This window comes from Acinetobacter sp. SCLZS86, from assembly GCF_021560715.1.
Lineage (GTDB): Bacteria > Pseudomonadota > Gammaproteobacteria > Pseudomonadales > Moraxellaceae > Acinetobacter > Acinetobacter towneri_A.
This window is the reverse complement of sequence record NZ_CP090865.1, coordinates 57,672-113,127: the sequence shown is the minus strand read 5'-3', so window position 1 is coordinate 113,127 and position 55,456 is coordinate 57,672. Positions and strand designations below refer to the sequence as shown.

The window sequence follows — 55,456 nt, the reverse complement described above, 5'->3', positions numbered from 1 at the left end:
GAGAACGGTATCGAGTTATAGGCCTTAAAGATTGTACGTTTGTGCTGAACTAATTAAAAATTTCTATTTAACTTATGTTCACCTAAAGTTCACTTCATAAGTGTATAAAGAAACTATGTATTGTATTTTCAATTGCTTATATAAATATTAGTCTTGGTTTAGAATTTTAAAGTTCATGAACTATGAGAAAAAACTAAGATACGATCAAAATTGTAGAACAACAAAATTATTTATACTAATTTACAAGCCACGCTGTTTAAGCGTGTCATTAAAAAATAAATCTTTTAATCTCTCCACACAATCTCCACACAATCTCCACACAACATCAGCAATTCATAAACACTGCTATTTCAAAATAGTAGTATCTAAAACCCCCCCTCTGAAAAAGCATGTCAACACATTATCATTTAATAGGTTCAATACTTATTACAACTGTACTTTTAATCGGCTGTACACAAGCCAAAGATGCTGAACAGTCCCCAACAGAAATGCCACCAGCGGTTGTCAGTACCATCACGGTATTACCGCATTCCATGAATTTAATTGAAAATCTTCCAGGCCGTGTTGTCGCTTACCGTATTGCTGAAATTCGCCCGCAAGTAGGTGGAATTGTTGATAAAGTACTTTTTAAGCAAGGCTCTTATGTGCAAGCAGGTCAACCGCTTTTTAAATTGAATTCTGAAATATTTCAGGCAGATGTAAAAAGCAATCAAGCCACTTTAAACCGTGCACAAGCTGAGGTGACACGTTTGCAGGTGCTGTTAAAACGCTACACTGAATTAGTAAAAGTAAATGCGGTTAGTCAGCAGGAATACAACAATACCGAAGCAGATTATCAAAAAGCAAAAGCCGATGTGGCGCAAATGCAAGCCATGTTAAGCAGACAACAACTTAATCTTAAATATGCGACTGTTACAGCCCCTATCTCGGGAACGATTGGTGAAATCTTAGTGACTGAGGGTGCATTAGTTGGTCAAGGTGATACTAATGCAATGGCCGTAATACAACAGATTAATAAAGTCTATGTTGATGTAAAGCAATCAATTAGTGATTATGAAAAACTACAGGAAGCTTTACAGCAAGGTGACGTGTCAAATACCAAACATACGGTTGAAATCCTAAATAGTCAGGGTAAACCTTATAACGTTACAGGTGAAATCCTATTTTCGGATACTAAAGTTGATCCTGATACGGGTGATGTCACAATCCGTATTTTAGCCAATAATGAAAATCAAAAACTTTTGCCAGGCATGTATGTTCGAGTCAATATGAGCCGAGCTCAAGTTGAAAATGCGCTCCTAGTTCCAGAACAAGCGATTCAACATGATATTAGTGGTAAAGCCAATGTTACGATTGTTAATCAAAAAGGTTTAGCGCAAAGCAAGCCTGTTCAGCTTGGTCAACGTTATCAAAATAACTATGTGATCAAACAAGGGTTACAAGCAGGTGAGAAAGTCATTGTTGAAGGGGCTGATCGTATACAGCCTGAGCAAAAATTAAAAATTAAGCAGTGGCAACCTACAAATATTAAGGAAAATGGAGGACAGCAATAATGTCCCAATTTTTCATTAGGCGTCCTATTTTTGCATGGGTGATTGCTTTATTTATTATTCTGTTGGGTGTACTAAGCATCCCCAAGTTACCTATTGCACGATTCCCAAGTGTTGCGCCACCACAGATTAGTATTACGGCAATCTATCCAGGTGCTACGCCAAAAACATTGAATGATAGTGTTGTGACCTTGATTGAGCGGGAAATGTCAGGTGTCAAAAACTTACTTTATTACAGTTCAAGTTCAGATAGTTCTGGAACAGCAACAATCACCGCAACATTTAAACCAGGTACAGATGTAGAACTTGCACAAATTGATGTGCAAAACAAAATTAAAGCCATTGAGTCACGCTTACCTCAAACAGTGCGACAACAAGGGCTGATGGTCGATGCTGCGTCGTCTGGTTTTTTAATGATGGTGGGCTTAAGTTCACCGAATGGCAAATATAGTGAAATTGATGTCAGTGACTATATGACTCGCTATGTGATTGAAGAATTAAAGCGGGTTGACGGTGTTGGTAAAGTCCAAAATTTTGGTGCTGAAAAAGCCATGCGGATTTGGGTCGATCCAGATCGTTTGGTTTCTTATGGATTGAGTATTCAAGATGTGAATACAGCCATCCAAAACCAAAACTTGCCGATATCACCAGGTCGTATTGGTGATGTTCCTGCTTTGACGGGGCAACAAATTACTATTCCTTTAACTGCTCAAGGTCAATTAGAAACTGTAGAGCAATTCAAGAAAATTAGTTTACGTGCTCAACAAAATGGCGCCAATGTTCGACTGTCGGATGTCGCTCGTGTCGAAATCGGGGCACAGATGTATAACTTTGCGATTTTAGAAAATGGCAAAGCCTCTACAGCTGTGGCGATACAAATGAGTCCTGGTGCCAACGCTGTCAAGACTGCAGAAGGTGTTAAAGCGAAAATTGAACAGTTAGGTTCAGCACTGCCTGATGGTATGAAATTCTCTATACCTTACGACACTGCACCTTTTGTAAAAATCTCGATTGAAAAAGTAATCATGACATTGCTTGAAGCTATGGCATTAGTTTTTATTGTCATGTTTATCTTTTTACACAATGTTCGATACACCTTAATTCCGGCGATTGTTGCACCGATTGCATTGCTTGGCACATTCTCAGTCATGCTGCTTGCTGGTTTTTCGATTAATGTGCTGACCATGTTCGGTATGGTGCTTGCGATCGGGATTATTGTCGATGATGCGATTGTGGTCATTGAGAATGTTGAACGCATTATGGCGACAGAAGGCTTATCTCCAGTTGAAGCCACATCTAAAGCCATGAAGGAAATTACCAATCCGATTATTGGCATCACCTTAGTGTTAGCCGCTGTATTCTTGCCGATGGCATTGGCGTCAGGCTCAGTGGGGATTATCTATCGTCAGTTCACCATTACCATGTCGGTTTCAATTTTATTCTCAGCTTTCCTTGCACTGACATTAACCCCTGCGTTATGTGCAACGATGTTAAAACCGATTGATCAAGACCATCAGAAAAAGGGTGTTTTTGCATCGTTTGATCGCAGTTTTGAGAAGCTGAACAATCGCTATGAACGCAGTTTATTTAAAGTAATTAAACATAAAACCCTCGCAATGTTATGTTTCTTAGGCATTGTCATTGTGCTGATTTTTAGTTTTAAACACGTTCCGACTGCGTTTATGCCAGAAGAAGATCAGGGGTGGTTTATGACTTCGATTCAACTTCCTGCGGATGCAACTCAAGAACGTACCCGTAAAGTCGTTGCTGAGTTTCAAAATTATTTAGACCAAGAAACGGGGATTAAAGACAATATGGCGGTCTTAGGTTTTGGTTTTAGTGGATCTGGTCAGAATACAGCGATGTATTTTACCAATCTATTGCCATTCGAAGAGCGTACTATTACGGCACAAGAAGTCGTGAATAATGCCAATATAGCGATGGCTGAAAGTTCAGAAGGTCAAACCATGTCTGTGTTACCACCAGCAATTGATGAATTGGGTAACTCATCTGGTTTTTCACTGAGATTATTAGATCGTGGCAATATTGGCATGCCTGCTTTAAGAGAAGCACAAGATCAGCTTTTAGCATTAGCAGCACAAAGTAAAATCGTGGCGGAGGTCTATCCTGAAGGTTTGCCAGATGGCAGTTCTGTACAGCTTAAAATTGATAGAGATAAATTGCAGGCATTAGGTGTTAATTTCAGTGATGTGACCGATATTATTTCAACCTCAATGGGTTCGATGTATATCAATGATTTTCCAAATCATGACCGTATGCAGCAAGTCATTGTGCAACTTGATGCCAAATCACGCATGAGTATTGAAGATATTCTTCAGATTAAGGTGAACAGTCAAAGCGGTAAATTGGTTTCAATGTCTGAAATAATTACTCCAATTTGGCAACATTCCCCACAACAATACAATCGTTACAACGGTCGTCCATCATTGAGTATTTCTGGCAGTCCAGCAGCAGGTATATCTTCAGGACAAGCCATGACTGAGATGGAAAATTTGATTGAACAACTTCCGAAAGGTGTGGGTTATGAGTGGACTGGGATTTCTCTAGAAGAAAAACAGTCGGAATCACAAACCTTGTTTTTATTACTGTTGTCGATGTTAGTCGTTTTCCTTGTCTTGGCAGCGCTTTATGAAAGCTGGTCAATTCCATTCTCTGTGATGCTAGTTGTCCCTCTAGGGTTGATTGGCGCCTTTTTAGCAGTAATGTTACGTGGTATGCCAAATGATATTTTCTTTAAGGTCGGCATGATCACGATTATTGGTCTATCTGCAAAGAATGCTATTTTGATTGTTGAGTTTGCAAAAGCACTAAGAGAAGAAGGAATGGGTTTAGTGGAGGCAACCGTTGCAGCCGCTAAATTGCGCTTACGTCCAATCCTAATGACATCTTTGGCATTTACCTGTGGCGTTATTCCTTTAGTCATTGCCAGTGGCGCTAGTTCTGAAACTCAAAAAGCGATTGGTACAGGCGTCTTTGGCGGCATGATCAGCGCAACAATTCTAGCTGTTATTTTTGTACCGATTTTCTTTATTGTCGTCATGAGCATGGTTGAGAAATTCTCGAAACGTAAAGCGGCACATTAAGCATCAAAACTGAGAATAAAAGCTGTGGGTTAACGAGTTTAGCCCACAACAAATCTTTCATTTACATCTTTATTTCAGAATTGATTTAATAAACCATCAATATAGGTTTAATCATGAAAGCTACCAATCTTGATCCGAAACGCTGGTGGATATTGCTCGCTGTCGTGCTTGCATTTCTGCCGATTGTGATTGATATGACTGTACTGCATGTTGCGGTTCCCTCATTAACCCAATCGCTGAGTGCCACAAGTAACCAAGTCTTATGGATTATTGATATTTATCCATTACTTATGGCTGGACTTTTAGTTCCGATGGGAACTTTGGCTGATCGTGTCGGCAATCGTAAGATTCTGCTGATTGGCTTGGTTATATTTGGAATTGCCTCAGTCCTTGCGGCATTTTCCCAAACGGCTTCTATGCTGATTGCCGCACGTGCTTTATTAGCATTAGGCGGTGCCATGATTATGCCCTGTGTATTGGGTATTATTCGCAGAACCTTCGAAGACAGTCGCGAACGTGCCATTGCGCTGGGTATTTGGGGCACAATCGGATCAGCCGGTGCCGCCATTGGACCGCTCATTGGTGGGGGATTGTTAGAATATTTCTGGTGGGGTTCAGTTTTCCTGATTAACGTCCCAATCATGCTGGTTGTCGCACCAATGTGCTATTTCTTATTGTCCCGAAAAGAAGCTATAACCCCTGGACATTGGGCATTTGGTCAAGCGCTATTGCTGATTGTCGGTTTGATTTCGTTTGTATATGCACTAAAAGCAGGCTTAGGCGGTAAACAGTCGTTGTTGATTGTCTTGCCTTTGGTCGTTTTATCTATCGGCTTATTAACCATATTTGTACGCAAACAGCTGAATTCTCCTCAGCCGATGCTAGATCTTTCGCTATTTTCACGTCCTGCTATTTTAGCCGGCATTATTATGGCAATGGTTGCTGCAGGCGCTTTGGCAGGGGTTGAGTTAACTTTGGCAATGGAGCTGCAATATGTCATTCGTTTAACACCGCTGCAAGCCGGTCTTTTTATGGTTCCGATTATGGTTGCGGCCGCTATTGGCGGGCCTATTGCTGGTTTTTTATCCAATAAATTTGGACTCCGTCTGGTTGCGACCATGTCATTAATATTGGCAGCAATTGCGTTGGTCAGTTTGAGTTATTCAGATTTTCATCATCCGGGAATCATCGTTCCCTTTATTTTAGCTTCGATTGGATTAACACTGAGTATTGGTTTAACAGCTTCATCCATTGCGATCATGGGCTCAGTACCTGCAGAAAAGGGCGGTGCGGCAGGTTCACTTGAAAGTACAGGTTATGAACTGGGTACAGGACTAGGTATTACTTTATTTGGTGTTTTCATGGCCTATATATTTGGCAGTCATCTTCAAGTGCCGTCAGATTTAACTGCTGTTTTAGCAGAAAAAGCCAGACTTTCGATTGGTGATACCTATTTAGTGGCGAGCCAGTTACCCGTTGAACAAGGTACAGCATTGATTAACGCAGGTAAAATTGCCTTCAGTTCAGCTCATGTTAATTTATTATTAACAGCAGGGATTATCATCGGGATACTCTCCATTGTGGTATTTTTTATGCTAGCTAAATATCGAGATGAGAATTCATTGTGATGAAATTTATTTGAGGATCATCAAACAGAATGGTTAAGTTCAGACATCAATTTATCTTAAATTTATGGTTTAAATTAAGCCGTATTAATCTGAACTTAACACATTATAAATGAGTTGATGTCTTACGATTTAGTTGAATAGTAAAACAGCTGCCACCTAAGTTTTTGGATTTAGAATAATAAATATGACCTTGGTGTGCTTCAATAATTGCATCAATCACTGCCAAGCCTAATCCAGTACCGCCATCTAGACATGATCTAGAGTCTTCCAGTCGATAGAAGGGTTTGAACAGGTGTTTAAGATGCGATTCATCAATACCAGGACCTTCATCTTCAAACGTCAATACCCAATGTTCTGCTGTGGTTACAGATGTAATATTTATTTTTCCAGCATTCGAATATCTTAGAAAGTTAGAGAACAATGCAATAAAGACCTGTTCCATCCTTCTTATATCAACGCAAACCAATTTATCCGTCAAATTTAAAACAATAGTTAAACCTTTAACATGAAACCGTTCATTAAACATCTGCAGACATTTTTCAATACTATTTTTTAAATTGGTCTTTTCTAGTTCTAATCGTAATTGTTTATTTTCAATAAGTGTCAGTGTCCGTAAATCTTCCACAAGGTAAGATAAGCCTTCGACTTGGTTCAATAAGCTTAGGTGTAAAGCTTTATCGGCAATAAATATACCATCGACAATACCTTGCAAGCGACCTTGTAATATTGTCACAGGTGTTCGTAATTCATGTGCAATTGCAGCATTCCAAACAGTTGAATTCTTAACTGATACTTCAAGTTGGTTTGCCATTTCATTGAAGTTCTCAATAAGAGACTTGATTTCATGTGGAATATCATGATGTGGCTGTTTAATTCTGAGTGCTAAATTGCCTTGTTGAATTTGTTGAATAACATCTGCTAAATCACTAATTGGCTGTGTATAGCGTTTTCCATATTTAAAGGCGAGGATAGTAGAAAGAAAAAAGCCTGTTAATAGCACTAAAAACAGCCAGATAAAGTCAACGGAGGTAACTGAAAATTCATTTGAATTAATAACTTGTGTATTTAGAAAACCTATTTTTATCGCCCAGCTATAAACAAAATAGCCAATCATGAAAGATAACAGCGTAATGCCTAAATTGAATAGGCTCATCATGATAATAAACTGGAAGTTAATTCCAACAGAATTTTTAAAAAAGTTAAATTTCATGATTTTGATCTAAGCGATACCCCACGCCACGGACATTGATTAATAAGCCATTTACATCATTTTCTTCAAGTTTTTTGCGTAATTTGCTGATATGGCTATCTACAGTGCGATCTAAAGCATCACTTTCAGGCATACAGTTTTGGATCAATTCATTACGTGTAAAGACTTTATTCGGTGTTTTTGCCATCAAAAACAGTATCTTATACTCAGTTAACGTAAGGTTGAGCAACTGATTTCTTTGACCATTTGAAATGTAAACTTGATGATGATCTGGATTAATTTCAATATTTCTATAACGAATAATATTAGTTATTTCCATATTTTGGCTTGTACTTCGTCTAAGTACGGCTTGTATTCGTGCAATCACTTCGTTTGGGTTAAATGGCTTAATAATAAAGTCATCAGCACCCATTTTTAGCCCCATGATCTTATTCACTTGATCATCTAAGGCAGTCAGCATAATGACAGGTAAATGACTTGTTTGACGGATGATTTGTAGAATTTCCCAGCCATTTAGTTTGGGTAATTTAATATCAAGGAGAATCAGGTCGATAGAGTTGGCTTTTAGGCACTCTAAAGCTTGTTGTCCATCCAATGCACGGATGACCTGCATGTTTTCATTTTTTATGTATTTTTCAAGAATGTCACCAATATCATAATCATCTTCTACAACGAGAATGACGCTGTTTTCGAAGCTGTGCTGTAGATTTGGATACATATATTTTATCTTAGATGAAGTAGCTATGCATTTTAACATTTAATTGTGTAATGGAGATGATTAGACGAGCAGTCATTTATATTTGTAATTGAGGGGTGACATATAATAAAATTCGTTGCATATCAGTATTAATGAACAAAATGTCAATTATCATTCATTTAACATAATGGCTGTTATACGAAACGAGAGTGTTAGAACCCATTTAAAGTGTCTATATTCTCACCAATAAAAATGTCCGGTTTCTCCGAGGTAAAATATGACTTTTGAACAAAAATAAGCCATTGTTTATTCTTTTTATTTCCAACAAAATTCCAGAACTCATCTACTTCGAGAGATTCATAATGACTTTGCTGAGGCTGAATTTCATAGGTTGATTCAGTTAAAGTACGTAAAACTTTACCGATACTGATGCGCTCAACTTCAGCAATATCTCGTATACCGCTGCCTCTGACCATCAACTGTAATATTTTACGAGTAATACCTGACTTACATCCTAGATAGCTCAGTGCATGATCACCAATAAACTGACGTTTACAGTCTTTGCACTGATAGTTTTGTTTCCCATCTACTTTGATACCATTTTTCTTTATACTATCACTGAGGCAGGTTGGACATTTGATTGCTAGAGTTATTTGCATTTCTCTATTTTATCAAAATCCAATCGGCTTTTTCTTCAGCATACTTTTTGAAACACTACCAAATTTTAAAGTTGTATATCATGAAATTATTAAAAATATTGAGTTTAGTTTGCTTAAGCATAAGTATTGGGGCTTGTGCTGAGCATAGTATGAGTCGAGCAAAAACAAGTACAATTCCACAAGTGAATAACTCAATCATCGATCAGAATGTTCAAGCGCTTTTTAATGAAATCTCAGCTGATGCTGTGTTTGTCACATATGATGGTCAAAATATTAAAAAATATGGCACGCATTTAGACCGAGCAAAAACAGCTTATATTCCTGCATCTACATTTAAAATTGCCAATGCACTAATTGGTTTAGAAAATCATAAAGCAACATCTACAGAAATATTTAAGTGGGATGGAAAGCCACGTTTTTTTAAAGCATGGGACAAAGATTTTACTTTGGGCGAAGCCATGCAAGCATCTACAGTGCCTGTATATCAAGAATTGGCACGTCGTATTGGTCCAAGCTTAATGCAAAGTGAATTGCAACGTATTGGTTATGGCAATATGCAAATAGGCACGGAAGTTGATCAATTTTGGTTGAAAGGGCCTTTGACAATTACACCTATACAAGAAGTAAAGTTTGTGTATGATTTAGCCCAAGGGCAATTGCCTTTTAAACCTGAAGTTCAGCAACAAGTGAAAGAGATGTTGTATGTAGAGCGCAGAGGGGAGAATCGTCTATATGCTAAAAGTGGCTGGGGAATGGCTGTAGACCCGCAAGTGGGTTGGTATGTGGGTTTTGTTGAAAAGGCAGATGGGCAAGTGGTGGCATTTGCTTTAAATATGCAAATGAAAGCTGGTGATGATATTGCTCTACGTAAACAATTGTCTTTAGATGTGCTAGATAAGTTGGGTGTTTTTCATTATTTATAAGAATTAGAAGTTTGAGGTTAATCTATTTTTGGTAGTGTTTCAAAAAGTATGCTGAAGAAAAAGCCGATTGGATTTTGATAAAATAGAGAAATGCAAATAACTCTAGCAATCAAATGTCCAACCTGCCTCAGTGATAGTATAAAGAAAAATGGTATCAAAGTAGATGGGAAACAAAACTATCAGTGCAAAGACTGTAAACGTCAGTTTATTGGTGATCATGCACTGAGCTATCTAGGATGTAAGTCAGGTATTACTCGTAAAATATTACAGTTGATGGTCAGAGGCAGCGGTATACGAGATATTGCTGAAGTTGAGCGCATCAGTATCGGTAAAGTTTTACGTACTTTAACTGAATCAACCTATGAAATTCAGCCTCAGCAAAGTCATTATGAATCTCTCGAAGTAGATGAGTTCTGGAATTTTGTTGGAAATAAAAAGAATAAACAATGGCTTATTTACGCCTATCATCGAGAAACAGGTGAAATTGTTGCTTATGTTTGGGGTAAACGAGATTTAGCTACAGTCTAACAATTGAAGACAAAGCTTAAACAATTAGATATTCACTACACCCGAATTGCAAGTGATCATTGGGACAGTTTCATCACTGCTTTTAAAAATGGTAAGCAAAGTATTGGTAAATTTTTTACTGTAGGTATTGAAGGCAATAATTGCAAAATAAGGCATAGAATTAGGCGTAGCTTCAGAAGAAGCTGTAATTTTTCAAAAAAGCTTGAAAACCATTTTAAAGCTTTTGATTTAGCCTTCTTTTCTTTTACATCAATAATGGCTTCATTTAAAGGCAGCATACTTTTTGAAGCACCACCAAAATTTTATGTTAAGTAGAGACTAAAAATGCCCTTGATTAAGGGCTTACAAGGGCATTTTGTATAAGGTGTATTATGTTAATTTTAGAATTTCTTCATCTAGATAGATGGTATAGTAGAGTGATATCTCGATAGGTATAGTGTTTTGCAGTTTAGAGGAGATATCGCGATGCATACGCGGAAGGCAATAACGGAGGCGCTTCAAAAACTCGGAGTCCAAACCGGTGACCTCTTGATGGTGCATGCCTCACTTAAAGCGATTGGTCCGGTCGAAGGAGGAGCGGAGACGGTCGTTGCCGCGTTACGCTCCGCGGTTGGGCCGACTGGCACTGTGATGGGATACGCGTCGTGGGACCGATCACCCTACGAGGAGACTCTGAATGGCGCTCGGCTGGATGACGAAGCCCGCCGTACCTGGCTGCCGTTCGATCCCGCAACAGCCGGGACTTACCGTGGGTTCGGCCTGCTGAATCAATTTCTGGTTCAAGCCCCCGGCGCGCGGCGCAGCGCGCACCCCGATGCATCGATGGTCGCGGTTGGTCCGCTGGCTGAAACGCTGACGGAGCCTCACGAACTCGGTCACGCCTTGGGGGAAGGATCGCCCGTCGAGCGGTTCGTTCGCCTTGGCGGGAAGGCCCTGCTGTTGGGTGCGCCGCTAAACTCCGTTACCGCATTGCACTACGCCGAGGCGGTTGCCGATATCCCCAACAAACGGTGGGTGACGTATGAGATGCCGATGCTTGGAAGAGACGGTGAAGTCGCCTGGAAAACGGCATCGGATTACGATTCAAACGGCATTCTCGATTGCTTTGCTATCGAAGGAAAGCCGGATGCGGTTGAAACTATAGCAAATGCTTACGTGAAGCTCGGTCGCCATCGAGAAGGTGTCGTGGGCTTTGCTCAGTGCTACCTGTTCGACGCGCAGGACATCGTGACGTTCGGCGTCACCTATCTTGAGAAGCATTTCGGAACCACTCCGATCGTGCCTCCGCACGAGGCCGTCGAGCGCTCTTGCGAGCCTTCAGGTTAGAGGCCGTCGACAATGATAATCTGGATCAACGGACCTTTCGGCGCCGGAAAGACGACGCTCGCTAAGCGGCTGCGCGATCGGCGTTCCAAATCGCTGATCTTTGACCCCGAGGAAATCGGGTTCGTGGTGAAAGAAACGGTCCCCATGCCAGCGAGCGGAGACTATCAGGATCTCCCCTTGTGGAGGGGACTTACGATCGCGGCGGTCAGGGAGATTCGAAGGAATTACTCGCAGGACATCATCATCCCAATGACGCTCGTGCACCCGGACTATCTGACTGAGATACTCGACGGGGTAAGGCGGATCGACGATCAGCTGCTGCACATCTTTCTGACGCTCAACGAGGACCTATTGCGTCACCGGATCGCGAACCAGACCATGCATCCTGACCCGAATCGAAATGCGGAGATTCGAGAGTGGCGATTAGCGAATGTCGCCCGATGCTTGGCCGCAAGGGAACGGCTTCCATGCACAACCCGTGTTCTCGATAGTGGTGCACACACCAGCGATGAACTCGCAGCGATGGTGCTCGACGGAATCGATGGGCGCACCTGATCGCCTTCGACGCCTGCGCAAAGCGTAGCGCGAGGGTGGCGGGCTCACGACCAAACGCCCAGAGGTCGATCATCGCAGGGATGTTTGGCTTTGTGGTGCGGACGACGGGACTCGAACCCGTACTCTCACAGAGAAGCAGATTTTCGTACCACCTCGACTTTCGCCGCCGTCTGATGACGTTCGTGGTCTGGACTGTCCCTTCGCCATTGCCCGAAGGCTTTAGGCGCCGCCCGTCCAGTCTCTACACCTTCCCCCGAAGGGGCTTGGCTCGGGATTGGCTTAGGGTATTGCCCGTTAGCGTTCCCCGACTTTGAGCGGTTCTACTCCGCGGATTTCCCCGCGGGCACTCCAATTTTAAAGTCTGCTGCGTCTACCGATTTCGCCACGTCCGCCTTTTTTCGCCGTTCCTAGCGCTCGTGCGATGCACCTATGTTGCACCTAGCGCCGAATCGTTCTTCGTCATCCTGAAAAACCACGTCTCCTAAAGCCTTGCATAGCTTATCTTTTCTCCACCACGAACTTTTTTGGGCACTGTTGCAAATAGTCGGTGGTGATAAACTTATCATCCCCTTTTGCTGATGGAGCTGCACATGAACCCATTCAAAGGCCGGCATTTTCAGCGTGACATCATTCTGTGGGCCGTACGCTGGTACTGCAAATACGGCATCAGTTACCGTGAGCTGCAGGAGATGCTGGCTGAACGCGGAGTGAATGTCGATCACTCCACGATTTACCGCTGGGTTCAGCGTTATGCGCCTGAAATGGAAAAACGGCTGCGCTGGTACTGGCGTAACCCTTCCGATCTTTGCCCGTGGCACATGGATGAAACCTACGTGAAGGTCAATGGCCGCTGGGCGTATCTGTACCGGGCCGTCGACAGCCGGGGCCGCACTGTCGATTTTTATCTCTCCTCCCGTCGTAACAGCAAAGCTGCATACCGGTTTCTGGGTAAAATCCTCAACAACGTGAAGAAGTGGCAGATCCCACGATTCATCAACACGGATAAAGCGCCCGCCTATGGTCGCGCGCTTGCTCTGCTCAAACGCGAAGGCCGGTGCCCGTCTGACGTTGAACACCGACAGATTAAGTACCGGAACAACGTGATTGAATGCGATCATGGCAAACTGAAACGGATAATCAACGCCACGCTGGGATTTAAATCCATGAAGACGGCTTACGCCACCATCAAAGGTATTGAGGTGATGCGTGCACTACGCAAAGGCCAGGCCTCAGCATTTTATTATGGTGATCCCCTGGGCGAAATGCGCCTGGTAAGCAGAGTTTTTGAAATGTAAGGCCTTTGAATAAGACAAAAGGCTGCCTCATCGCTAACTTTGCAACAGTGCCTTATTTTTCATAAAGAGAATTTGACCTTCAGTCATGATGTAGCACAATCGGCAATAAATAAACTCATGTTTCAGATGCTTGCTGCATTTGCAGAGTTTGAACGCTCCATGATCCGTGAGCGTCAAAAGGAAGGAATTGCAAAAGCCAAAGCGAAGGGCTTATATAAGGGAAGAAAGCGGAAGGTTGACTATGTTGAAATACGAAAAGCAATGGCTGAAGAAAATTCAACATTTAGAGGTGTTGCAGAAAAGTTTAAAGTAGGGATAGCAACAGTACAAAGAGCTTTAAAAGAAGAAACTAATAATCAATAAGGTTGATTAATGAAGACGCTTAGATATTCAAATTTAGAAAAGATCATGACCATTTATACTGAAATTTCTACTTATATTACATTTCATAATGCGACTGGTTTAACAGATATAAATAAATCAATGGAAGATTTTTGAACCGTACCGGGTTTGTCGGAGACCAAGCTTTCTGAGAGAATGTCCCGATGAAAAAAGTAAAATATACCCCTGAAATCAGAGAAAGAGCGGTTCAATTATTGATTGAATCCGAGAAAGATTATCCATCGAATTGGGCTGCGATCACCGCTATTGCTCCCTGAGCAGTATACTGCGCAAGGGTTGTACTCCTGAAACACTACGTGTTTGGTATCAAAAATATTTAGATAAACAAAATCCAGTTAAAGTACAGCAGCTTTCAGACCAAGAACGTATCAAACAACTCGAACGCGAAAATAAAGAACTGCAACGCGCCAATGAAATTCTACGTAAAGCAGCCGCTTTTTTCGCCCAGGCGGAGCTCGACCGCCCACACAAATAATGGTGGATTTTATCCATAATAATAAAGAGCTGTACGGAGTCGAGGCGATTTGTAGAATTTTACCGATCGCACCTTCAACCTATTACCGGACTCTAGATCTCTGTGAAAATCCAGAACATCGAGCAAAGCGAGATTTACATGACTTGCATCATGCTGAGGAGATTAAACGAATTTGGAAGGAAAGTTCAGGTCGGTATGGTGTACGTAAAGTCTGGCAAAAACTGAAACGTGAAGGCTATATTATTGCGCGCTGTACTGTTGCTCGATTAATGCAAAAGCTAGGTATAAAAGGTGTTTGGCGTGGTAAGAACAAACAAACCACCCGTAGCCGAGATGATCAAAAACGAGCGGATGACTTGGTAAAACGTAATTTTACTGCTGATCATCCTGACCAACTGTGGGTGAGTGACTTTACGTATATTCAAACAAATTCAGGCTGGGTTTATACTGCATTTATTATTGATGTGTTCTCACGAGCAATTGTTGGATGGAAAGTATCGACACGGATGAATACAGATATGGTGCTCGATGCATTGGAGCAAGCATTTAGGGCGGCAGAGGGGGCTGGAACGCTGAGTGCGCCCATGCCGCATTGCGAAGCAAAAGATAATCGGATAAAATGTAGCAATTCATATTCGTAAGCGTGGAGTAATCAGATGGGAAATTCCAAGTCAGCAGACAAGTAAGCCGCAACAACCAGTATTGTTGTTGCGGCGCTCTGTAAGGCTAGTCTCATCTGATTGCTGACGAGCAGACGTCGCCCGGTATTCCTTAATCGAGGGTTGATTCGTCATGACCACCACACGCCCCGCGTGGGCCTATACGCTGCCGGCAGCACTGCTGCTGATGGCTCCTTTCGACATCCTCGCTTCACTGGCGATGGATATTTATCTCCCTGTCGTTCCAGCGATGCCCGGCATCCTGAACACGACGCCCGCTATGATCCAACTCACGTTGAGCCTCTATATGGTGATGCTCGGCGTGGGCCAGGTGATTTTTGGTCCGCTCTCAGACAGAATCGGGCGACGGCCAATTCTACTTGCGGGCGCAACGGCTTTCGTCATTGCGTCTCTGGGAGCAGCTTGGTCTTCAACTGCACCGGCCTTTGTCGCTTTCCGTCTACTTCAAGCAGTGGGCGCGTCGGCCATGCTGGTGGCGACGTTCGCGACGGTTCGCGACGTTTATGCCAACCGTCCTGAGGGTGTCGTCATCTACGGCCTTTTCAGTTCGATGCTGGCGTTCGTGCCTGCGCTCGGCCCTATCGCCGGAGCATTGATCGGCGAGTTCTTGGGATGGCAGGCGATATTCATTACTTTGGCTATACTGGCGATGCTCGCACTCCTAAATGCGGGTTTCAGGTGGCACGAAACCCGCCCTCTGGATCAAGTCAAGACGCGCCGATCTGTCTTGCCGATCTTCGCGAGTCCGGCTTTTTGGGTTTACACTGTCGGCTTTAGCGCCGGTATGGGCACCTTCTTCGTCTTCTTCTCGACGGCTCCCCGTGTGCTCATAGGCCAAGCGGAATATTCCGAGATCGGATTCAGCTTTGCCTTCGCCACTGTCGCGCTTGTAATGATCGTGACAACCCGTTTCGCGAAGTCCTTTGTCGCCAGATGGGGCATCGCAGGATGCGTGGCGCGTGGGATGGCGTTGCTTGTTTGCGGAGCGGTCCTGTTGGGGATCGGCGAACTTTACGGCTCGCCGTCATTCCTCACCTTCATCCTACCGATGTGGGTTGTCGCGGTCGGTATTGTCTTCACGGTGTCCGTTACCGCGAACGGCGCTTTGGCAGAGTTCGACGACATCGCGGGATCAGCGGTCGCGTTCTACTTCTGCGTTCAAAGCCTGATAGTCAGCATTGTCGGGACATTGGCGGTGGCACTTTTAAACGGTGACACAGCGTGGCCCGTGATCTGTTACGCCACGGCGATGGCGGTACTGGTTTCGTTGGGGCTGGTGCTCCTTCGGCTCCGTGGGGCTGCCACCGAGAAGTCGCCAGTCGTCTAACCGACGACTGGTAGCAGGCCCGCTCCGATGCGGCGCACTAACCATCGAAACCTCGTGAATGTCGGTATCCTGTCTGGCAGGATACCGCTCATTTCCCTTGTTCAGTTCATCGCCGTCGCCGAGCATCTGAATTTTCGGCATGCGGCCAAGGCACTTGGTATCAGCCAGTCGAGCGTCAGCGCGCGTGTGAAAGCGCTGGAGGATAACCTTGGTGTCCTGCTATTTGAGCGCCATGCGCGGGGCGTTCGGCTAACAGACGCAGGCAGGCACTTCATGGAGCGTGTCACGGCGGGTGTCGATCAACTCGATCACGCAGTGAAGACCGCAGGCATGACAGCTCAAGGAGAATACGGCCGGCTTCGCATCGGCATCCATGCCTTAATCCCACGCAGCTTTCTCACGGAGCTGATCCGTCATTATCGGGAAGAACATACGGGCATTGAGGTTGAGATCACCGAAGGCACAGCCCGCGATGCGGTGATGCAGCTTCGTGCTGACCAGCTCGACGTGGTGTTCGTCGCGGGCAAGCCCGAGATGCCCGACTGCCATACACGACCGATCTGGACCGAACCGCTGGTGGCCGTGCTATCGGATGGGCATCGCCTCGCCGGGCAGTCCGCAATCACTTGGTCCGATCTGGTCGGCGAGACTTTCATTGTTCGCTATGGTGGCACCGGCCCGCAGGTCCATGACCATATCGTGCTGCGCCTTGCCGGGCGTTGGCCCGCACCGTCGATCCGGCGCTTTGATGTGGGGCGCGACACGCTGCTATCTATGGTCGGACAAGGCTTCGGCATCACTATCGTCGGCGAGGCAACGTCATTGTTGCCGACGACCGGCATCGTCTTCCTGCCCTTCCTCGATGAACCGGAGCCGGTTGCCTTTACAGCCGTCTGGTCGCCGTTCAATCGCAACTCCGCACTGAAAAATCTACTCAACCTCGCAGGCAAAATGAAGCGTGACGGCGATTCGCCCAATCGTTTCCTGGATGGCACTCGACCGGCACGATAACGGCACAGGCGATCCATCCTATTTGCCGCCGATAGTATCCGGCAGCCCTCCGGCATCCTCTTTCCTGTTGCCCGTCCCGATTTTGCCTACTCTCTGATCGGCTCCGTCTCTTTTGCCGACTGGAGCCTGCATTGCGCGGAGGCCGAATCCTTTGGGGTCAGATCGCCGTAGTCATCACCATCGTTCTGGTGATGACACTGAGAAATTTGACGATAATCAAAATACTGACCTGCAAAGAAGCGCTGCATACGTCGATAAAATGATTGTGGTAAACACTTGATGGGCAAGGCTTTAGATGCAGAAGAAAGATTACATGTTTGCTTTAAAATAATCACAAGCATGATGAGCGCAAAGCACTTTAAATGTGACTTGTTCCATTTTAGAGATTTGTTTAAGATAAGATATAACTCATTGAGATGTGTCATAGTATTCGTCGTTAGAAAACAATTATTGTGACATTATTTCAATGAGTTATCTATTTTTGTCGTGTACAGAGATTATTATAGAAGCCCCCATGAATAAATCGCTCATCATTTTCGGCATCGTCAACATAACCTCGGACAGTTTCTCCGATGGAGGCCGGTATCTGGCGCCAGACGCAGCCATTGCGCAGGCGCGTAAGCTGATGGCCGAGGGGGCAGATGTGATCGACCTCGGTCCGGCATCCAGCAATCCCGACGCCGCGCCTGTTTCGTCCGACACAGAAATCGCGCGTATCGCGCCGGTGCTGGACGCGCTCAAGGCAGATGGCATTCCCGTCTCGCTCGACAGTTATCAACCCGCGACGCAAGCCTATGCCTTGTCGCGTGGTGTGGCCTATCTCAATGATATTCGCGGTTTTCCAGACGCTGCGTTCTATCCGCAATTGGCGAAATCATCTGCCAAACTCGTCGTTATGCATTCGGTGCAAGACGGGCAGGCAGATCGGCGCGAGGCACCCGCTGGCGACATCATGGATCACATTGCGGCGTTCTTTGACGCGCGCATCGCGGCGCTGACGGGTGCCGGTATCAAACGCAACCGCCTTGTCCTTGATCCCGGCATGGGGTTTTTTCTGGGGGCTGCTCCCGAAACCTCGCTCTCGGTGCTGGCGCGGTTCGATGAATTGCGGCTGCGCTTCGATTTGCCGGTGCTTCTGTCTGTTTCGCGCAAATCCTTTCTGCGCGCGCTCACAGGCCGTGGTCCGGGGGATGTCGGGGCCGCGACACTCGCTGCAGAGCTTGCCGCCGCCGCAGGTGGAGCTGACTTCATCCGCACACACGAGCCGCGCCCCTTGCGCGACGGGCTGGCGGTATTGGCGGCGCTGAAAGAAACCGCAAGAATTCGTTAACTGCACATTCGGGATATTTCTCTATATTCGCGGTTCAGCAGGCATGTCCCCTTTGAGGGCGACCCGACGACAGGATAATCGACCTTATGGTGCGCAAATATTTCGGCACAGACGGTATTCGTGGCAAAGCCAACGAAGGCGCGATGACGGCGGAAACCGCCTTGCGCGTCGGCATGGCGGCTGGCCGTGTCTTTCGTCGCGGTGACCACCGCCATCGTGTCGTGATCGGCAAGGATACGCGCCTGTCGGGCTATATGCTTGAACCCGCGCTCACAGCCGGTTTCACCTCGATGGGCATGGACGTATTCCTTTTTGGCCCGCTGCCGACAACGTATAGGAAGAATAAACGCCCTTTTCACCCAAGTCCAACAGCTTTGGACCGCAGTTGACTCTTTCGACACCCCTGCGATGCAACCCAATCCGGCTGACGGGGAGCCAGCAACGCTGAAAATTTACCCTCCTCTTTCCCACTAGCGGCTCCTTTTCCGACAACCAGCACGGCGGATCCCTGCCGCGGCGCTGTGAACGCAGCATTTTGATTGGTATCGTTGGCCTTCAGGCTCGTCAGTCAAACAGACCCAGGAGCAGCTCAGCCGGTGGCGCCCGGCTTTCGGGTAACGCCCTGGTCCCGCTGGTTTCGGCTTTGTGCTTCAGGTGATCAAGGATCTGCTTGATCACTATAGGGTCTTCAATGCAGGCGATGACTTTCATGGCGCCGCCGCAGCCGCTGCAGGTCTCGATGTCGATATTGAAAACACGCTTGAGCCGTTGCGCCCATGTCATCGACGCTCGCCGTTGTGCTGGTGTTGCCGGTTCATCAGCCACCCTGACCTTGTTGCCCCTGCCCCGTTTTGCCGGCGTGACCAACGCCCGGTGCCGACTGTTGGGTGCGAACACCCCGTGGAAGCGGGTTAGGTTGACTCTGGGCTTCGGTACCAGGGCGGCCAGCCTTGCAATGAAATCCAATGGTTCGAAAATGACGTGCGTGGTGCCGTCCCGGTACGGCGTCTTGAGCTGGTAGCGCACGTTGCCGCCTCGTGTTAACGACAGCCGCTTCTCGGATACCGCCGGGCGGCTGATGTACCGGCACAGCCGTTCGAGCTTCTTGCGTTCATCGGCCCTGGCCGCCACGCCGGCGTGCAGGCTGGACCCGGCTACCTTGCCAATCCCGTCACCGAACGGATCACCACTGGTCGGCAGAGTTTGCAAAGTGAACACCTTTCGCCCCGCCTGTGAACCGACAGCGATACGGTAAGTGATCGAGTGCCCCAGCAGGGGTGTCATCGGGTCGTCATCCACCGCATCCGAGGCCAGATAGCTGTTTTCGACATCCCGTTCCAGCAGGCCTTGCCGTTCCAGATAGCGACCCACCCGGTGGGCGATGGTGTGCGTCAGCGGCACTGTTGCAAATAACCACGAATGGTAAGCTGAAGACTGTTTTAGCTAAAGGTGCAGCATATGAATCCTTTCCATGGTCGGCATTTTCAGGGCGAAATCATTCTTTGGGCTGTGCGCTGGTATTGTAAATATGGCATTAGCTATCGTGAACTGCAGGAAATGCTGGCCGAACGGGGTGTGAATGTTGATCACACGACTATTTACCGTTGGGTTCAACGTTATGCTCCTGAAATAGAAAAACGTTTACGCTGGTATTGGCGTAATCCTACAGATCTGAGCTCGTGGCATATTGATGAAACCTATGTAAAAGTGAATGGACGATGGTCTTATCTGTATCGTGCAGTCGATCAACGTGGCGATACCATTGATTTTTATCTTTCTTCTAGACGTAATACCAAATCAGCATATTGTTTTCTTGGAAAAATTTTAAATAATGTGAAGAAGTGGCAAATTCCACAAGTGATCAACACGGATAAAGCACCCACATATGGACGTGCTTTATCACGGTTAAAACGGGAAGGTAAATGTCCACCAGACCTTGAGCACAGGCAGATTAAGTATAAAAATAACGTGATTGAATGTGATCATGGCAAGCTAAAGCGGATCATCAGGGCCACATTAGGATTCAAATCTATGAAGACGGCTTATGCCACAATTAAAGGTATTGAAGTCATGCGTGCACTACGTAAAGGACAAGCATCGTCATTTTATTATGGTCAGCCTCAGGGTGAAGTGTGTCTAATCAACAGGGTTTTCGGTCTCTAAGTACTTTTTAAAGGGAACATCATCGACTCAAATCTCTATTTGCAACAGTGCCTTTACAAGTTAGTGAATAGCTTATTGGGATTAGCAACTAAATTTAGTTTAACTTATAAAAATCATGAAACACTGTTCGAATTTTAAGCGTGGAACGTGAAAAATCACAAAAAAAGCCCACCTTGGGGAAGGTGGGCTATCAACTAGAAACTACAGCATTGATTTCTAAGTGGAATTATAACGCATTACGTATAAGGTGTATTATGTTAATTTTAGAAAAATTTAAGAATCTTTACGTAATGGTTTGTTCAATATTTTTGATTTCTTGTCTTTTAGATCAATCAGAAATAACCAATAACATAAGCCAGGAAATAGAGCCAGAAAGCTAGCCCATGTTTCGGTATACATCTTCCACCAATCTTCAGCAATCTTTCCAGTATGCCCCCATCCTAAAAGAATAAAAAATGGAGTAGCAATAATTAGAGAGGTAATACAGATGGTTAATAAATTAAGACTGTTATAACGATTTAAAAGAATTGAGAATATGTAGCTAAAAGGCACAGTCAAATAGAAATATAAAGATATAAAAAAACAGTCGAAGTTTATACTTCGACTGTTTAAATTACATAGAAAGAAAGTTAAAGCAAATTAAACCAATTAATGCTGAAGCTGCAAGGACGTACATCACTTTGAGCTGGAAATGAAATAAGCCAACCAAAGCTACAAGTGCAATTAACGCAGCAACAATATCGAAAGAGCCGTTAAAACCTGTTGGCCAAAGTACATGATAAGCAAAAAATAGGGCAAGGTTAAGAATCACACCAACAACTGCGGCTGTAATAGCCGTTAACGGAGCTGTAAATTTGAGCTCATTATGTGTTGATTCGATAATTGGTGCACCAGCTAAAATAAAAACAAAGGAAAACAGGAAAGTAAACCAAGTGACTATGCTTGCTCCAATGGTGCCCGCCAAGAATAAATGATCTGAGCCTAAGATTGCTTGATTGAATGCTCCTAAAAAGCCAACAAATGCGACCACCATAATTAAAGGGCCGGGCGTGCTTTCACCTAGAGCTAAGCCATCTATCATTTGAGTCGGACTTAACCAACCGTAATAGCTTACAGCACCCTGATAAACATAAGGCAATACTGCATAGGCACCACCAAAGGTGAGCAGGGCCGCTTTCGTAAAGAACCAAGCCATTTGGGTGTAAGTATGATCCCACCCCAGCGTTAAGCTTAGGCTCAGGATTGGAATAAACCACAGTAGACCACCAATTAGCAGAATACTGCCCAATCGTTTCCAGCTAAAGATCGCATGTTCAGGTGTAGGAGTATCATCATCAATTAAAGCACGACCATAATCTTTTTTACTCTGCTGGTGTGCGTTTCCACCAGAAAATAGGCTTGGATATTTTTTTCTGGTTAGATAACCAATGATTGCGGCAGAGAGCACAATTAAAGGAAAGGGTAAGTTGAAGAAAAATATAGCAATAAATGAAAGGGCTGCAATCAGCCATAAAAATTTATTTTTAAGTGATCGACTGCCGATTCGATGTGTTGCATGAAAAACAATGGCAACAACAGCAGGTTTAATACCGTAAAAGAGCCCTGCAATAATGGGTACATCACTAAATTTTACATAAACCCATGAAAGACCAATTAAAATAAATAGTGAGGGTAGTACAAAAAGAATCCCTGCAACTAAACCACCGACGGTTCTATGCATTAACCAACCGATATAAGTTGCTAATTGTTGTGCTTCAGGACCCGGTAAGAGCATACAATAGTTCAGTGCATGCAAAAATCGCTTCTCTGAAATCCACCGCTTTTCTTCAACCAGTTCTTGGTGCATGACCGCAATTTGACCTGCGGGCCCCCCAAAACTAATGAACCCCAATTTAAGCCAGAATAGGAATGCTTGCCAAAATGAAACTGACTGTATCTCTTGTTCTGGTTGTATAACAAGTTCTTGTTCCATGATTATTCTCTTGATAGGTTGGCATATAAGCCATCGAAAATGTGATTCGATAATGCAAATAATTGGTCATCGTCACTTATCTGACTTCGAATTCCTTGAATAACTTTTTCAATACCGATCGCTTCTGGAGGCTCAATTCCTCCTACATCAAGGTAATGAACAATTTCAGCGATTTTCTTTAATGCGGGTGTTTCTAGATCAAAACTATGTAAAAGAACTTCGAAGGTCACCCAATGATTGACATGACTGAAAGTTGCACCATCAAAATCGAATCCAAATGCATCTTTGGGGCAGTCACTTGGCGTTTCTAACCAAATGAATGTTGGTGAGGTATCTATAAAAGTCTTGATTAGCCATGCAGAAGCTAGACGATCAATCCAAGGCCTTTGTCGTGTTGCCCAAATTCTGTTTTGATAATTACCTTTATCCAGATGTTGAATATGAGCTTGTATAGCTTTAGGTTCATTGACTTCACCTAGACGTGCAATAGTGAGTTCCAATAAGGAAAGTTCATTAAGAACCTGTACTTGAGTCTCATCTGGATAATAGTCAATGTCTACAAGTGCATCGATGCTTTTTCTTAATTTACGAATCTGTTTGAGTAGTTCTTTCTTATCATCTTTAGTTTGACGATCTCTTATTTCCGTGAGTTGTTTATAGAGGGTTTCGTACTCTTCTTTTCGATTGAAAATAGGTGCGAGTTCAAGATTTAAAGGTGGCTCTGCGTAAAACATATAAGCAGTTCCTTGTTCAGAAACAACATCATTAGCAATAGAGGTAAACTTCTCACTATGATTAATAGGGAGTATGTAGACCCCATCTCTAAGGGTCGCGGCACCACTTGCTTTCAAAGATCGCCAGACTCTCATCCGAGTGCTTGTGTTCTGTGTAGGCAGAGATGTTATGAGCAAAGAAATAGACATGTAGTATACTCAACATATTTGTAGAATATATTACTAATAAATTTTTAAACTTCAAAGACGAATAAATGATTTCCTATAGTAGGAAAAATATTAAGAAAATATTTATCCAGAACATATTTAAATTGAGGGTGTTATGGAAAAGGGAGCAATAATTTCAGATTGCAGTAAATATCGTTATTCTCTATGGCGTATCTGGGATAAAGAGAAACCAATGTTTTCTTTTATTGGTTTGAATCCCTCAACTGCAGATCATATTCAAGATGATCCCACTATCACTCGTTGTATCAACCTTGCCAAAAGTTGGGGTGGCGGTGGTATTTATATGGCTAATCTCTTTGCATATAGAGCAACTGATCCACAAGAAATGATGTCTCAAGAAGATCCCATTGGCTCAGATAATGATTTTTACTTAAGCGAAATAGCTTCCAAATCCCAAAGAATTATTGCTTGTTGGGGTAATAATGGGGGGTATCAACAAAGGTCCTCTACTGTAAAAGAACTATTAAAGGGTAAACTTTATTATCTAGAATTGAATAAAACAGGTGAACCAAAACATCCTCTTTACATCCATTCTGAAACTCAAATTAAGCCCTATTTAACATAATGGCTGTTATACGAACTATCTTTGTAATGCATATTGCATTACAATATTCTCATGCATTCAATAAATGGGAAAATGATGGCTACTGTTAATTTCAGGGTCGATGAAGCCCTTAAAGAAAAGTCTTATTCCATCCTAAAAGAACAAGGAATTGCACCTACTGAGTTCTTTACTAATATTCTTGAATATATTGCTACGACTGGAAAGCTTCCAGTACAAAAAGCTTTACTCTCAGAAGAGGATACCGAGCTATTAGCGATTGTTCGTAAACGTGTTAATGATCCTAAAGAGATGTTCGAGGAAGTCACATTAGATGACTTATAAGCTTTTACGTCATAAGGACTTCACTGCAGAATGGGAAAAGCTTCCTAGTGCTATACGAGATCAATTCAAGAAAAAATTAGCTAAGGTAATAGAGCAACCACATATTCCAAAGAATATGCTTAAAGGTGATCTTGCAGGCTGCTATAAAATAAAATTATTAAAAGCTGGTGTCCGACTTGTTTACCAGGTCAAAGATGATCAGGTAGTTATTTTGCTAATTACCGTTGGAAAACGAGCTGATAGCATTGTTTATGATGAAGCAAAAAAGCGGATAAAAGACTAAAAATGGGAGCTGCATGCCCCCATTTTTGGCTTCGTATAACGTGCATTATGTTAATTTTAGGAGATCTATACAATTCTGTACTTTTTCACAATCATAGAAAAAGCAAATAAAATACTTATCCAAAATAAATAATCAATAAAAAAATTGAGAAAAACAAATTGATCCATGCCGATGAAAATAAATAAAGGATTGATACTTATACTTCCGACTGGAGAGGTTTCACCATCTATAAGGAACTGTAGAGGAAATCCCCCAGCTATGACTTCAACTTCTCCAAGCTTATCTACAACTATGCGGTCAACTAATATATTTTTTTGATAAAGCAAAGATACGTAGGTCAAAATAATTGCTAAGAAATTAAAATATAAAAATTTTTTCATAATTTTATCTCATATATCTATTAATTTTAACAATTTTTAATCAGAGCCTTTTGGAATAATTTGCTTTAATTTCTCTATTATTATTTTATCAAAAAATTCCTTTAATATGAAAAAATTAGAATTTATTTTATTAAGTTTACTTGCAGCCTGTAGTCCAGTTACAGAAAAAATTGAATCAAATATAGTTGTTCCACGTATTCAATATACGGGGGGAGCAGATAATGCAAGTTATAGTGAGGCTAAGCTTATTAGGGAAGGTAAATGCCTATACCTAGAACATGCTGATGGATCTAAAGTTCTGCCAATTTTTGCTACAAAAACTCTAGATTGGGATATGGAAACTAAGAGCCTAAAAGTAGATTCGGATACTTATTTTTTAGGTGATAAAGCAGCATATGGAGGCGGAGAATCCTATCCTCTAGAAAAAAATAATTATTCTTGGATAACTGAAGTAGATCCTAGCTGTGATACCTCAAAAGTTATAGTTATTAGTCGACTCATAAGACCAATTGAACAGAACTACCAAAATGAAGAATAGCCTATTTTACTGTCTTGCATTAGTTTTAATTATAGGATGCCAACCATTAGAAAAGAATGGATATATTTCTATTAAAAATTGGACCAATGCCCCAATCACAGATCTTAAAATAACTTATATCAGTGCTCAAAAAACTTATAGCTTAGGTACTCTTTATCCTTATTCGGAATATAAATACGCCATCAACTATGAGCAGCATAATGAGGATTCAATAATCTTTTCATATGTAGATAAAAGTCATAAAAAGATTAATCAAGAAGTAGCTACATATGCAGCCAAATATGATAGGAGAATTTATGAAATAATTATTCAATAGAATATAAATTTATATAGAAATTACAATTACTAATTGAACGAAAGAGCTTCTATTTGAAGTTTCAAAAACTGGAGTTTTCCACCAATCTAACCTCCATTTAACATAATGGCTGTTATACGAAATTAATGGATGTCCGTATAGATTACTTGCATATTGTATTCGATCGAATACAATATAGTGAGAAGATAAGGAAGCCTCATGATTGAAATTAAACGTCTGCCAGAATTTGATGAATGGTTAGATGGCATTAAAGACAATATGACCCGTATTCGCCTAAATCGTAGACTAGATAAGGTTCAACGTGGAAATTGGGGAGACATTAAGCCTCTCCAAGATGGCGTTTGGGAAATGAGAGAATTCTTCGGTTCTGGATGGAGGATGTATTACATCCAGCATGGTGACGTAGTGATTGTAATGCTTGGAGGCGGAGATAAATCGACTCAACAACAAGACATTGATCGTGCAGTCAAACTATCGAAAACATTGGAGGATTAAAATGGTTAAAGTCGCTGATTTACCAAGTTTTGATATGGCTGAGTCACTCAAAACTGAAGAAGACATTGTGATGTATCTCAACATAGTTCTTGAAGAAAATGATCCAGCTGAATTAGCTCATGCCCTTGGCGTAATTGCCAAAGCTCGTGGCATGACTCAAATCGCTAAAGAAGCAGGGATTGGACGTGAAGCACTTTACAAAGCCCTACGTCAGGATTCAGCACCACGTTTTGATACGATTAATCGTGTAGTAAATGCATTAGGCTTAAAACTCACTGTACAACACGCCTAAAACTTTAAAAAATATAGTAAAAATGGGAGCTTATAGCTCATACGCGCCAACTTAAGCCATGTTGATGATATTTCATACACTCTGGTGCCTCCTAAATAACATTGAAATATCATCTGTAAATCGTTGTAATTTCCTCTTCCTAGGCCGCTCCGACATACTTTTAATACTGCTTGCTAGATTGGCTTCAAAGCTTGGATATTCTGCTAACAAACTGTATTTAATCTGATCATTCAAGTCTTGAATTAGCCGCCAAGGACTTAAGTTTCGGTTTTTATCGAGTAAACTAACACCATGATTAAAATAATGTTGTTTATAGATTTTCTCTACTAAAACTGCGTAAAGTAGCTTTCCGAGTAAATAAACCTCAGCTAATTTACCGTCTTTTTTAGCCCTTAGTAAATCTATGTTAAGCAAGCTTTTTAATCGTTTTATATATAGTTCGATTTGCCACCTGGCTTTATAAATATTTTGAACTTGAAGCGTACTAAGAACCTGCGGCGGAATCGTTGTAAATACCAGCATCCAGTTCGTTAAGTAAAGTGTTTGAGCTCTGACTTTTCGCCCATTTTTCTTAGCAAAGGTCATCATTTCTCGACGTTCATTCTCTGCAACTTTTGTGTTTTTAGCTATCGCATGGACATAACCCTTGATCCTCTTATCGCCTAAAATCATATAACACTCAATCACCTGATTTTTCTCAGACCGTGATATAAGTTGCTGATGCCAATCAATCTTAAGCTTTTGATTATTCGAATTAAATGTATAGAGAGGCATGGAGTTCGGTGTATATCTGACAATGACATCAGCGCCTTGATCGACTGTCGGCATAATGGTTTGAACTCGACTATAGCCACGGTCAGCCACAAAGACATAACCCTCACGAAGCTGATAATGCTGAAGTTTTTCGCCAACTTTGTCTGTTGTAACAACAGCATCAGTGAGCGTTAAATCCATCAAATCTATGCCGAGATGTAGTCTATAGCTCGTTTGTGTCGCACCTGGTTCCTGAACGGTAGAGCCATCTACAGCTATAAATTTTAAATCGCCTTCTGTATGGTTATGATCTGTGGTAAGAGTTTCTTTTAAAAGTGATTTAATCCAGTCAGCACAAGATATTAATCTCTTTTTTACGGCTTCGTCGCTGATTGCGGAATAAGTTTCAGTGAATTTTCCAGCGCATGCTCTTAAAGACAAATCGAGGCCACAATACAGCATAAGTAATTTAAACAGTTCTAAAGGCGATTTAATTTTTCTAGCCCGTTGAAAAGCATTACAATTTATCGCCATTTGTTCAATATTTGAAGGAAGTACTTGTAATAACTGTTGAAAATGAATCATGATACGCCACGGTGGTTGTGTTTTGTGTTAGCGCATTAATAAATACAACCACCTTTTTTATTTTTCAAGCGATAATTATAATATATTTCAACAGTTTAAGCCTTAAGTTGGCGCGTATGAGCTTATAGCTCCCATTTTTTGACTTCGTATAACGTGTATTATGTTAATTTTAGAAATTCTAAAAAAGGGATAGTTAAAAACTATCCCTTTATCTTGTAAGAATTATCTTAGTAATAATACTGGTTTTGTAGAGCTTGATAACAATTTGGTCGTCGTACTACCAATAAAAAACTGGCGTATTTTTGAGTGACCATATGCACCAACCACCATCATATCAATAGCGTTTTTCTCTTGGTAATCTAATATTGATTTCTCGATATCACCTTCAAGTACGATATCAATTACATTAAAACCATTATTTGCAAGCAGCTCTTTTGCCCAAGTAACTTGAGATGTCATATCACTATTTGGCTTACCAACATATACCACATGAGCTGTCAGGTTTTTTAATAAAGGGCTATTGGCAATTTTTTCTACACAAATGCGTGCAGTCTGACTTCCATCAAAAGCAATTAAAAAAGACTTAGGTGGACTAAAGAGTGCAGATGTTATTAATACGGGTTTATGAAGGGCACGAACAACATTTTCAATATGGGTTCCAACTTTACTGGAATCATGCTCAGTTTCAGTCCCATGCTTACCCATAACAAGAACTCGAATGTCTTCTTCCATTCCCATAATTGTTTCTAAAAGACTGCCATGGCGTTGAAAACTTTGAGCATCAATAGAAAACTTCTCCAATAGATAATTCTTTGCTTCCCGAAGAAGAATCTGACCATGTTCTAGCTCAATTTTTCCCTTACGTTCTTCGAGTTCAACTAACTCGTTTAGCAAGGTTTCTCGACTTCCTAGACCAATTGCACCACTTAAATCTTGTGGGGCTTTCGCTTTTGGCTTATCAATGACATGCAATAGTTTAATAGGTGAACTAAGTTTATCGCTAAACCAAGCTGCATAATCACACACAGTATTTGTTACTAATGATCCATCAATACATGCAATAATTTTTGACATAACTAATCCCTCTTAGTGGCTATTTAAGCGATCTAAAGCATCTGGTTTGTCGTGGATACCAAACTTATCGACTAATGTTTTACTAGCTTCATTCATTCCAATAAGTTCGACTTCTGTTCCTTCACGTCTAAACTTAATGACCACTTTATCTACGGCAGCGACCGCAGACACATCCCAGAAGTGAGCCTGACTAACATCAATCACAACTTTTGAAAGTGCTTCTTTGAAATCAAATGCAGAAGTAAATTTATCTGCTGAGCTGAAGAACACTTGACCTGTTACCGTATAAATACGGGTATTTTCAGGTTCATTAAATTCGGACTGAATTGCCATGTAACGTTCAATTTTATTGGCAAAAAATAATGCAGAAAGAAGTACACCGACTAATACGCCATAAGCCAAGTTATGTGTTGCAACGACCACGACGACTGTAACGATCATCACGATATTGCTAGAAACTGGATATTGGCGAATATTTCGTAATGAATCCCAGTTAAATGTTCCGATTGCTACCATGATCATGACCGCAACCAGTGCAGCCATTGGAATGACTTTGAGCCAGTCACTGATAAACACCACCATAATTAACAGGAAGACCCCAGCACTAAATGATGATAAACGGGTACGTCCACCAGATTTCACATTAATAATGGATTGACCAATCATGGCACAGCCTGCCATTCCGCCTAAGAAGCCAGAAGCGACATTGGCAACACCTTGTCCTTTACACTCACGGTTTTTATCACTATTGGTATCGGTTAAATCATCCACAATTGTTGCGGTCATCATAGATTCAAGCAAACCGACGGCTGCTAATCCCAGTGAATAAGGCAAAATAATAGCTAAAGTTTCAAGATTTAAAGGAATATCAGGAAGTAAGAAAATTGGTAGCGTATCTGGTAATTGCCCCATATCGCCTACGGTTCTTACATCTAAACCAATGAACAAGGCAAAGAGCGTAAGGAGGACAATACAAATGAGAGGAGAGGGTAAAAGCTTCCCTATCACTGGGATATAAGGGAATAGATAAATAATAGCTAAACCTCCAACTGTCATCGCATAGACATGCCATGTCACATTGGTGAGTTCAGGCAATTGAGCCATAAAAATTAGAATAGCTAAGGCATTCACAAAGCCAATCACGACTGACTTTGATACAAACCGCATCAGAGCACCTAATTTTAGATAACCTGCTAGGATTTGAATAAATCCTGTCAAAATTGTGGCTGCTAATAAGTATTGCAGACCATGCTCTTTAACCAGTGTGACCATTAATAAAGCCATTGCACCAGTTGCAGCAGAAATCATACCAGGGCGACCACCTACGAAAGCAATCACGACTGCAATACAGAATGAAGCATATAGCCCGACTTTAGGGTCGACACCTGCAATGATGGAGAAGGCAATTGCTTCAGGAATTAGAGCCAAAGCAACAACAATACCCGCAAGAACATCCCCGCGAATATTGGAGAACCATTGTTCTCGAATAGTGGATAACATGAAAATAGCCTATTTTTTTAAATTTTAGGAAAGGCTAGTGATGTGATATATGACACACAAGCTACTACACCACATCACTAGACAGTGATGAGTTATTTACTGAATTAAGAGGTAAATAAACTTATGGTGGCGTAAGTGTCATATTAAGAAAGATATCTATTTTGGAGGATTTCGGGGGCAATGATAGCAGTTAGACTCTTTTCTATCCACCCTAACCGCAGTATCGAAGTAAAAGTATAGAATTATCATAGATAATTTTAGAATTGATTTATGTCCATTTAACATAATGGGCGTTATGCGAAGTCAAAAATGGGAGCTTAAGCTCCCATTTTTATCGATGATTTTTTAAATCTTTCAGCATTGCTTCACGCAGAATTTCATTCATTCGTGTTTGATAGCCTTTACCTTGAGCTTTAAACCATGCAAGTACATCAGCATCTAAACGGATGGAAGTCTGTTGCTTCACTGGACGGTAAAATTGATTTTGGCGTACAGCATTACTCCAGTCTGTAATTTCAGGAATATCTGATAGATCTAGCTGATCATCAGGAACCGTGCCTTTAGCAAGCAAGCGTTGAATTTCAGCATCTTGCTTCTCACTAAATTTTTCATTCAGTTCTTTGCGTGAGTATCTAACCATGCTCATATTTATCTCGCTCCGCTTTAGTTACCTGTCTTGCACTAATGATTCGTATGATTTCACAGTCATCTTCATCAAAGATGGTGTGAGCCACCAATAACATTAGTACGCCTTTTACTTTTCCAATGGTTTGCCAACGTTCTTCACCATCGGTATGTCTGTCTTGGATTGAGATCCGTAATGGATCTTCAAAAACAAGGCTTGCAGTTTCGAAAGAGATATCATGCTTTTTCTGATTCTTTCGATTCTTAGCCTCATCCCATTCGAAATACTGTTTCATAAAAAACATTCAAATTTGTATATACAATAATGTATCACAAAATTGTATCACTCAAGTTGAGAAGCGTAATTTTTAGTCAAATTTATTGGCAAGAACTATCAAAACTGCTCATAAAAAAGCCGACTTGTTTCCAAGTCGGCTTTTGAACATCATCGAGCAAATAATTTATATCATAAGTTTTTGATTTTTATATTTTTCAATTTGTGCATTTCGTATAACGCCCATTATGTTAATTTTAGTTTTCCTTAATACGACAAAAATATCTACTTCATTTCACGAGAATTTCTTTTGCTAAAAGTTCTTCTTTCGTTACACCGAAATATCTTATTTCTAATTTAGGCCTGCCTAACATCTTTAAAAGATTGTTTTCATCATTTATATTTTTTATAGCTTTGCTTACACAATCAATTACGTCATTAGTTTTAGAAATAGCTTCTTTTTCAGATACTTGATCGCTTACTTTTCGAGATATTAAGTCATCAAAATATATCCTATATTCTTCACAAACTAGATAAAAATAAGGGTCTAATCTATCTAAATCATATTCAGATTCAAAGGGTTTACGATCTAATAAATCTTTTTCAGGATAAATAATCAATTGTCCTGCATCGAACCAAAACTCCACAGAAAAATTATCAAACTCAATTCCATTTAAATCATTACTAAAATTTTGAAAATACTGTAATAAAAGATTTTCTATATCCTCTAAAAACTCTTTATTCTTAATATCAAATATTAAAGATTCATTAGAAATAGCTTTGATACAATCTTCTTGAATATCTAACCCCTTTAAAGTCATTTTTACTCCATTTAAATTTTTAGGTTTTGGTGCATTAAGAATTTTGATTAACTTAACATAATGGCGGTTATACGAAATTCACCGTTTCGAGCCCCAAATATCAAGTTTATTTCTTGCATAAATGTATCCTATAGGATACATTCTACTTATGTACTCAATATATACCACTGAAGTCTTTGATGACTGGTTCACCAAGTTAAAAGACCAGCAGGCAAAAAGACGCATACAAGTCCGAATTGATCGGGTTGAAGATGGAAACTTTGGAGATACTGAGCCGGTCGGTGAAGGTGTTTCTGAATTACGTTTCTTCTTTGGGCCAGGCTATAGGATTTATTACTGCAAGCAAGGGCAAAGGGTTGTTATTCTTTTAGCAGGCGGAGATAAGTCTACGCAAAGTAAAGATATAAAACTTGCCCTGCAATTGGCACAAGATTTAGAGGAGGAGCTATAAATGGCTATTAAACTTCGCAAATGGGACAGTGCTGAGCATCTTAAAACAGAGGATGATATGCAGGCTTACTTACAAGCATGTATTGAAGAATCTAATGGCGATGCCGCATTCATTGCAAAGGCTTTAGGTAACATTGCAAAAGCTAAAGGAATGGCTCAATTATCACGAGATACAGGCTTAGGCCGAGAAAGTCTTTATAAAGCACTTTCTGGTGATGTTAACCCTAGTTTTGATACTGTGATTAAAGTTGTAAAAGCACTGAATTTACGCTTAGCAATTTAAAAAAAGTTATTAAAAAATGGAGCTTTAGGCTCCATTTTTTAATTTCGTATAAGGTGTATTATGTTAATTTTAGAAATTCTTAATTTCCATCTATCCAAACTTGCTTGATCCAATCTGCTAAATCTTCCCACTGCTCATCGCTATATCCATCTGCTGTCCAATATCTAATTTTATGATTAGGAGATAGGCAATAATAACTACCATTATCGTAAGCGTCCGCTGAACCCCATGCCTATTTTTTAATTCGATTTAGGTTTCCAGCGGTGTGGCAGTAACTCTTCAATTTGGGTCACTTTGTGTGTCGGCAGCCTTTTCAGCACATCACTTAAATAGGCATACGGATCCAAGCCATTCAGCTTTGCTGACTGGATTAACGTCATGATGTTTGCCGCTCGCTGACCACTGCGCAGCGAACCTGCAAACAGCCAGTTCTTGCGCCCCAAGGCCCAGGGACGCATCTGATTTTCAATCCAATTATTGCAAATCGGTAGATTGCCATCATCCAGATAGCGGCTTAAAGCTGGCCAACGCTTCAGAGTGTAATTGATGGCCTTGGCGGTGGGAGAACTCGATGGCACTGTCAGATAATGTTGGTTGAGCCATTCATATAGTTGTTGCATCACTGGTTGACTATGCTGTTGTCGGTATTCGCGGCGGTCTTCCGCTGTACCATCGGTCTTTTTCCTGAGCTCTGCTTCTATCGCATACAGTTTCTGAATCAGCACTAATGCCTGTTCAGCGACCTGACTTTTCCCAGTTACATGCAGTTCATGGAATTTACGACGTGCATGCGCCATGCAGCCCACCTCTATGACCTGGCCTGATTTAAAGCGTGCTTTATAACCACTGTAATCATCACAGACTAGATAACCCTGCCAGCCTTTCAAGAACTCTGCAGCATGCTGGCCTGAACGACTATCCTGAAAGTCATAGATCACCGCCTGAACTGGATTGTACTGTGTAGTGGCATAGGCCCAGACATAACCTTTCTTCGGTTTTTTCTCATCATCACCCATCCGCATGATGGTGACCGGCGTTTCATCGGCATGGATCACCCGCTGTTGCAGCACCACCTGTTTTAAGGCATTGGCCAGAGGTTCCAGTTCCACACCGCAGCGACCAATCCAGTCAGATAAAGTAGATCTGGACAGATCAATGCCCGCCCGCTGATAGATCAGGCGCTGACGGTACAGCGGCAAATGATCGGCATATTTCGATACCAACACATGGCTGAGCAGTTCAGGTGAAGCAATGCCTTTATCAATCACATAGGCGGGCATCGCTTGCTGAGTCAGGGTGTCACACTGATCACAGACCCATTTACCACGCACATGCTGTTCCTTATAGAACTGTGCCGGTCTGAAATGCAGTTTTTCACTGACATCTTCGCCGATACGACGTAACTGGCAGCCACAACTGCATTGGGTTGATGCAGGTTCATGCTCAATACGGATGGTGTGTAGATGATCTGGCAGTGGTCGACGTTTAGGTTTGTTGACTGTGGCTTTCTGTGTCCCTGCATCGGTTTTATCTGCATTTAATCGTTCTAATTCCAGATCAACGGCTGCGATATCTTCTTCGACCGCTTCGTCCCATAGATGGATTTGTTTTGCAGTGAGATGTTCGTTTTTACTGCCGAATTTGTGCTGTTTAAACAGCGCCAGTTCATGCTCGTATTTTTGGTTGAGAATAGAAAGATGTTGAACTTTGGCATCTAATTGCTGGTTTGATTGTGCCAAAGACTGATGCTGCATCGCCAACTGCCTGGTGAATTCCAGCAGTTGTTCATGGGTCAGTTGGCTTAAGTCAGGCAGCGTATTCATGACCCCAGTATGCCTGAGGTCATGAAGAGAATGAAATAGAACGTTTGGAGAATAGCAGAATGGATCAAGCTAGTTTAGAGCATTGTGACCACTTGCTGTCGTCCAATGCGCTGCCAGGGCAAACCCTGGATTAATGCCTGTAACTGTTCCGGGCTGAGGGCCACGGTTTCACCTTGGTGAACTTGAGCCCAGTGGAATTTTCCCTGTTCCAAACGCCTGGCACACAGCCAGATGCCCAGTCCATCATGTACCAACACTTTCATACGATGGCCACGTTTATTACAGAACAGGTAAGCACAATGCGGTTTAATGTAGCCAAAGGCTCTCACCACCTGAGCCATGACAGTATCCATCCCTGCTCGCATATCCAGAGGTTGGGTAGAAAGCCAGATTTCATCAATGCGGATCATGTTGCAAGTGCCTTGAGTAATTCTGCTAAAGCAGATATTTCTGATACTTGCCATTTCAAGCCAATTTCTGCTTTTGAGTGGGGTAAAGTAATTTGAACCGTTAACATGTCAGTAGGAGTAGGATCTAGTGGTGCAGAGCAGGATAAGGCAATAAATGCAGGTTTATTCGGTAGTGGTGAGCGATCATTCCCAGGCTTAGCATCAATTAAGCGAATCCATTTGGATACAAGATTTGTATTCAATCCATGTTGCAAAGCGACCGAAGCAATTGAAACGTCCGGTGCTTTACAAGCCTGAACGATCTGCTGTTTAAATTCAGCACTGTATGTTCTTCGTTTTTTCGCAAGAGATGCGATGGATGTCTGGTGATTTGTAGTCATAAATTTTAGTCCCCACTTGTTTTTAAGTGGGGACTAAATTAAGGCTTATAGGATGAATTCATAAGGTGTGTTCAGCGGACGCTTACCCATTATCTTCACAAATAGGTAGCCAATCTTCTGGCAGACCTTGCTCCCTAGCATCATTTAATATCTGAGATAGCCCTCGATAGCATTCTTTCTCATCTGTAAGAGACGCTAATTCAATTGTTCCATAAAAGATATTGCTAATCTCTTTCAAAACTTTTTTATAATCTTTTGGAAAAATAAAACCTATTTTTCGTTCATAAGCAGATATGAAAATATCATCAGGTAGTTCTATGTTTAGACGACTATTCCCAGATAGTTCTTTTAATTCTTGAATAATGTTATCAAGCTTATTTTGCATATACATTCTGCTCTATCGCATTAAAGTTCTTACTACAATTTAACATAATGGCTGTTATGCGAAACGAGATTGTAACTCCAAAATAGAAATGTCCGGTTTCTCCAAAGTAAAAATGTCCGCTTTTAGAATAGGCACTTTTGCAATTCTCTTAGCGGACGGTTTGATATGTTGGTGTCTATGTCGGATAAAGAACTTAAACGATTGTCGGTCTTGCAAGAAATCTGTGATCAACGCATAACCCAGTCCCAAGCTGCTCAGCTACTTCATATTTCAGAACGTCAGATCAGACGTTTATTGCAAAAATACAAAGCTCAAGGCCCAGCTGCATTAGCACATGCTGCACGTGGCCAAATCAGCAATTCCAGGCTTCCTGAAGAGCTCAGACTCAAGTGCCTCAATATTGTTTCGGATCAACTGCATGGTTTCGGACCCACTTTAGCGCATGAAAAGCTCACCACTGTTCATGGATTCGATATTTCAGTGGAAACACTGCGTTCCTGGATGATTGCAGCCGATCTGTGGATTCCTCGCGCCAAGCGCCTGAAACGCCCGTATCAGCCTCGTTATAACCGAGATTGTTATGGTGAACTGATTCAAATCGATGGCTCACACCATGACTGGTTTGAAGGACGCGCTGCTAAGTGCTGTCTGCTGGTATTTATCGATGATGCCACAGGAAAATTACAGCATTTACGTTTCTGTGAGTCGGAATCAGCATTTGACTATATGATTTCAACACGTTTGTATGTTGAGCAGCATGGTAAGCCGTTGGCGTTTTACAGTGATAAACATTCAGTCTTCAGGGTGAATCAAAGCAGCAAGAAAGACACCAAGATTACCCAGTTTGGACGCGTACTCAGTACCCTCAATATCGATATCATCTTCGCCAATTCACCACAAGCCAAAGGCCGTGTAGAACGGGCGAATAGAACGCTTCAGGACCGTCTGATTAAAGAAATGCGCCTGGAAGGCATCTGTTCGATTGAGCAAGCGAATGCCTGGCTGCCCTGCTTTATCGAGCAATTTAATCGTAAATTTGCCAATATGGCCTTTAATCCCAAGGATCTACACCGGACTGTCACTGAAACAGCCGAAGAATTAGATGATGTTTTTACCTGGCGTGAACCCCGCAGAGTCACGAACAGCCTGACGATTACTTATGATAAATGCGTATATTTACTGGAAAATACCGAAGAAAATAAAAGGTTGATCGGCAAGTATCTTGAGTTTCTGGAATACCCGGATGGCACGGTAGCCATTGAACATCAAGGAAGAAAAATCAATTACAGCATCTTCGATAAATTAAGTCAGCTCAACCAGCGAGAGGTTGTTGAGAATAAACGTTTAGGTGCTGTTCTCAATCATATTCAACAACAGCACGAAGAATTAGAACAGCAAAACAAACGCAATCGTTCTCAAAAGATGCCGAGCAGACGTGCACAGAAAACAGTAATCAAAGAACGAAATCTGAATCCTGTGCTTGACTTGGAAGTGTCTGTATAGGACATTTCTATTTGGTTATTAGGTAGGACATTTCTACTTAGGAATAACAGAGATCTACCAGCTCTCGTTTTTTGTTATGGAAACTGCTAAAATTCAAATACGCCATTGACGTATAAAGAGTCCATGTTATTTATTGAAACCAGCATCTTTACCAAGCAAATTAAAGACCTTGTATCTGATGAGGAATATCGTCAACTTCAGCAAGATCTTTTGGTACAGCCTGATAGAGGTGACCTAATCAAGAATGGCGGTGGTATTCGCAAAGTACGTTGTGCTCAAGGTAACAAAGGGAAAAGTGGTGGGATACGGGTGATTTATTATTGGGTCACCGAGGATGATCAGATCTTTTTCTTAGTGGCTTATCCAAAATCAGTAAAAGATAATTTAACAGATAAGGAAACCGCCATTCTGCACCAACTCGTGAAGGAGCAATTTCATGGATAACAACTTATTTGATGACTTGGTTGCTTCAATCAAAGAAGCTGGAGCTATCAAACGTAAAGAAGTTAAAGCAAGCCGAGTTACAGAACTCGAATTGCCTGATATTAAAGAAGTACGTGAAAAAACTGGCTTGAGCCAAAATGAATTTGCTGCACGTCTACATATTAGCCCCCGTACCCTGCAAAATTGGGAACAGGGACGACGCTATCCAACTGGACCAGCAGCTACATTGATTCGAATTTTAGATGCTCACCCAAGCCTTATTTGAAAAAATTACTTAAAAAATGGGAGCTTAAGGCTCCCATTTTTATTTCGTATAAGGTGTATTATGTTAATTTTAGAAAATCTTCACTACTATTATTTTAAAATAAGCCTTATATCCAAGCATAAAACAAGGTTGTCTAGACTTCTTTTAACAGTAAAGTTATCATAAAACTGAATTTTATTTTTTAGGTAAGTTTATGCATTCTATCCGCATTCGTTAAGACACAACTATTTGCATAGTGACACTATTTTATAATGGTGGGCTTTTGTTGTGTCTTTAAGAATATATGCGGATATATAAAGTAAAAGTATGCTTAATTTATAAGTATGCTTTTAGTGCATAGTTTCCAGTTATAACTTAATTGACTAGCTATTTGTCCACCCTGTGGATGAATAGCTTTTTTTTTGGGAGGACACTGTGATGCTAGCTTTTGTTTTCACCTAAATCCTGTTTGCTGCATAAAAAATTTCAAGAGCTAAACAGGAGTAAATAAAAATGAGTTTAATTATTAAAGCGAGAAACATACGCTTGGATTATGCTGGGCGTGATGTTTTGGATATTGATGAATTGGAAATTCACTCTTATGACCGTATTGGTCTTGTGGGTGATAACGGAGCAGGAAAGAGTAGTTTACTCAAAGTACTTAATGGCGAAATTGTTTTAGCCGAAGCGACATTACAGCGTTTTGGTGATTTTGCACATATCAGCCAACTGGGCGGAATCGAAATAGAAACGGTCGAAGACCGGGCAATGTTATCTCGCCTTGGTGTTTCCAATGTACAAAACGACACAATGAGTGGCGGAGAGGAAACTCGTGCAAAAATTGCTGCCGCATTTTCCCAACAAGTACATGGCATTCTAGCGGATGAACCAACCAGCCACCTTGATCTCAATGGAATAGATCTACTTATTGGTCAACTTAAAGCATTTGATGGAGCATTACTTGTTATCAGTCATGACCGATATTTTCTTGATATGGTTGTAGACAAGATATGGGAGTTAAAAGACGGTAAAATTACGGAATATTGGGGTGGTTACTCGGATTACTTGCGTCAAAAAGAAGAAGAGCGACAACACCAAGCCGTAGAATATGAGCTGATGATGAAGGAACGGGAGCGATTAGAATCTGCTGTGCAAGAAAAACGCCAGCAAGCTAATCGATTAGACAATAAGAAAAAAGGAGAAAAATCCAAAAACTCTACCGAAAGTGCTGGACGACTTGGGCATGCAAAAATGACTGGCACCAAGCAAAGAAAACTGTATCAGGCAGCTAAGAGTATGGAAAAGCGTTTGGCTGCATTAGAAGATATTCAAGCACCAGAGCATTTGCGTTCTATTCGTTTTCGTCAAAGTTCAGCCCTAGAACTGCACAATAAGTTCCCGATTACGGCAGATGGTCTGAGCTTAAAATTTGGTAGCCGTACTATCTTTGATGACGCTAACTTTATAATACCGCTTGGCGCTAAAGTCGCTATAACTGGATCGAATGGAACAGGGAAAACGTCCTTGTTAAAAATGATATCAGAACGTGCTGATGGATTAACCATATCTCCAAAAGCTGAAATTGGCTACTTTACACAAACAGGATATAAATTTAACACGCATAAATCTGTGCTCTCCTTTATGCAGGAAGAGTGCGAGTACACAGTTGCGGAAATTCGTGCAGTATTGGCTTCAATGGGGATCGGAGCGAATGATATTCAAAAAAACTTATCCGACTTATCGGGAGGTGAAATCATCAAACTGCTTTTATCCAAAATGCTTTTAGGAAAATATAATATTTTGCTTATGGATGAACCAGGAAACTATCTTGACCTAAAAAGTATTGCCGCATTAGAAACAATGATGAAGTCCTATGCAGGAACTATTATCTTCGTATCTCATGACAAGCAATTGGTCGATAATATTGCTGACATTATCTACGAGATCAAAGACCACAAAATCATCAAGACTTTTGAGAGAGATTGTTAATGATAGCCAATCTAATCCGAACATTAATTATTGAACTCTTTAAAGGAAATTAAAAATGACAATTCAAGATATTCAATCACTTGCTGAAGCACACGGCTTGTTGCTTACGGACAAAATGAATTTCAATGAAATGGGCATTGATTTTAAGGTCGTTTTTGCTCTTGATACAAAGGGGCAACAATGGTTGCTGCGTATTCCTCGTCGTGATGGCATGAGGGAACAAATCAAGAAAGAAAAACGCATTTTAGAATTGGTAAAAAAACATCTTTCTGTAGAGGTTCCTGATTGGAGAATTTCATCTACAGAATTAGTGGCTTATCCCATACTTAAAGATAATCCTGTTTTAAATTTGGATGCTGAAACCTATGAAATAATTTGGAATATGGACAAAGATAGCCCGAAATACATAACATCTTTGGCAAAAACCTTATTTGAAATCCATAGTATTCCTGAAAAAGAAGTTCGGGAAAATGATTTGAAAATTATGAAACCTTCAGATTTAAGACCTGAAATAGCAAACAATTTGCAGTTAGTAAAATCTGAAATTGGTATAAGTGAGCAATTGGAAACCCGCTACAGAAAATGGTTGGATAATGATGTTCTATGGGCAGATTTCACCCAATTTATACATGGCGATTTATATGCTGGGCATGTACTAGCTTCAAAGGATGGAGCTGTTTCAGGCGTTATTGATTGGTCAACAGCCCATATAGATGACCCAGCGATTGATTTTGCTGGGCATGTAACTTTGTTTGGAGAAGAAAGCCTCAAAACTCTAATCATCGAGTATGAAAAACTAGGGGGTAAAGTTTGGAATAAACTATATGAACAGACTTTAGAAAGAGCAGCGGCCTCTCCTTTGATGTATGGTTTATTTGCCTTAGAAACTCAAAATGAAAGCCTTATCGTTGGAGCAAAAGCTCAGTTGGGAGTTATATAATTTAAAAATATGATTGCTGAGAACTGCCTTGTTTTGAAACTTGGTTGGCTTTAATTAGTTTTTAGTATTCTTTATAGAAAATGCCTCGATCAAGGGGCATTTCTAACAATCATTTAACATAAAATTTCTTATGTGAAGTAACCTGAATGCAGCGGTGCCCCATTGGGGGCGCGTTGAGATAAGCCTCTTTTAGATAACTTTAGCAACTCGATAGACAGTTGCAACTCCACAATTCACTGCTTTGGCAATTTCTTCCTTAGTCATATTGCCAACTACTAGCAATTCTTTTATTCGTTTATGTTTAGCCTCATTTGCCTTCTTGCCTGTTGGTTTGTAACCCGAACGTGCCAGGCCCTGCTTAATACGTTCTATACGTTTCTCATTGTCTAGGCGGGCCATTGTTGCCAGAAGATCAATCAACATATTGTTGATGAGTTCCAAGATTGAATGAGTAATGCTGTCACTGGTTTGAATCATTTGGTAGGTAGTAGGAAGATCTGCTACGACTAAACGAAGTCCCTTCTCCTGGATCCTGCGCTTCAGCTCTTGAAAATCTCGTTGGGTTAGGCGTGATAAGCGGTCAATACTTTCAACTAACAATGTGTCACCTTGATTTGCTTCTGACAGTAGCTTATTCAATTCAGGTCGGTCTAACTTCGTACCACTATAGTTTTCCACGTACACAATGGTTTCACCCAAATTCAAGTTTTGGTTTAGATCCTGAAGAATCTGCAAAGCCCTTTCTGCATCTTGATCTTTAGTTGAAGCTCGTAGATAAATACGTGTATTCATTTCTATCATTTAATCTTAATTCTATTAGATTAATGATAATACTATCATTTAATTATTGCATTAAGTCTAATGATAGATATTGTATGCGATTTGGCTCGCTATCATTCAGGTATAGTCTTTTGATAAAAAAAGCATGACTAAAAGCCATGCCTTGGGAATTCGTATAACGTGTATTATGTTAATTTTAGATAAACTATAGAATCCATTAGTTTTTAAACCAATAAATTAAATATTTTATGGAACTCCAGAATATTTATTCAGGCGATACTTAAGCAATAAGGGTAGGGTGATTACATAAAGTATTGCAGCTAATGCCCATACCATTCCAGGAGCTGATGCCTGAGTCATAAAATAGAGGCTAGTAACTAATACAGGACCAATTATAGCCCCCAGACTATTAAAACTGCTTAATAGCCCTTGTAATTCACCTTGTCTTTCATCACTAATACCTCTGGACATCATTGCTTGCAAAGCAGGAACGGCTACTCCACCAAGGGCAAACAATGGTAACAACGCAAAAGGCACCCATTCTTCAACAGCAATAGATAAAAGAAGTAAACCAATTGCATCGCAAGCTATTCCACATAACAACGTATTTTTCTCTCCAAACCTCTTTACCATAGGGGCGATAGCAAAAGCCTGTGCAATAGAATGGCATATTCCATAACTAGCAAGGGAAACACCTGCAATAAATATACTCCAGCCATAACGATCCTGCCCATAGATAACCCATAAAGTTGCGGGGACTTGTGAAACCAATGTGATAATTAAAAAGATACCAAGCAATGGAGCCATATTAGGTTGAGTGATCAAATAGGATAATTTCTTTAATATTGATTGCTCCTGAACCTTCTCAGTCATTTTATTGCTGTGTTTTGATTCTTTTAATAAGACTGCTGTCATTATTAAATTAATCCCATTCATAAAAGCAGCAGCAAAGAACGGTGCATGTAAGTTCCATTCACCCAAAACTCCACCTATTACCGGACCCGCTATAAACCCAATACCAAAGACAGCTCCAAGGAGACCAAACCTTTTTGCACGCTCATGGGCTGGAGTAATATCTGAAACATAAGCTGTTGCAACAGCCATGTTGGCACCTGTAATTCCCGCAAAAATACGACCAATATATAGCCACAATAGAGAAGGAGCAGCAGCCATTAGGAGATAATCAGCCGTTGCACCAGCAATTGAAATAATTAATACAGGTCGACGTCCAAATCGGTCACTCAACGCTCCAAGGATAGGTGCAAAAATGAACTGCATCAGAGCATACACAGCTAATAAAGCACCATAGTGAACACCGCCTGCTTCAGCTCCAGCCAATGACCGTAATAATTCAGGCAAGATCGGCATAATTAAACCAATCCCAACAGCATCCAGAAATATAGTGATTAAAATCACGCTCAATGATTTCTTCACAAATGCCTTCTCTAGCAATGATAGAATTAATATTCTCTCACACACTCCCTATCAGTGATAGATTTATGAGTAAAAAAGATATTGCACCTCAACGTCTGACACGTGAAATAGTCCTGCGTACCGCATTGGATATGTTGAATGAAGAAGGCATAGATTCAATAACCACACGCAAGCTAGCTCAACGATTGGGTATTAAATCTCCAACTCTATATTGGCATTTCAAGAATAAATCCTTGTTAATGGAAGCAATGGCGGAAACCATTATAAATGAACACCATTTAGTTTCTTTACCCATCGATGGGATGACATGGCAAGATTGGTTGCTCGCTAATTCTGTAAGCTTTCGTCGAGCACTACTAGCTTACCGTGATGGTGCTCGTCTACATGCAAGAACTAGCCCCAGTCAAGGACATTTCAACACGATTGAGGCCCAAGTTGCGCTGTTATCTCATGCTGGGTTTTCTCCTGTTGAAGCAGTTGCATTACTTATGACATTAGGAAGGTTTATTGTTGGGTGGGTCCTTGAGGAGCAGCAAGAAGAAATAAGATCAGACCCACCATTCGAAGCCGATCCAACTATATATCCACTCATGCTCCAAGGAGTGAATACCTTACAAAATATGAATGCGGATGACATTTTTGAAAATGGGATTCGTATGGTGATTATCGGTGCTGAAAGACAACTTGATATTAAAATGCAAACTTAACTCTATACTGCTTTAAGCAACTGTTCTATTTAGTAATAAAGCTTTTATCCTTAATTATTTAACATAATGGTGGTTATACGCAATACACTTGTATATTAATATAAAAATCAATATTTTAAAATTTTTCACTCAACCCTAAAATCCGTAAAAAGCCGACTTTGAAACAAGTCGGCTTTTTTATGTTCGATTCTGTAATATTTTGCCAATAAAAAATGGAACAACTTTGCAAAATTTACAATTTTGTATTAACATTTTTGTATTAACAAAAAGCGATGCAACTATGGAAATTGAGTTTTCATGGGATGAGCATAAAGCAGAAACAAACCTCAAAAAACATGGTGTAGCTTTTGAAGATGCAACCTTGGTTTTTTATGATGCCTATGCCGTCTTCAAACAGGATCGCTTTGAAAATGGTGAATATCGTTGGCAAGCGATAGGTCTCGTACACGGCCAGACAGTTTTATTAGTGGCTCATACTGTACAAGATCATAATGGGATTGATCATATCCGCATTATTTCGGCACGACAGGCAGAGAAAAAAGAGAGGAAACAATATGAGCAAAACCGTTACCTACAAAATGGATTTGAATAATCCTCCTGTTTTGTCTGAAGAACAAAAGGCAAGACTGGAAGCGTTAGCTAAACGTCCAGACAGTGAAATCGATTTTTCAGATATTCCTGAACTTGATGACAGCTTCTGGAAAAATGCAGTGCAAAATCCATTTTACAAGCCGACTAAACAAGTAACTACGGTTCGCATCGATGCAGATGTCATGCAGTGGCTAAAAGCCCAAGGCAAAGGCTATCAAACACGAATGAATAAAATTTTACGGGATGCCATGCTTAAAGAATTAAAAAATCATCAATAAAAATGGGAGCTTAGGCTCCCATTTTTGACTGCGTATAACCACCATTATGTTAAATATATTTTAGTTAAGTAATTTATCTCTTATCAATTCTTTAAATTTTTCAGGATTTTGCTCCGCTTGATTATTAAAAATATCAAAGTAAGTTAAAGCTTGTTGTTGAATTTTTCCTTTATTTGGAACACGAGAAGCAGGATGAGGGAGTCGAATTACTAAAGTCTTTTTATTCCAGAATCTTACGCTAAATCCTTCTATAGATTCTTTGAAGTTAAGAATATCTTCGTCATTAACATAATTGAGTTTCAACTGTTCCCAATTTCCATGATATGCACCTAAGAAAAAAATATTTTTAGGTTCTAATCTATCAAGTTGATTTACTAAGTTTTCTATTGATATATCTTTAAGATGCTCATACAAATCTATACTTTTATTTTTTGAATTCAATAAGTTAAAAGATTTTTTATTATAATCAAAGAAGTAGAAGTTTAACCATTGTATATACTCGTTATTATTTTTTTCTTTGACTTTACCTAAGAATTTTAAGAATTGTGATCTCACAGGTGGCTTTTCATAAAGATTACGGTATCTAATTTTACTTTCAGAAATTAATTCATTTGTACTTAAATTTCCTAATATAAAGCTATCTAATTTCAATTTCCCCCATCCAGAAGTTTCTTGGCCAACAATTACTACTTTATTTTTGGATTGGTCAAAAGAACTATCTAAAAAATCTGGAATGAAAGGTAAGCTGATTTTTTGTAAAAGAGGGTGATAATCCTTATGTGTAATAAGGTTATTTTTTAATTTATTTAAATTTTCTGAGTATTCAATCATAGTATGTTTACTTGCTTAATTTTTTTTAAGTTATATATGAAAACTTAGGAGAATAACATTGAAAATAGGTATATTTTGGTTTTATAAAAATCAAGTTCTTGGTATTTCTCATGAGTTTGATATTAATAGCTCAGATTCTTTAGGTATGATTGATAGTGCCTACAACCATGTATCTTATTGGGATGAATTACGAAATAAATTTTCTGAGCTAAGGGAAATTGAATATGACGATGTACCTCGGGGAAGAGTAATATTCGATAAAAATAAAAATAAATTGATCATCTATCTAGGGCTTTGTTGCACAAAGATTTTATAACTATATGATTTTAAAAGTTTTGATTGTTTTTTGATCTAAAATTAAATCTATTTAAATCAGATGCTTACATATTTATGCAACAAAGCCTCTATCTAGATAAGAAATTATTAATTAAAGGTAAGGTATCAAAAATTTGTGATTTTTTTGATGCTGAATATGATGTGAATACAGTATTACGCTTAGATCCGCACTATAGAACTTAATAGAAAACTAAATTTCTGATTAGAAAGATTTTCTAAAATTAACATAATACACCTTATACGTAATGCGTTATAATTCTCTTTAGAAATTAATGCTGTAGTTTCTAGTTGATAGCCCATCTTCCCCAAGGTGGGCTTTTTTTATGATTTTTCATGTTCCACGCCTAATATTTAAACAATGTTTCACAAGTTTGATTAGCTCAGTTGAATAATTAGGATACATCCCCCTTTCTCTTCTTAGCATCCATTGTTGTGGCTAGGATCGAAGAGATCAAAGCAGATAAAAAAACAGCCCTTAAAGGGCCGTTTTTTTGGTGGTTGAAAGCCATTCTCTAAGAGTATCGGATAAACTTTCTTGAAAAAATTTTCTTCTAAAAGCATATCAGCAAGTGCAGCTCCAAAGGCCTCAAAAGTATCACTAGGAAGCTTTTGAGCGTATTCGCATTGAACCGTACCGGGTTTGTCGGAGACCAACTTTCTTGAGAGAATGTCCCGATGACAAAACCAAAAAATATCCCCCTGAAATCAGAGAAAGAGCGGTTCAATTATTGATTGAATCCGAAAAAGATTATCCTTCTACTTGGGCTGCGATCACAGCTATTGCTCCCTGAGCAGTATACTGCGCAAGGGTTGTACTCCCGAAACACTACGTGTTTGGTATCAAAAATATTTAGATAAACAAAATCCAGTTAAAGTACAGCAGCTTTCAGACCAAGAACGTATCAAATAACTGGAACGCGAAAATAAAGAACTGCAACGTGCGAATGAAATTCTACGTAAAGCAGCCGCTTTTTTCGCTCAGGCGGAGCTCTGTTAGCGGCAGTGTAAAAATAACCCCCTAACGGCATTTAAAAACTGAGCCCCTTGGTGACATATTCAGCTCCTACAAAATTCAATAGTAGCTGCAGATCGACTTAATGCGACAGAACCGAAATATTGCCTCAAATAATTAAGGTTCGGTTACTAGGTCTGTAAAACAAACCCATTGCAGAATAGTGTTTAACTATCACTGATTTTTGTTGCTTAATACAGATTTTAACAGTGGTTACTTTTTTGGTTACTAAAATGTGGAATACCACAATAATATTTATAAAAAACATATATATAAATATTTATATGATGCGTAATATACGCATCATACATAAAGCGTTCTATTTTGATATAATTGATCCAATCAACCCATTGTTAGGTTTCATTTAAATTCCATGAGTCTTACTGAAATTAAAGTTCGCCAAGCTCATTGTAAGGAAAAAACCAGTTTTTTATCCGATGAAGATGGGCTTAGCCTGAAGATTGAGCCGAGTGGAAGAAAATCTTGGTGCTATCGCTATACAGATCCACAAACTAAAAAACGTCGACGCATTCAGTTAGGTCTTTATCCTGATTTATCGCTGAAAAAGGCACGACAAGTCAGAGATGACTTTAAAGACAATGATTTCTGTTTTGAACAAGATACTGCCTCTAATGTCATCACCTTTGGTAAGGTCGGGGAGGAGTGGTTACAGTTCAAACTGAAAAATGCCTTCAACGATCTACCCCGCTGTGGTGTACTACAGTTAGCAGAAAGATGCTTACAGCAAGATATTTATCCAGACCTTCAGGATCTACCTTTTCAAAACATCAAGCGTTATGACCTGGTTTCAGTAATCAAAAAAATAGAGGGACGCCAAGTAAAAGAACCTGTCAAGAAAGCTTGTAGTTATTTGAACCAAATTTATGACTACGCTGTAGCGATGGGTTATTGTGAATTCAACATCGCGCATGGTTTAAATAAAATCGCCATTAACAGTAAAATCAAGAAAAATTATCCGTATTTGAAAGCGGAGGATATATCTGATTTTAAGTATAAATTACAAAAATTGGATGCCCATCCGATTATTAAAAAAGCACTGATGTTTAAATTATATACTGGAGTGCGAGGGGCTGAATTGTTATTGTCTGAGCCTCATCATTTTGATTTAAATGAAAAAATATGGAAAATACCTGCCTTGCATATTAAACAGTTTCGACGAAAAGTCATATTAGGCCATGAGATTCCAGATTTTGTAGTTCCACTTTCAAATCAGGCTTTAGAGATTTTGAAAGACGTCATGCAGTGGTCATACGGTGAAAAATACCTTTTTGCTAGCCCTCGCAAACACAATCAACCGATTCATTTTAATACTCTAAATATGGCCATACGTAAGATGGGGTATGGCAAACATCAACTATCTTCTCATGGACTACGTTCTACTTTTAGTACCATTTTGAATGACTCAGGTTTGTTCCAAGATAATTGGATTGAGGCACAACTTTCACATATTGATAAAAACCGTACCCGTGCCAGCTATAATCACGCTGACTATTTAGCTCAACGGACTGAAATGATGCAGTGGTGGGGTGATTATTTAAGTACTAGTAAGTGAAAATCGTACTGAACCGTACCGGGTTTGTCGGAGACTTTTTTATTTAAGTTAGGCCACCTGACCTAACGGGTTAATCTTATCATAGTACATTGCTTCAAACTCAAAAGGCGATACATAACCCAGTGCACTGTGTACACACTTTTTATTGAACCAATCTACCCAGTTTAGTGTCGCAAGTTGTACATCCGCTAAACCTTGCCAATCTGCTTTTAAATATTCAATCACCTCTGTTTTGTATAAGCCATTCACCGTTTCAGCCAAAGCATTATCATATGAATTACCGGTTGTACCGACTGAAGCTCGTAAATTTGCTGCTTCTAAACGATTGGTATAACGAATGGAAAGATATTGCACACCTCTGTCGGAATGGTGAATCACGTTCTTTGGCATGCCTCGATCATGCAATGCTTGCTCCAATGCATCGAGCACCATGTCTGTATTCATACGTGTTGATACTTTCCATCCAACAATTGCTCGTGAGAGCACATCAATAATAAAGGCGGTATAGACCCAGCCTGAATGAGTTTGAATATACGGGTGAGTAGACCAAAGGAATCTCACCCTTAGCCCCTCGCAGAACCGGACGTGAACCTCTCAGCTCATCCGGCTCCCATTTTCCAGTGCACAAAGGCATTTGGAAAATAACGCGCAAGTCGCCCTAAGGCATATCTAGCCCGTCTTTTGTGACGGGCCAAGTTTTTATACTTACGCCTCATCCAGCGTATAAGATAAGCATTCATATGCTGCCAGAGCGCTGACAGCCCTGAACCATAGAAACGACCATAGTACTGCTGCCAACCTTGAAGAATTGGATTAAATAGGCTTTGTTGCACAAAGATTTCATAACTATATGATTTTAAAAGTTTTGATTATTTTTTAATCCAAAATTAAATTTATTTAAATCGGATGCTTACATATTTATGCAACAAAGCCGATTAAATATTGCAGATAAATCACTTAATTCGCGATTACACATCAGATGTAGATGCCATCTCCGAATAGTCTGCCGCATTGCTTTGATAATTTGGCGATCAAAACGTGGATTAAATAGCGTTCTCTGGTGAAGTTCCAAATCCTTTAATACTCTTAGACCTAAGTACCGAGCTATTTTCATGTCGATTGCTTCATGTAACAGTATTTTTTCAAGTTTTTGATCATTTCCACGACTAAATTTAACTAGCCAATGCTTTGCCGCGAGTTGATCTGGAAGACTGTGATCTAAATAAAAGAAACCATCATATCCTTGTGTTAGTAATAATTTAGGCCATTCACCTTGAACACCTGATGAACCAGCAACAAATAAACCATATGATGCAAGTGACTCAATGAAATCTTCTTTCCTCTCAATAATTTCGCTTAGGCTAAATCCACGAGGTTTCACAGTTGGAAAATGATCTTGAATCCAGTCATAAGCTTCTTTAATTAGTAGATTACCAATAGGATTACCTGCCCCAGATTTCAGTAGGGGCCAATCAGCTTGTTCTTCTGCATTAATTGAAAAACCCAGCTGATTTAAAAGCCCTTTTCGCCCATAGCCTTGAAGTAGCAAGTCCATGAGAAATGCTGACCATTGGTTTTCTAAGTTGTTTTGTACATTGACTAGAAATTGGAATGATAGAGGGTAATGCTCCCTAAAATTAACTGAGTTTAAAAGGGCTTTGTTGCATAAATATGTAGACATCTGATTTAAATAGATTTAATTTTAGATCAAAAAATAATCAAAACTTTTAAAATCATATAGTTATAAAATCTTTGTGTAACAAAGCCATCGTGTAGCAAAGAGGGTTAATTAGAGTTTTTTAAAAGCACTTTTAAATGTGCTTTTATCTGTGCTATACTCCTATTGTTGAATAGGAGTACCTATGAATTCTGATGCTATCTGGACTGAAACTGAAGAATCTCGTTTAAAACGAGAGGATGAAGTTCGTATGCAGGAACTCAGACGTCTATTTGATTTAATGGATGAAAGAGAGCACCAACAAATTCAAGCCAAAGAGTTAGAAGAAGCTCTTAATGTTCTTTCTTGGGTTGATGTAGTACGTGCATTAGAAAGTTGCCTAGATTGTATAGTTCCCCAAAGACGGGAAATGCGATCACAATCTATAGACCGTATTGAGCAACATCGTAAATGGTTAAAGGCATTTCGTTCAGCAATGCCATACCTTGCAAAGATGCTGCTAGTTACTGATGCCTCCTTGCTTATCAGATTGAGATCCACATTGGACCGGTATGTTGAAATTAGCTACCCGAATCTACTCGTAATGATTCAACCCAAACTCCAAACACTAAATTCTATAGAGGCTTAACTATGACTCAATTAATCCATGCACGAATGACTGCAAGTATTACTGAACTCAAAAAGAGTCCGATGGATACAGTGTTGGCAGGCAAAGGTGAACCTGTCGCAATCCTCAATCGTAATACACCAGCGTTTTACTGTGTTCCGGCTGATCTGTATGAAACGATGATGGAACAACTAGAAGACCTAGAACTGAATAAGATTGCAGATGCTCGTGCGAATCAGAAACGCATTCGAGTAAATATTGATGACCTATAAGTTAGACTTTTTAGAAGAAGCATTAGCAGAATGGAATAAGCTTAATCCAAGTATTAAGCAGCCATTGAAGAAGAAGTTGATCAAGGTTTTGGAGAATCCTCGCATTCCCAAAAACAAGTTGTCAGGACATCCTAACCGCTACAAGATCAAACTTCGTAGTATTGGTTATCGTCTGGTTTATGAAGTCGTTGATGATGAGGTAGTTGTCATCGTGATTGCTGTAGGCAGACGTGAAAACAATGCCGTCTATGATGATGCCAACTCTCGTCATTCATAAATGATGTAATGCCTATAAGCAGATAGTGTCTATGAAAACACTCATGTTTATGGGCATTTTTGATGTAGATAATCTTCGATAGTAGTAAATTACAACTATTTTGAAATCAATAAACAACTATTGTGAAACCAAAACGAAATTAATTTATAGGTAAGACATTTACTTCACACAAAGCAGTTGATCCCATTTAAAGTAGTTCTGTGTTAGCCGATTTCGTGACATATTCCATGTTCTGTTCGGCATTAAACTCGCGCCCAGGGCAATCTTGGCTTTGCCATACTTAAGATGAATCGCTTCAAGGGAATCCATCAAGGCATCACTGATCTCGATGTGCTTCATGTCGGTAAACATGTCATACACATGGCTTGCCTTTGGTTCGAGACACGTCAGAATCACGCCACATTTCTTGAATGCTATATCCTTTGCATACAGGCCATCAATCATAGCTGTAGCGAGTTTAGAGAGCACCAACAGGTTGTCGGTAGGTTCTGGTAAAGCCAAGGATAAAGACTTGTTGTAGAAGGGCTTTGAGCTATCAAATGGGTTTGATTGTACGAAACCAATCAAACAACCACACAACAGATTATCATCTCTCAGTCTGCTAATCGCATCCATGACATACAATGACATGGCTTCTTTAAGATCATCAATGTGGTAGATGCGTTGACCAAAAGAACGACTAGCAATGATTTGCTTCTTTGCAGGTGGCGTATGTTCCAGTTCAATGCAAGCAATTCCATGAAGTTCCAATAAGGTTCTGTGCATCACTACAGAAAATTGGTCCCTGATCATCAGAGGGGAAGCCAAGACAAAATCCATAACTGAATGAATCCCCAGGCTGTTGAGCTTCTTGGAATGCTTTCGGCCTACGCCCCAGATTTCACCAACATCTATGGCTTGATGCAGAGTTTCAGCAGAGCATGGATCCATTGAAACCAAGTTGCAAACACCATTGAAGTAAGCGTTCTTCTTGGCAATATGGTTCGCTAGTTTCGCTTCAGTCTTTGAGCGGCCAATGCCAATACATACAGGTAAACCAAGCCAAGAAAACACACGCTGACGAATTTGATGGGCATATTCAGTCAAGTCGTAATTCTCTGAATGAGCTGTCAGATCCAGAAAGCACTCATCAATTGAGTAAATCTCCTGCTCTTTGGGAGATACAAAATCGGACAGGATTTTCATGAATCTGCGAGACATCTCTGCATACAATGCATAGTTGCTCGATAGCACCTGCACCTGATGCTGCTCTACGATGTCCTTGATCTGAAAGAGAGGAACACCCATCTTGATGCCCAAGTCTTTGGCTTCTTGGGAACGTGCTACAGCACAGCCATCATTGTTGGATAGCACAATGACAGGCTTATTGTTCAAGCTTGGGTTAAAGATGCGTTCACAACTGACATAGCAGTTATTGATGTCTACTAAAGCGTAGATCTTCTGATGAGATGCTTGCATGAGCATGAAACCAATAAAGTATTAACGCTTTCTGAATGGCTTGATGACAAAAGTCACTACACCCCAAATTAGCATTTCCTGCCCATCCTTTAGATGAATGTCAGAATACTCAGGGTTCTCTGCTTTAAGCCAACGATTATCATCACCTTCGATCATGAGGCGTTTCACGGTGAACTCATTGTCGATCAGTGCAATCACGATGTCTTCATGCTTGGCTTCAATGCTACGGTCTACAATCAGTTCGTCATCAATCTCAATACCTGCATCCCTCATGGAAAGTGAAGCGACTCTCACAACGAATGTTGCTGCTTCATTTTTGATGAGGTGTTCATTCATGTCTAATGTTTTGTCGACATAATCCTGGGCAGGAGAAGGGAAGCCAGCAGCAACCTTTTCTGAAGCCAAAGGAATGTGCATCGAGATAGACGGATCTACAAGTGTAATTGAGGCTATATCATTGAACCTGGCTTCCTTGGATTTAACTAGGTAATTCTTGATCTCGATGACACGAGATTGCGGCACACGAATTACCTTTGTAGGTTCATCATAATTTGCCTTACGACCAGCACCTTCCCGAGATCCGCCATGATTACTTTTCATCTGATGCCCCCCATTATTTGATTAAGTTACAAAATCAAATATATGACTGGATGTGTTACAGATTCAAGACTATTTCGATGAATGGTGAATAAACCTTATGGTTCCCATAAAGGCTACTGCAAACTTTCCCGCATTATCGCCACCTCACTGGAGGTGTACGACAAGTAATGTCATTTGCATGCTTACGCATGCATAGATAATTGGTTACTATTCAATTAACAAATATTAGATAAGCTATTCATTGCAGGTTGACTTTATGGCTCGTGCTCCAAAGCAAACCAAACAAGAACCATTAGAAGTCGTATTGTGGAAACAGCAGACAAGCTGCGCAAGAATATTGATGCAGCCGAATACAAGCATGTTGTTGTCAACGGCATTCTAAAATTGACCCCTTTGACCTCGTATTAAGTTTCAACCTGTGGCTGATTTCCTATTCTTTTTTATCCTTCAAACGATAACTCTCACCCGATATTTTTACCACATGAGAGTGATGCAATAACCGATCTAACATCGCAGCAGTCAATGGTCAAAGCGTTGAACAAGCTTTTGCTCAGTTTTGGGATGTGGAGAAAGAAAAGGCGCTGAATGAGCTGTGTCAAAAAGAAGCCATCAAACCAGAGGTATTCAAAACGGTGCTCCAGACTGGAGCAATGCTGTACGCCATAATCAATTCTATCGCCCAGTAAAGCAACAGACTTCCATTCATTTAGATGCTGATGTACTTGCATGGTTTAAAGCTCAAGGCAAAGGTTATCAGTATTACTCTGAGCGGCTTTGTTGCATAAATATGTAAGCATCTGATTTAAATAAATTTAATTTTGGATCAAAAAACAATCAAAACTTTTAAAATCATATAGTTATGAAATCTTTGTGCAACAAAGCCCTTTTGTCTTCTACAAAGCGTCGTGAAGTCTGGTGCTGTCCAATCTAATCCGCAAAGTTTAATTAAGCTTTGAACAAAACCAGTAACCATGCGTAAAGTGAGTCTAAATAGAGATTTGATCATCAAACAGCATTGGATCGCTATGTCGGAGTAGGTTTGATTTCGACCTTGTTTGCCTTGAGGTTCTGCATACCATTGTGTTTTTGGATCGAACCAAATGGCAATATTCCCACGATTAATGAGAGCTCGGTTATATGCGGGCCAATTGGTTGTGCGGTAGATTTTGTGTGTAGGCTTATTCATTTGGAAATTATATTGCCGAAGAAGTCCTTAAGAACAGCTTTGTGCAACAAAGCCATCTATTGGTAAAATTTATAGAAAATTTAGTCGAATGATAAATAAAATGAATAAGTTTGAAAAATATAAGTAATAATAAGAATCAAAGAAATTGTATAGTATTTAATGATTTATGATAAAAGTCCTCTAAGAGTAATAGAATGCGAAAAATTACTATATTGTCACCATCTGGTTTATTGCCGACAGAAGCAGTAGCAATTAACGAAATAGAGAATGCAATGCCTGATACATGGAGAGGATATGCATCTTTTTTCGTAAATGATGGTAAAAAGCGAGGAATGGAAATAGATTTACTCTTAGTTACTGCAGATAG

At 40.6% G+C, this 55,456-nt stretch carries 57 protein-coding genes, 14 pseudogenes and 1 other annotated feature (1 of these 72 running past the window's edge); of the genes and pseudogenes, 42 read left to right on the top strand and 29 right to left on the bottom strand.

Going from position 1 to position 55,456, the window contains the following annotated elements:
* The first annotated feature begins 389 nt into the window (after positions 1 to 389).
* The 3 genes from LZP46_RS15460 (at position 390) to LZP46_RS15450 (ending at position 6,282) form a co-directional block, all read left to right on the top strand.
* Complete coding sequence (locus LZP46_RS15460; protein ID WP_032073150.1) at positions 390 to 1,553, top strand: efflux RND transporter periplasmic adaptor subunit; 1,164 nt, start codon at positions 390 to 392, stop codon at positions 1,551 to 1,553.
* Positions 1,553 to 4,654 (top strand): multidrug efflux RND transporter permease subunit, encoded by a 3,102-nt coding sequence (locus tag LZP46_RS15455; protein WP_032073149.1) that lies wholly within the window; start codon positions 1,553 to 1,555, stop codon positions 4,652 to 4,654. The genes LZP46_RS15460 and LZP46_RS15455 overlap by 1 nt, the downstream gene beginning before the upstream one ends.
* Before the next feature lie 113 nt (positions 4,655 to 4,767).
* Positions 4,768 to 6,282, top strand: a complete 1,515-nt coding sequence (locus LZP46_RS15450; RefSeq protein ID WP_032073148.1) for an MFS transporter — start codon at positions 4,768 to 4,770, stop codon at positions 6,280 to 6,282.
* Between the two features lie 103 nt (positions 6,283 to 6,385).
* On the opposite strand, the gene adeS is transcribed toward LZP46_RS15450, so the two are convergent.
* The 3 genes and pseudogenes from adeS to LZP46_RS15435 form a co-directional block, all read right to left on the bottom strand.
* Positions 6,386 to 7,492, bottom strand: coding sequence for a two-component sensor histidine kinase AdeS (gene adeS / locus LZP46_RS15445; RefSeq protein ID WP_032073131.1), 1,107 nt, complete (start codon positions 7,490 to 7,492; stop codon positions 6,386 to 6,388).
* On the bottom strand, positions 7,482 to 8,210 hold the full coding sequence (gene adeR, locus LZP46_RS15440) for an efflux system response regulator transcription factor AdeR (protein ID WP_032073130.1): 729 nt from the start codon (positions 8,208 to 8,210) through the stop codon (positions 7,482 to 7,484). Before adeR ends, adeS begins: the two co-directional genes overlap by 11 nt.
* A 269-nt stretch (positions 8,211 to 8,479) precedes the next feature.
* Positions 8,480 to 8,848 (bottom strand): annotated as a pseudogene (locus LZP46_RS15435) (IS1-like element ISAba3 family transposase); the annotation flags it as partial.
* Between the two features lie 80 nt (positions 8,849 to 8,928).
* Here LZP46_RS15435 and LZP46_RS15430 point away from each other — a divergent pair.
* The 9 genes and pseudogenes from LZP46_RS15430 (at position 8,929) to LZP46_RS15390 (ending at position 17,370) form a co-directional block, all read left to right on the top strand.
* A complete protein-coding gene (locus LZP46_RS15430) occupies positions 8,929 to 9,771 on the top strand; it encodes a carbapenem-hydrolyzing class D beta-lactamase OXA-58 (RefSeq protein ID WP_002002480.1) in 843 nt (280 codons plus the stop codon).
* Positions 9,772 to 9,861: 90 nt separating this feature from the next.
* Positions 9,862 to 10,568, top strand: a pseudogene (locus tag LZP46_RS15425) (IS1 family transposase).
* A gap of 196 nt (positions 10,569 to 10,764) precedes the next feature.
* Positions 10,765 to 11,625 (top strand): aminoglycoside N-acetyltransferase AAC(3)-IId, encoded by an 861-nt coding sequence (gene aac(3)-IId / locus LZP46_RS15420; RefSeq protein WP_000557454.1) that lies wholly within the window; start codon positions 10,765 to 10,767, stop codon positions 11,623 to 11,625.
* 12 nt (positions 11,626 to 11,637) lie between these two features.
* Positions 11,638 to 12,180, top strand: a complete 543-nt coding sequence (locus LZP46_RS15415; protein WP_000587837.1) for an AAA family ATPase — start codon at positions 11,638 to 11,640, stop codon at positions 12,178 to 12,180.
* Between the two features lie 590 nt (positions 12,181 to 12,770).
* Positions 12,771 to 13,475 (top strand): IS6-like element IS26 family transposase, encoded by a 705-nt coding sequence (locus tag LZP46_RS15410; RefSeq protein ID WP_001067858.1) that lies wholly within the window; start codon positions 12,771 to 12,773, stop codon positions 13,473 to 13,475.
* Positions 13,476 to 13,592: 117 nt separating this feature from the next.
* Entirely contained in the window at positions 13,593 to 13,838 is a 246-nt protein-coding gene (locus LZP46_RS15405) for a recombinase family protein (protein WP_015060298.1), read from the top strand.
* Positions 13,839 to 14,020: 182 nt separating this feature from the next.
* Positions 14,021 to 14,993 (top strand): annotated as a pseudogene (locus LZP46_RS15400) (IS3 family transposase).
* Positions 14,310 to 14,426 (top strand) — a sequence feature (AL1L pseudoknot). Its footprint overlaps the pseudogene before it by 117 nt.
* A gap of 151 nt (positions 14,994 to 15,144) precedes the next feature.
* Positions 15,145 to 16,359, top strand: a complete 1,215-nt coding sequence (floR, locus tag LZP46_RS15395; RefSeq protein WP_000214119.1) for a chloramphenicol/florfenicol efflux MFS transporter FloR — start codon at positions 15,145 to 15,147, stop codon at positions 16,357 to 16,359.
* A gap of 54 nt (positions 16,360 to 16,413) precedes the next feature.
* Entirely contained in the window at positions 16,414 to 17,370 is a 957-nt protein-coding gene (locus tag LZP46_RS15390) for a LysR family transcriptional regulator (RefSeq protein ID WP_023434863.1), read from the top strand.
* 197 nt (positions 17,371 to 17,567) lie between these two features.
* Here the strand turns inward: LZP46_RS15390 and LZP46_RS15385 are convergent.
* A pseudogene (locus tag LZP46_RS15385) lies at positions 17,568 to 17,795 on the bottom strand (IS4-like element ISAba33 family transposase); the annotation flags it as partial.
* Positions 17,796 to 17,884: 89 nt separating this feature from the next.
* Between LZP46_RS15385 and sul2 the strand changes: the two are divergent.
* Positions 17,885 to 18,700, top strand: a complete 816-nt coding sequence (gene sul2 / locus LZP46_RS15380) for a sulfonamide-resistant dihydropteroate synthase Sul2 (RefSeq protein WP_001043260.1) — start codon at positions 17,885 to 17,887, stop codon at positions 18,698 to 18,700.
* An 86-nt stretch (positions 18,701 to 18,786) separates the two neighbouring features.
* A pseudogene (gene glmM / locus LZP46_RS15375) lies at positions 18,787 to 19,029 on the top strand (phosphoglucosamine mutase); the annotation flags it as partial.
* 235 nt (positions 19,030 to 19,264) lie between these two features.
* On the opposite strand, the pseudogene LZP46_RS15370 reads toward glmM, so the two are convergent.
* A pseudogene (locus LZP46_RS15370) lies at positions 19,265 to 20,095 on the bottom strand (IS91-like element ISCR2 family transposase); the annotation flags it as partial.
* Between the two features lie 63 nt (positions 20,096 to 20,158).
* Here LZP46_RS15370 and LZP46_RS15365 point away from each other — a divergent pair.
* The gene (locus LZP46_RS15365; RefSeq protein ID WP_001067784.1) at positions 20,159 to 20,863 is read left to right on the top strand and encodes an IS6-like element IS1006 family transposase; all 705 of its coding nucleotides are present in this window, start codon (positions 20,159 to 20,161) and stop codon (positions 20,861 to 20,863) included.
* A gap of 273 nt (positions 20,864 to 21,136) precedes the next feature.
* Here LZP46_RS15365 and LZP46_RS16380 read toward each other — a convergent pair.
* From LZP46_RS16380 to LZP46_RS15355, 3 genes and pseudogenes are all read right to left on the bottom strand, one after another.
* A pseudogene (locus tag LZP46_RS16380) lies at positions 21,137 to 21,430 on the bottom strand (hypothetical protein); the annotation flags it as partial.
* Between the two features lie 46 nt (positions 21,431 to 21,476).
* Positions 21,477 to 22,835: a chromate efflux transporter gene (chrA, locus tag LZP46_RS15360; RefSeq protein WP_019838421.1), complete on the bottom strand. Its 1,359-nt coding sequence runs from the start codon at positions 22,833 to 22,835 to the stop codon at positions 21,477 to 21,479.
* A gap of 2 nt (positions 22,836 to 22,837) precedes the next feature.
* Positions 22,838 to 23,758 carry a chromate resistance protein ChrB domain-containing protein gene (locus tag LZP46_RS15355; RefSeq protein WP_236095237.1) on the bottom strand — a complete coding sequence of 307 codons (921 nt, stop codon included), beginning with the start codon at positions 23,756 to 23,758 and terminating at the stop codon, positions 22,838 to 22,840.
* Between the two features lie 133 nt (positions 23,759 to 23,891).
* Here LZP46_RS15355 and LZP46_RS15350 point away from each other — a divergent pair, with 133 nt between their 5' ends.
* The 3 genes from LZP46_RS15350 (at position 23,892) to LZP46_RS15340 (ending at position 24,966) form a co-directional block, all read left to right on the top strand.
* The gene (locus LZP46_RS15350; RefSeq protein ID WP_039048355.1) at positions 23,892 to 24,362 is read left to right on the top strand and encodes a DUF1643 domain-containing protein; all 471 of its coding nucleotides are present in this window, start codon (positions 23,892 to 23,894) and stop codon (positions 24,360 to 24,362) included.
* 75 nt (positions 24,363 to 24,437) lie between these two features.
* Entirely contained in the window at positions 24,438 to 24,683 is a 246-nt protein-coding gene (locus LZP46_RS15345) for a type II toxin-antitoxin system RelB/DinJ family antitoxin (protein ID WP_026438268.1), read from the top strand.
* Positions 24,673 to 24,966 (top strand): type II toxin-antitoxin system RelE family toxin, encoded by a 294-nt coding sequence (locus LZP46_RS15340; RefSeq protein ID WP_004733298.1) that lies wholly within the window; start codon positions 24,673 to 24,675, stop codon positions 24,964 to 24,966. The genes LZP46_RS15345 and LZP46_RS15340 overlap by 11 nt, the downstream gene beginning before the upstream one ends.
* A 65-nt stretch (positions 24,967 to 25,031) precedes the next feature.
* On the opposite strand, the gene LZP46_RS15335 is transcribed toward LZP46_RS15340, so the two are convergent.
* A complete protein-coding gene (locus LZP46_RS15335) occupies positions 25,032 to 25,346 on the bottom strand; it encodes a hypothetical protein (RefSeq protein WP_005108843.1) in 315 nt (104 codons plus the stop codon).
* A 106-nt stretch (positions 25,347 to 25,452) separates the two neighbouring features.
* Between LZP46_RS15335 and LZP46_RS15330 the strand changes: the two genes are divergently transcribed.
* From LZP46_RS15330 to LZP46_RS15315, 4 genes are all read left to right on the top strand, one after another.
* Positions 25,453 to 25,884 (top strand): hypothetical protein, encoded by a 432-nt coding sequence (locus LZP46_RS15330; RefSeq protein WP_018680121.1) that lies wholly within the window; start codon positions 25,453 to 25,455, stop codon positions 25,882 to 25,884.
* A complete protein-coding gene (locus LZP46_RS15325) occupies positions 25,874 to 26,200 on the top strand; it encodes a hypothetical protein (protein ID WP_005108845.1) in 327 nt (108 codons plus the stop codon). Before LZP46_RS15330 ends, LZP46_RS15325 begins: the two co-directional genes overlap by 11 nt.
* A gap of 198 nt (positions 26,201 to 26,398) precedes the next feature.
* Complete coding sequence (locus LZP46_RS15320) at positions 26,399 to 26,695, top strand: type II toxin-antitoxin system RelE/ParE family toxin (RefSeq protein WP_004647749.1); 297 nt, start codon at positions 26,399 to 26,401, stop codon at positions 26,693 to 26,695.
* Between the two features lies 1 nt (position 26,696).
* Entirely contained in the window at positions 26,697 to 26,987 is a 291-nt protein-coding gene (locus LZP46_RS15315; protein WP_070155664.1) for an addiction module antidote protein, read from the top strand.
* Positions 26,988 to 27,059: 72 nt separating this feature from the next.
* Here LZP46_RS15315 and LZP46_RS15310 read toward each other — a convergent pair whose 3' ends face one another.
* The 6 genes from LZP46_RS15310 to LZP46_RS15285 form a co-directional block, all read right to left on the bottom strand.
* A complete protein-coding gene (locus LZP46_RS15310) occupies positions 27,060 to 28,325 on the bottom strand; it encodes a transposase (RefSeq protein WP_178319675.1) in 1,266 nt (421 codons plus the stop codon).
* Positions 28,326 to 28,547: 222 nt separating this feature from the next.
* Positions 28,548 to 29,399 (bottom strand): universal stress protein, encoded by an 852-nt coding sequence (locus LZP46_RS15305; protein ID WP_070155662.1) that lies wholly within the window; start codon positions 29,397 to 29,399, stop codon positions 28,548 to 28,550.
* A gap of 12 nt (positions 29,400 to 29,411) precedes the next feature.
* Positions 29,412 to 30,899, bottom strand: a complete 1,488-nt coding sequence (locus LZP46_RS15300; protein WP_004870779.1) for a SulP family inorganic anion transporter — start codon at positions 30,897 to 30,899, stop codon at positions 29,412 to 29,414.
* 331 nt (positions 30,900 to 31,230) lie between these two features.
* Entirely contained in the window at positions 31,231 to 31,545 is a 315-nt protein-coding gene (locus LZP46_RS15295) for a BrnA antitoxin family protein (protein WP_236095236.1), read from the bottom strand.
* Positions 31,532 to 31,819, bottom strand: coding sequence for a BrnT family toxin (locus tag LZP46_RS15290; RefSeq protein WP_004971241.1), 288 nt, complete (start codon positions 31,817 to 31,819; stop codon positions 31,532 to 31,534). The genes LZP46_RS15295 and LZP46_RS15290 overlap by 14 nt, the downstream gene beginning before the upstream one ends.
* Before the next feature lie 268 nt (positions 31,820 to 32,087).
* Complete coding sequence (locus LZP46_RS15285) at positions 32,088 to 32,618, bottom strand: hypothetical protein (RefSeq protein ID WP_000172759.1); 531 nt, start codon at positions 32,616 to 32,618, stop codon at positions 32,088 to 32,090.
* A gap of 148 nt (positions 32,619 to 32,766) precedes the next feature.
* Here LZP46_RS15285 and LZP46_RS15280 point away from each other — a divergent pair, with 148 nt between their 5' ends.
* Positions 32,767 to 33,069, top strand: a complete 303-nt coding sequence (locus tag LZP46_RS15280; protein WP_000286964.1) for a type II toxin-antitoxin system RelE/ParE family toxin — start codon at positions 32,767 to 32,769, stop codon at positions 33,067 to 33,069.
* Complete coding sequence (locus tag LZP46_RS15275) at positions 33,070 to 33,351, top strand: addiction module antidote protein (RefSeq protein WP_000985609.1); 282 nt, start codon at positions 33,070 to 33,072, stop codon at positions 33,349 to 33,351.
* 79 nt (positions 33,352 to 33,430) lie between these two features.
* Here LZP46_RS15275 and LZP46_RS15270 read toward each other — a convergent pair whose 3' ends face one another.
* From LZP46_RS15270 to LZP46_RS15250, 5 genes are all read right to left on the bottom strand, one after another.
* Positions 33,431 to 33,520 carry a hypothetical protein gene (locus tag LZP46_RS15270; protein ID WP_236095261.1) on the bottom strand — a complete coding sequence of 30 codons (90 nt, stop codon included), beginning with the start codon at positions 33,518 to 33,520 and terminating at the stop codon, positions 33,431 to 33,433.
* A gap of 70 nt (positions 33,521 to 33,590) precedes the next feature.
* The gene (gene tnpC / locus LZP46_RS15265) at positions 33,591 to 35,174 is read right to left on the bottom strand and encodes an IS66 family transposase (RefSeq protein ID WP_236093705.1); all 1,584 of its coding nucleotides are present in this window, start codon (positions 35,172 to 35,174) and stop codon (positions 33,591 to 33,593) included.
* A gap of 74 nt (positions 35,175 to 35,248) precedes the next feature.
* Entirely contained in the window at positions 35,249 to 35,584 is a 336-nt protein-coding gene (gene tnpB / locus LZP46_RS15260; RefSeq protein ID WP_000618087.1) for an IS66 family insertion sequence element accessory protein TnpB, read from the bottom strand.
* Positions 35,581 to 35,964, bottom strand: coding sequence for an IS66-like element accessory protein TnpA (tnpA, locus tag LZP46_RS15255; protein ID WP_004691518.1), 384 nt, complete (start codon positions 35,962 to 35,964; stop codon positions 35,581 to 35,583). Before tnpA ends, tnpB begins: the two co-directional genes overlap by 4 nt.
* An 82-nt stretch (positions 35,965 to 36,046) precedes the next feature.
* Positions 36,047 to 36,349 carry an SMI1/KNR4 family protein gene (locus LZP46_RS15250; RefSeq protein WP_236095235.1) on the bottom strand — a complete coding sequence of 101 codons (303 nt, stop codon included), beginning with the start codon at positions 36,347 to 36,349 and terminating at the stop codon, positions 36,047 to 36,049.
* A gap of 177 nt (positions 36,350 to 36,526) precedes the next feature.
* Here LZP46_RS15250 and LZP46_RS15245 point away from each other — a divergent pair, with 177 nt between their 5' ends.
* The 5 genes from LZP46_RS15245 to LZP46_RS15225 all read left to right on the top strand — a co-directional run bounded on the left by LZP46_RS15245 (position 36,527) and on the right by LZP46_RS15225 (position 41,469).
* A complete protein-coding gene (locus tag LZP46_RS15245; RefSeq protein WP_020846983.1) occupies positions 36,527 to 37,852 on the top strand; it encodes an ISNCY family transposase in 1,326 nt (441 codons plus the stop codon).
* A gap of 123 nt (positions 37,853 to 37,975) precedes the next feature.
* Positions 37,976 to 38,296 carry a type II toxin-antitoxin system RelE/ParE family toxin gene (locus LZP46_RS15240; protein ID WP_000897307.1) on the top strand — a complete coding sequence of 107 codons (321 nt, stop codon included), beginning with the start codon at positions 37,976 to 37,978 and terminating at the stop codon, positions 38,294 to 38,296.
* Positions 38,289 to 38,561, top strand: coding sequence for a NadS family protein (nadS, locus tag LZP46_RS15235; protein ID WP_000369781.1), 273 nt, complete (start codon positions 38,289 to 38,291; stop codon positions 38,559 to 38,561). Before LZP46_RS15240 ends, nadS begins: the two co-directional genes overlap by 8 nt.
* 492 nt (positions 38,562 to 39,053) lie before the next feature.
* Positions 39,054 to 40,529 (top strand): ABC-F type ribosomal protection protein Msr(E), encoded by a 1,476-nt coding sequence (gene msr(E), locus LZP46_RS15230; RefSeq protein WP_000052512.1) that lies wholly within the window; start codon positions 39,054 to 39,056, stop codon positions 40,527 to 40,529.
* 55 nt (positions 40,530 to 40,584) lie between these two features.
* Complete coding sequence (locus tag LZP46_RS15225) at positions 40,585 to 41,469, top strand: Mph(E) family macrolide 2'-phosphotransferase (RefSeq protein WP_000155092.1); 885 nt, start codon at positions 40,585 to 40,587, stop codon at positions 41,467 to 41,469.
* Positions 41,470 to 41,658: 189 nt separating this feature from the next.
* Here the strand turns inward: LZP46_RS15225 and LZP46_RS15220 are convergent, their stop codons facing one another.
* The gene (locus LZP46_RS15220) at positions 41,659 to 42,270 is read right to left on the bottom strand and encodes a recombinase family protein (protein ID WP_015060246.1); all 612 of its coding nucleotides are present in this window, start codon (positions 42,268 to 42,270) and stop codon (positions 41,659 to 41,661) included.
* Positions 42,271 to 42,495: 225 nt separating this feature from the next.
* A complete protein-coding gene (gene tet(39) / locus LZP46_RS15215) occupies positions 42,496 to 43,683 on the bottom strand; it encodes a tetracycline efflux MFS transporter Tet(39) (protein WP_004856455.1) in 1,188 nt (395 codons plus the stop codon).
* Positions 43,684 to 43,748: 65 nt separating this feature from the next.
* Here tet(39) and LZP46_RS15210 point away from each other — a divergent pair, with 65 nt between their 5' ends.
* From LZP46_RS15210 to LZP46_RS15200, 3 genes are all read left to right on the top strand, one after another.
* Positions 43,749 to 44,390, top strand: coding sequence for a TetR/AcrR family transcriptional regulator C-terminal domain-containing protein (locus LZP46_RS15210; RefSeq protein ID WP_004787586.1), 642 nt, complete (start codon positions 43,749 to 43,751; stop codon positions 44,388 to 44,390).
* Positions 44,391 to 44,670: 280 nt separating this feature from the next.
* Positions 44,671 to 44,982 (top strand): BrnT family toxin, encoded by a 312-nt coding sequence (locus tag LZP46_RS15205; protein ID WP_236095260.1) that lies wholly within the window; start codon positions 44,671 to 44,673, stop codon positions 44,980 to 44,982.
* Positions 44,945 to 45,259 carry a BrnA antitoxin family protein gene (locus tag LZP46_RS15200; protein WP_038350244.1) on the top strand — a complete coding sequence of 105 codons (315 nt, stop codon included), beginning with the start codon at positions 44,945 to 44,947 and terminating at the stop codon, positions 45,257 to 45,259. Before LZP46_RS15205 ends, LZP46_RS15200 begins: the two co-directional genes overlap by 38 nt.
* Positions 45,260 to 45,319: 60 nt before the next feature.
* Here LZP46_RS15200 and LZP46_RS15195 read toward each other — a convergent pair whose 3' ends face one another.
* Entirely contained in the window at positions 45,320 to 46,090 is a 771-nt protein-coding gene (locus LZP46_RS15195; RefSeq protein ID WP_032073134.1) for a hypothetical protein, read from the bottom strand.
* Between the two features lie 58 nt (positions 46,091 to 46,148).
* On the opposite strand from LZP46_RS15195, the gene LZP46_RS15190 reads away from it, so the two are divergent.
* The 3 genes and pseudogenes from LZP46_RS15190 (at position 46,149) to LZP46_RS15180 (ending at position 49,011) form a co-directional block, all read left to right on the top strand.
* On the top strand, positions 46,149 to 46,406 hold the full coding sequence (locus LZP46_RS15190; protein WP_236095234.1) for a hypothetical protein: 258 nt from the start codon (positions 46,149 to 46,151) through the stop codon (positions 46,404 to 46,406).
* Between the two features lie 695 nt (positions 46,407 to 47,101).
* Positions 47,102 to 47,402, top strand: a pseudogene (locus LZP46_RS15185) (transposase); the annotation flags it as partial.
* Positions 47,403 to 47,811: 409 nt separating this feature from the next.
* Positions 47,812 to 49,011 carry a tyrosine-type recombinase/integrase gene (locus tag LZP46_RS15180; RefSeq protein ID WP_152342630.1) on the top strand — a complete coding sequence of 400 codons (1,200 nt, stop codon included), beginning with the start codon at positions 47,812 to 47,814 and terminating at the stop codon, positions 49,009 to 49,011.
* Between the two features lie 48 nt (positions 49,012 to 49,059).
* Here LZP46_RS15180 and LZP46_RS15175 read toward each other — a convergent pair.
* Positions 49,060 to 49,548: pseudogene (locus LZP46_RS15175) on the bottom strand (IS3 family transposase); the annotation flags it as partial.
* A 62-nt stretch (positions 49,549 to 49,610) separates the two neighbouring features.
* Positions 49,611 to 50,059 (bottom strand): annotated as a pseudogene (locus LZP46_RS16445) (group II intron maturase-specific domain-containing protein); the annotation flags it as partial.
* 814 nt (positions 50,060 to 50,873) lie between these two features.
* Here LZP46_RS16445 and LZP46_RS15160 point away from each other — a divergent pair.
* From LZP46_RS15160 to LZP46_RS15150, 3 genes are read left to right on the top strand one after another with little or no spacing between them, the layout of a single operon-like run.
* Positions 50,874 to 51,317, top strand: coding sequence for a hypothetical protein (locus LZP46_RS15160; RefSeq protein WP_236095259.1), 444 nt, complete (start codon positions 50,874 to 50,876; stop codon positions 51,315 to 51,317).
* 2 nt (positions 51,318 to 51,319) lie between these two features.
* On the top strand, positions 51,320 to 51,568 hold the full coding sequence (locus tag LZP46_RS15155; protein ID WP_000192612.1) for a type II toxin-antitoxin system Phd/YefM family antitoxin: 249 nt from the start codon (positions 51,320 to 51,322) through the stop codon (positions 51,566 to 51,568).
* Positions 51,558 to 51,845 carry a type II toxin-antitoxin system RelE family toxin gene (locus tag LZP46_RS15150; protein ID WP_152342627.1) on the top strand — a complete coding sequence of 96 codons (288 nt, stop codon included), beginning with the start codon at positions 51,558 to 51,560 and terminating at the stop codon, positions 51,843 to 51,845. Before LZP46_RS15155 ends, LZP46_RS15150 begins: the two co-directional genes overlap by 11 nt.
* 159 nt (positions 51,846 to 52,004) lie before the next feature.
* Here LZP46_RS15150 and LZP46_RS15145 read toward each other — a convergent pair whose 3' ends face one another.
* The gene (locus tag LZP46_RS15145) at positions 52,005 to 53,309 is read right to left on the bottom strand and encodes a Y-family DNA polymerase (RefSeq protein WP_236095258.1); all 1,305 of its coding nucleotides are present in this window, start codon (positions 53,307 to 53,309) and stop codon (positions 52,005 to 52,007) included.
* Between the two features lie 15 nt (positions 53,310 to 53,324).
* Positions 53,325 to 53,903, bottom strand: a complete 579-nt coding sequence (locus tag LZP46_RS15140) for a LexA family protein (RefSeq protein WP_236095257.1) — start codon at positions 53,901 to 53,903, stop codon at positions 53,325 to 53,327.
* A gap of 256 nt (positions 53,904 to 54,159) precedes the next feature.
* Between LZP46_RS15140 and LZP46_RS16330 the strand changes: the two genes are divergently transcribed.
* Positions 54,160 to 54,285: a hypothetical protein gene (locus LZP46_RS16330; RefSeq protein WP_268259951.1), complete on the top strand. Its 126-nt coding sequence runs from the start codon at positions 54,160 to 54,162 to the stop codon at positions 54,283 to 54,285.
* Between the two features lie 48 nt (positions 54,286 to 54,333).
* Here LZP46_RS16330 and LZP46_RS15135 read toward each other — a convergent pair.
* Positions 54,334 to 54,426: pseudogene (locus LZP46_RS15135) on the bottom strand (ATP-binding protein); the annotation flags it as partial.
* On the opposite strand from LZP46_RS15135, the pseudogene LZP46_RS16440 reads away from it, so the two are divergent.
* Positions 54,422 to 54,541: pseudogene (locus LZP46_RS16440) on the top strand (hypothetical protein); the annotation flags it as partial. The pseudogenes LZP46_RS15135 and LZP46_RS16440 sit on opposite strands and share 5 nt — an antisense overlap.
* A 2-nt stretch (positions 54,542 to 54,543) precedes the next feature.
* Positions 54,544 to 54,696, top strand: a pseudogene (locus LZP46_RS15130) (BrnA antitoxin family protein); the annotation flags it as partial.
* A 90-nt stretch (positions 54,697 to 54,786) separates the two neighbouring features.
* Here LZP46_RS15130 and LZP46_RS15125 read toward each other — a convergent pair.
* Positions 54,787 to 55,089, bottom strand: a pseudogene (locus LZP46_RS15125) (transposase); the annotation flags it as partial.
* Between the two features lie 194 nt (positions 55,090 to 55,283).
* Between LZP46_RS15125 and LZP46_RS15120 the strand changes: the two are divergent.
* A protein-coding gene (locus LZP46_RS15120) for an NERD domain-containing protein (protein WP_236095256.1) crosses the window boundary here: on the top strand, positions 55,284 to 55,456 show its start. The gene runs 1,822 nt beyond the window's last position; only the first 173 of its 1,995 coding nucleotides appear in the window; the start codon lies at positions 55,284 to 55,286; its stop codon lies beyond the right edge, outside the window.

What these genes read in the sequence shown, in the direction of transcription:
- LZP46_RS15340 (WP_004733298.1), top strand. Translation starts at nt 24,673, where the DNA reads ATGACTTATAAGCTTTTACGTCATAAGGACTTCACTGCAGAATGGGAA.
- LZP46_RS15205 (WP_236095260.1), top strand. Translation starts at nt 44,671, where the DNA reads ATGGAAATTGAGTTTTCATGGGATGAGCATAAAGCAGAAACAAACCTC.
- LZP46_RS15320 (WP_004647749.1), top strand. Translation starts at nt 26,399, where the DNA reads ATGATTGAAATTAAACGTCTGCCAGAATTTGATGAATGGTTAGATGGC.
- tnpA (WP_004691518.1), bottom strand. Translation starts at nt 35,964, where the DNA reads ATGACTACAAATCACCAGACATCCATCGCATCTCTTGCGAAAAAACGA.
- LZP46_RS15250 (WP_236095235.1), bottom strand. Translation starts at nt 36,349, where the DNA reads ATGCAAAATAAGCTTGATAACATTATTCAAGAATTAAAAGAACTATCT.
- LZP46_RS15410 (WP_001067858.1), top strand. Translation starts at nt 12,771, where the DNA reads ATGAACCCATTCAAAGGCCGGCATTTTCAGCGTGACATCATTCTGTGG.
- LZP46_RS15150 (WP_152342627.1), top strand. Translation starts at nt 51,558, where the DNA reads ATGACCTATAAGTTAGACTTTTTAGAAGAAGCATTAGCAGAATGGAAT.
- LZP46_RS15450 (WP_032073148.1), top strand. Translation starts at nt 4,768, where the DNA reads ATGAAAGCTACCAATCTTGATCCGAAACGCTGGTGGATATTGCTCGCT.
- LZP46_RS15195 (WP_032073134.1), bottom strand. Translation starts at nt 46,090, where the DNA reads ATGATTGAATACTCAGAAAATTTAAATAAATTAAAAAATAACCTTATT.
- LZP46_RS15160 (WP_236095259.1), top strand. Translation starts at nt 50,874, where the DNA reads ATGAATTCTGATGCTATCTGGACTGAAACTGAAGAATCTCGTTTAAAA.
- LZP46_RS15140 (WP_236095257.1), bottom strand. Translation starts at nt 53,903, where the DNA reads ATGAAAAGTAATCATGGCGGATCTCGGGAAGGTGCTGGTCGTAAGGCA.
- LZP46_RS15200 (WP_038350244.1), top strand. Translation starts at nt 44,945, where the DNA reads ATGAGCAAAACCGTTACCTACAAAATGGATTTGAATAATCCTCCTGTT.
- tnpB (WP_000618087.1), bottom strand. Translation starts at nt 35,584, where the DNA reads ATGATCCGCATTGATGAAATCTGGCTTTCTACCCAACCTCTGGATATG.
- LZP46_RS15290 (WP_004971241.1), bottom strand. Translation starts at nt 31,819, where the DNA reads ATGAAACAGTATTTCGAATGGGATGAGGCTAAGAATCGAAAGAATCAG.
- floR (WP_000214119.1), top strand. Translation starts at nt 15,145, where the DNA reads ATGACCACCACACGCCCCGCGTGGGCCTATACGCTGCCGGCAGCACTG.
- LZP46_RS15300 (WP_004870779.1), bottom strand. Translation starts at nt 30,899, where the DNA reads ATGTTATCCACTATTCGAGAACAATGGTTCTCCAATATTCGCGGGGAT.
- LZP46_RS15275 (WP_000985609.1), top strand. Translation starts at nt 33,070, where the DNA reads ATGGCTATTAAACTTCGCAAATGGGACAGTGCTGAGCATCTTAAAACA.
- LZP46_RS15325 (WP_005108845.1), top strand. Translation starts at nt 25,874, where the DNA reads ATGAAGAATAGCCTATTTTACTGTCTTGCATTAGTTTTAATTATAGGA.
- LZP46_RS15240 (WP_000897307.1), top strand. Translation starts at nt 37,976, where the DNA reads ATGTTATTTATTGAAACCAGCATCTTTACCAAGCAAATTAAAGACCTT.
- LZP46_RS15220 (WP_015060246.1), bottom strand. Translation starts at nt 42,270, where the DNA reads ATGATAGAAATGAATACACGTATTTATCTACGAGCTTCAACTAAAGAT.
- chrA (WP_019838421.1), bottom strand. Translation starts at nt 22,835, where the DNA reads ATGGAACAAGAACTTGTTATACAACCAGAACAAGAGATACAGTCAGTT.
- LZP46_RS15335 (WP_005108843.1), bottom strand. Translation starts at nt 25,346, where the DNA reads ATGAAAAAATTTTTATATTTTAATTTCTTAGCAATTATTTTGACCTAC.
- LZP46_RS15430 (WP_002002480.1), top strand. Translation starts at nt 8,929, where the DNA reads ATGAAATTATTAAAAATATTGAGTTTAGTTTGCTTAAGCATAAGTATT.
- adeR (WP_032073130.1), bottom strand. Translation starts at nt 8,210, where the DNA reads ATGTATCCAAATCTACAGCACAGCTTCGAAAACAGCGTCATTCTCGTT.
- LZP46_RS15415 (WP_000587837.1), top strand. Translation starts at nt 11,638, where the DNA reads ATGATAATCTGGATCAACGGACCTTTCGGCGCCGGAAAGACGACGCTC.
- LZP46_RS15355 (WP_236095237.1), bottom strand. Translation starts at nt 23,758, where the DNA reads ATGTCTATTTCTTTGCTCATAACATCTCTGCCTACACAGAACACAAGC.
- LZP46_RS15295 (WP_236095236.1), bottom strand. Translation starts at nt 31,545, where the DNA reads ATGAGCATGGTTAGATACTCACGCAAAGAACTGAATGAAAAATTTAGT.
- LZP46_RS16330 (WP_268259951.1), top strand. Translation starts at nt 54,160, where the DNA reads ATGGCTCGTGCTCCAAAGCAAACCAAACAAGAACCATTAGAAGTCGTA.
- LZP46_RS15280 (WP_000286964.1), top strand. Translation starts at nt 32,767, where the DNA reads ATGTACTCAATATATACCACTGAAGTCTTTGATGACTGGTTCACCAAG.
- LZP46_RS15145 (WP_236095258.1), bottom strand. Translation starts at nt 53,309, where the DNA reads ATGCTCATGCAAGCATCTCATCAGAAGATCTACGCTTTAGTAGACATC.
- LZP46_RS15460 (WP_032073150.1), top strand. Translation starts at nt 390, where the DNA reads ATGTCAACACATTATCATTTAATAGGTTCAATACTTATTACAACTGTA.
- LZP46_RS15285 (WP_000172759.1), bottom strand. Translation starts at nt 32,618, where the DNA reads ATGACTTTAAAGGGGTTAGATATTCAAGAAGATTGTATCAAAGCTATT.
- sul2 (WP_001043260.1), top strand. Translation starts at nt 17,885, where the DNA reads ATGAATAAATCGCTCATCATTTTCGGCATCGTCAACATAACCTCGGAC.
- LZP46_RS15455 (WP_032073149.1), top strand. Translation starts at nt 1,553, where the DNA reads ATGTCCCAATTTTTCATTAGGCGTCCTATTTTTGCATGGGTGATTGCT.
- LZP46_RS15310 (WP_178319675.1), bottom strand. Translation starts at nt 28,325, where the DNA reads ATGATTCATTTTCAACAGTTATTACAAGTACTTCCTTCAAATATTGAA.
- LZP46_RS15345 (WP_026438268.1), top strand. Translation starts at nt 24,438, where the DNA reads ATGGCTACTGTTAATTTCAGGGTCGATGAAGCCCTTAAAGAAAAGTCT.
- LZP46_RS15315 (WP_070155664.1), top strand. Translation starts at nt 26,697, where the DNA reads ATGGTTAAAGTCGCTGATTTACCAAGTTTTGATATGGCTGAGTCACTC.
- adeS (WP_032073131.1), bottom strand. Translation starts at nt 7,492, where the DNA reads ATGAAATTTAACTTTTTTAAAAATTCTGTTGGAATTAACTTCCAGTTT.
- tnpC (WP_236093705.1), bottom strand. Translation starts at nt 35,174, where the DNA reads ATGAATACGCTGCCTGACTTAAGCCAACTGACCCATGAACAACTGCTG.
- LZP46_RS15210 (WP_004787586.1), top strand. Translation starts at nt 43,749, where the DNA reads ATGAGTAAAAAAGATATTGCACCTCAACGTCTGACACGTGAAATAGTC.
- LZP46_RS15365 (WP_001067784.1), top strand. Translation starts at nt 20,159, where the DNA reads ATGAATCCTTTCCATGGTCGGCATTTTCAGGGCGAAATCATTCTTTGG.
- LZP46_RS15180 (WP_152342630.1), top strand. Translation starts at nt 47,812, where the DNA reads ATGAGTCTTACTGAAATTAAAGTTCGCCAAGCTCATTGTAAGGAAAAA.
- nadS (WP_000369781.1), top strand. Translation starts at nt 38,289, where the DNA reads ATGGATAACAACTTATTTGATGACTTGGTTGCTTCAATCAAAGAAGCT.
- LZP46_RS15225 (WP_000155092.1), top strand. Translation starts at nt 40,585, where the DNA reads ATGACAATTCAAGATATTCAATCACTTGCTGAAGCACACGGCTTGTTG.
- LZP46_RS15155 (WP_000192612.1), top strand. Translation starts at nt 51,320, where the DNA reads ATGACTCAATTAATCCATGCACGAATGACTGCAAGTATTACTGAACTC.
- LZP46_RS15245 (WP_020846983.1), top strand. Translation starts at nt 36,527, where the DNA reads ATGTCGGATAAAGAACTTAAACGATTGTCGGTCTTGCAAGAAATCTGT.
- LZP46_RS15405 (WP_015060298.1), top strand. Translation starts at nt 13,593, where the DNA reads ATGTTTCAGATGCTTGCTGCATTTGCAGAGTTTGAACGCTCCATGATC.
- LZP46_RS15330 (WP_018680121.1), top strand. Translation starts at nt 25,453, where the DNA reads ATGAAAAAATTAGAATTTATTTTATTAAGTTTACTTGCAGCCTGTAGT.
- LZP46_RS15350 (WP_039048355.1), top strand. Translation starts at nt 23,892, where the DNA reads ATGGAAAAGGGAGCAATAATTTCAGATTGCAGTAAATATCGTTATTCT.
- LZP46_RS15305 (WP_070155662.1), bottom strand. Translation starts at nt 29,399, where the DNA reads ATGTCAAAAATTATTGCATGTATTGATGGATCATTAGTAACAAATACT.